Below are 55,645 nucleotides of genomic sequence, written 5' to 3'. Positions count from 1 at the left end.
GGCTTCAGACTGATATCAACAACCCCATCGAGGGTTGCGACAACGGGGTGTTCCATCTTCATGGCTTCAATCGTGAGCACCGTCTGACCGGCAGTCACCGTGTCACCGTGGGCAACGGCAACCGCAACAACGGTGCCCGGCATGGGCGAACGAAGATCAGGATCGATGACGCCAGCAACCCGGGCGAGGGTGGCACGGTGGGTGGCCAGCGACTCCGCGCGGCTCTGCTCATGCAGCGCGAATGATGTGCCTTGCTGCGCGATCCAGATCGTCGCGCTGTCTGGCCCCGCGTTCGCGGTATCACGCGCGATCGTCAGCGCGACGCTCAGCGTTCCCCATTCGACACCGGTGGAGGTCAGTCGAGCCGGCCTGGACTCGTTTGCCACCGTGACAGTCGCATCGCTCGGTGCCCCGGAAACCAGAACCTCGTGCACGATCCCCGCACACTCGAGACGGTAGCGTGCGGGGCGATGCTGCCCCATTCTCCAACCGCTTGGTTGCTGCCACGGTGAGCCGGGCATCCAGCGGTCGGAATGGATGCTCAGGGCCGCCGCAGCAAGCACGGCAGGGCTCGGGGCCGTGAACTCGATCTCGGCCAGAGCCCGTTCGATGAGTCCCGTATCGAGCGCACCAGCACGAACATCGTCGCGAGCGAGCAGCGCCCGCAAGAACTCGATATTGGTCGTGACGCCCAGGATGACGGTGTCGGCCAGGGCGCGATCGAGCTTCGTGAGGGCTTCTTCTCGCGTGGCCGCGTGCGAGATGACCTTGGCGAGCATCGGGTCGTAGTGGTCGGAGACGGTGCCGCCCTCGACGAGCGAGCTGTCGACGCGCACGTCGGTGGCCTCGTGAAGGCTAACGATCTGACCCGCAGAGGGCAGGAAATCATTGGCGGGGTCTTCGGAGTAAATGCGGGCTTCAACCGAGTGGCCGCTGAGCTTCGGCGTCTCCACTGTGAGCTTCTCACCCGCAGCGATTCGCACTTGCCACTCCACCAGGTCGATGCCGGTGACGAGTTCGGTGACAGGATGCTCCACTTGCAGCCGTGTGTTCATCTCCATGAAGAAGAACTCGTCGGGAGCATTGTCGGAGACGAGGAACTCGACAGTGCCCGCCCCGACGTAGTTGACGCTGCGAGCGACCTCGCACGCCGCCTCACCGATGCGTTGGCGGGTGGCCTCATCGAGCAACGGAGATGGCGCTTCTTCGATGATTTTCTGGTGGCGGCGCTGCAGCGAACATTCGCGCTCCCCCAGGTGAATCGTCGTGCCGTGGCTGTCGGCCAGCACTTGCACTTCGATGTGCCGCGGCTTTTCGACGAGCCGTTCGAGAAAGAGGGTGTCGTCGCCGAAAGCGGCACTGGCCACACGACGTGCGGAAGCAAGGGCATCGGAAACCGCGGCGGGCTCGCGCACAATCGTCATGCCCTTGCCGCCACCACCCGCCGACGGCTTGATCAGCAGCGGGAACCCAACCTCATTGGCCGCAGCCACCAGATCGTCGTTCGTCATGCCCGGCTCAGCAATCCCGGGGATCACCGCAACACCGCGTTCGGTTACGTGCTTTTTCGACGCAATCTTGTCGCCCATAATCGTGAGCGCATCAATGCCCGGGCCAATGAACGTCACACCAGCCGCGACACAGGCCTCGGCGAGGTGCGCGTTTTCCGACAAGAATCCGTACCCCGGATGAATCGCCTCAGCATTCATGCCCGGAACGGCATGGGCGGCAGCAACGATCTGCTCGACCGACAGATAGCTCTCGATCAGCACGGCAGCATCCGCTACCCGTACGTGCTTTGCGTCACGATCGTGCTCGGTGTAAACAGCGATGGAACGGATACCCATCGAGTGCAGGGTGCGAGTGATGCGACAGGAAATTTCGCCACGATTGGCGACCAGAACAGCAGAAAACATTGCCATCACATCCGGAAAAGGCCGAAGCCCGGCTCAGGCAGCGGGGTGGCCGCAGCGATATCGAGAGCCATGCCGAGCACATCTCGAGTATCTTTGGGGTCAATGATTCCGTCATCCCACAGGCGGGCGGTCGAATAATACGGGCTGCCCTGACGTTCGTACTGCTCGCGGATGGGCTTCTCGAACGCGACCTTGTCGTCATCGGTGAACTCGTCTTCGCCGAGCTGATCGCGACGAACCGTCGACAACACCGCAGCAGCCTGCGGCCCGCCCATGACGGAGATACGGGCGTTGGGCCACATCCACAAGAAACGGGGCGAGTACGAACGGCCGCACATCGAGTAGTTGCCCGCCCCGAACGAACCGCCGATGACGACCGTGAACTTGGGCACGCGCGTCGTAGCGACGGCGGTCACCATCTTGGCGCCATTCTTGGCAATGCCGCCCGCCTCATATTCCTTGCCGACCATGAATCCCGAAATGTTCTGCAGAAACAGCAGCGGGATGCCGCGCTGGTCGCACAGCTCAATGAAGTGGGCGCCCTTGAGAGCTGACTCGCTGAACAGCACACCGGCGTTAGCCACGATGCCGATCGGATGCCCGTGCAGCGTCGCAAATCCTGTGATCAGGGTCGCGCCGTATTCCTTCTTAAACTCGTGGAACTCGCTGCCGTCAACGAGGCGAGCGATTACTTCGCGCACTTCGTAAGGGCTCTGCACGTCGGTCGGTACGACTCCGTAGAGCTCGTCGGGGTTGACGGCGGGAGGACGCGATTCGACGACGTCCCACGCGGGAGCCGCAGGCTTGGGGATCGTCGCAATGATGTCGCGCACAATCTGCAAAGCGTGGCGGTCGTCGTCGGCAAGGTGGTCGGTGACGCCGGAGGTACGAGCGTGCACGTCTCCCCCGCCGAGTTCTTCGGCGGTGACGATCTCGCCGATAGCTGCCTTCACGAGCGGAGGACCGCCCAAGAAGATCGTGCCCTGATTGCGCACGATGATCGTCTCGTCGCTCATCGCTGGCACATACGCACCGCCAGCCGTACAGGAGCCCATAACCGAAGCGATCTGCGCGATGCCCGCCGCTGACATTTGCGCCTGGTTGTAGAAGATGCGACCGAAGTGATCGCGGTCGGGAAAGACCTCGTCTTGCATGGGCAGAAACGCGCCGCCAGAGTCAACGAGGTAAACGCACGCCAGTTTGTTTTCGAGAGCAATCTCTTGCGCCCGCAAATGCTTCTTCACGGTGAGCGGAAAGTAGGTGCCGCCCTTGACCGTCGCATCATTGGAGATCACGAGAACCGGGCGCGCGTGAATGAGGCCGATGCCCGCAATCACGCCGGCTCCGGGAGCCTGATCGTCGTAGATGCCGTTGGCCGCAAGAGGCGCGATTTCGATGAAGGGACTGCCCTCATCCAGAAGCTCATCGACTCGATCGCGAGGCAAGAGCTTGCCGCGAGAGATATGACGTTCGCGAGATTTTTCGGAGCCACCGAGAGCGGTCGTCGCGAGTCGCTCGCGCAATTGCTCCACGAGAGAGCGCATCGACTCGTCGTTGGCCACAAACGTCGGATGAGACGGTTGGGCGGCAGTGGTAATTTTCTCCATCGAACACCTTCGTTCTGCGCGGCTTGTGACCACTTGGGTTAGTCAATACTAACTCAAATTAGGTTAGCGATCATTAACCGAACTGTCTAGACTCTGAGCATGAACGAAACGCCAACTCCGCGAAGCCAAGCGAAAGCAGACCGACGAGAAGCCCTCCTCGACGCCGCCGCCAGCCTCTTCGCTGAGCGCGGATTCACTAGGGTTTCGCTCGAAGAACTCGGGGCAGCCGCAGGAATCAGTGGCCCCGCCGTCTACCGCCACTTCGACGGCAAACAAGCCGTACTCGCCGCCATGCTTGTGGATGCCAGCACCGACCTCTGCACGGGAGCCAACACCGTGATTGAGTCCGCACCCTCAGCCCGCGCCGCGCTCGAAAGCCTCGTGGAGTTTCACGTCGAGTTTGCGCTCGAAAATGCCAACGTCATCCGCGTGCAAGATCGCGACCTCGACAGCCTCACCGACGATGACCGGCACACCGTTCGCACCCTTCAGCGAAGCTATGTCGAGCAGTGGGTAACCACGCTCGCCCGCCTTCACCCGGATGCCGCGACGAGCGAGCTACGCACCCGCGCCCACGCAACCTTCGGCCTCATCAACTCGACTCCCCACAGTGGCCGTGCGGGCACTGCACGTGCCGTGCTTGAGCGGATGGCGCTGGCTGCGCTCGACGCATAGGGGCTTCCCCGCAAGACATCAGGTCTTGCCCACACTTCTCGCAGGATCGCCATAGGGTTCTGATAGACACTGATCGCAGGAGCAGCCGGCACAGTTCTGGCCTCGTGTGTCGGACTTGCTGTGGCCCTGCCCGCTCAGGCCGAGACTCTCACCACCGCTACAGGCAGTTCCAGCGCGTCCGAAACGGGCGACTCAGCTACCGGTGACCGCGCTGGCCGCGGTCACGGCGGCATAGGGCTTGACGCCGCCGCTCTGGCCACCAAGCTGGGCCTCACCGAGGCCGACGTGACTGACGCCCTCTCCGCAGTGCGTGATGCCACCGAACCCTCGGAAAAGCCAACTTCCACGGACGCCACAGACGAGGAGAAGGAGGCCGCTAGGGATGCCCGCAAGGCCGCACTCGTTACGGCTCTGGCTGCCGAGCTCAACGTTGACGAAGACGCCGTCACCGCGGCGCTGGCGGAAATCCAGACCGAAAAGGCCGCGGAGAGAACTGCTTCGAAGGCAGCCACTCTCGAGGAGGCCGTCACCGACGGCACTCTGACCCAGACTGAAGCCGACGCCGTACAGAAGGCTATGGATGCCAAGCTCCTTGGCGATCGTGGCGGCCACGACGGTGACAACGGTGGTGGCCGCGGGCACAGCGAACACTAACGAGCCAAGCACAAAGAGGGTCTGCGACTGATCGGCCGCAGGCCCTACTGTCCTCGATCAGAGCTGCCAGTCACTGGGGCAGCTTTGCGGTTAGGCGATAAGCCTCACGACTCGTCGAGCCCGCCGAGACGGCGCAGGACGGCGTTCAGGAGCGTGCCCGCCGCATCCGGAATTACATGGTGGTTGAGGTAGATACCCTCGAGCCACGGCAGAACTTCATCTGCGGGTAGCCCAATAATGTCCCAGTCGACCCCGGGCAGAGCTTTGGATCGGGGTGAACCCGTGCGTGCGTCCGTCCAGGCTTCAGCGATCGGCTGATCGGGCTCAGACTCTCCAGCACCCCAGGCGAGTGCGATTGGATGATTCTCGCCGTCGATGTGGTCGTGCGTCACGCTGCCGGCGCCGAGCCAGGGCAGCGTCAACAGCTCTCCCTCGACCTCTATCTCGAGCAGCTCGAGCTGAACGGGCTCCTCCACCTCGCAAATGTAGAGATCAAACCCGGCGTCGCGCCAGGCCGCAGCTTGGGTGATGTCATCAAGCAGGTTCGGAATGAGCGCGTGGAAGTCGCTGGCCAGCCTCGTCGCCCACTGCAGGAGTGTGGTGGTGTCGTCGGCCGACCATGGGCTCGAGTCGCGATGTTCACCGGCCGGGGTATGGAAGTGATGGCTGACGCCGGCGCTGGTCGTCTCTAGATGCAGCTGGCCATTGCCGTACTCGACATGCAGATCGCTCAGTTGCTCTTCGTCGTCCCAGTCGGCAAAGAGCTCAGGTGCGGCCAGTGCCCGTGGCAGGGTTATCGGCGGCGTACGTCTCGTTCCGAGGTTGAGAACGGCCCGCAGTCGCGTGTTGGGCATGCGCAGGCTGAGGTCAGTCATCCTCTCGCCGGGGGTGTTGCAGCGGCATCCGCACCACTCGCCGCTTCTGGCTCAGGCTTGCTGGCAATGCCCATGAGCGAAATGATGACGATCATGATTGCACCACCGACGAGAGCGATATCGGCGATGTTGCCAATGAAGTAGCCGTTGTAGTTGATGAAGTCAACGACGTGACCGCGAGCGAAACCAGGGTCGCGAAAAAGGCGATCGCCGAGGTGCGTGATTGCCCCACCCAGCAGCATTCCTAGTGCGACCGCCCACGCGCGCGACTCAACCTGCGCGGCGTACCACGTGATCGCGACCACGGCGATCGCCGCAATGATCGTGAGCACCCAGGTGAATTCTTCGCCGATGGAGAATGCCGCGCCGGGGTTGTAGACGAGCTGGAACGAAAGCAGGTCGCCGATTATGGGGATGTTCTTTCCGTCACCAAGGTTTGTCACGGCCCACCATTTGCTCGACTGGTCGGCCGCGACCACGAACGCGGCGAGCGCGAAAATACCCCACAGCAAACGTCGCGATGCACGCGGTTTAGTGGTGGCCGCAGCAGGGTCGAGATTTTCGGTCATAAGACCATTGTCACCTGTCGCGGCCACCCCTCGTGTCACACCATGCTCAGAACGGTGCCGGGATCCCGGAGAATCGCGCCAACATCGGTGAGGAATCGGGCGCCCTGTTCGCCATCGACGAGTCGATGATCGAACGACAGGCTGAGCGTCATGACCTCGCGAAGGGCGACCTCGCCATTGTGTTCCCACGGCATCTTTCGTACTGCACCCACGGCGAGAATCGCGGCTTCGCCGGGATTCAGGATGGGGGTGCCGGCATCGATACCGAAGACGCCAACGTTGGTGATCGAGATTGTTCCGCCGCTCAGCGATGCCGGAGTGGCTTTGCTCGCACGAGCGTCCCGGGCGGTAGTGCCGATAGCGTCCGTCAACGCTGCCAAGGTCATCGCATCGGCGTCTTTGAGGTTCGGAACCATCAGCCCCCGCGGCGTCGCGACAGCAATACCGAGGTTTACATAGCCAAACTCGACGATCTCGTTGGCTTCGGCATCCCACCGTGAATTGAGCGAAGGATTGCGAGCGATGCCGATACACATTGCTTTTGCGATGACCGCGAGCACGGATGCTGCGGAGCCACCAGCTTTCAATCGCGCAACAAGTTCCATTGTGCGGGTGACATCGATCGTCAGGAACTCCGTGACATGAGGTGCCGTAAACGCGCTCGACACCATCGCGGCAGCGGTCGCCTTGCGCACCGATTTGATTGGAGTGCGCTGTTCGCGAGGGCGAGCGTTCGATCCGCCCGCTCTCGGCGACGATCCGGCTTCCTCCGACGCCGCGGTCTCGCCTGAGCTGCTATTTCCGGCACTTTGCCCTGCGTCACTCTGGCTTCCGGCGTCGGCGGATTTCGACACATCTTCGCGCGTGATGACCCCGTCAGGTCCGGTGCCTTGCACTCGTGTGAGGTCGACACCGAGGTCGTGCGCGAGCTTGCGAACCGGCGGCGTGGTCTTTGTGCGCGCCTCAGCAGGTGTGGAAGTTGCTTGCTCAGATTGGACGGGCGCGTCGGCGGTCGCAGCGGGCACGCCTGGAGCCGCACCAGCAGCGGGCGCGTCGGGAGCGTCTGAGGCGGCAACTGTCGCCGTCTCACTCTCCTGCGGGGCCGATTTGGCCGCGCGAGGTTTACGCGTCGGGCGCTTGCCGCTCTCCACGGCCGGGCCGTACCCCACCAACACCGAGTTACGCTCGGGGGCAGCCGTCGCGCTGGCCGAGTCTGACTTCTCTTCGTGCTCGGGAGAATTCGACTCCCTCGAACCACCAGCATCGTCCGCAGAACCCGAACCGCCGGCAGCACCCTCGAGCTCAAACGTCACGATCTTGGTGCCAACGGTCACCGTCGCACCTGGCTCAGCGTGCAGCGCTGCGATCTTGCCCGCAACCGGCGACGGCAGCGACACAATTGCTTTCGCCGTTTCGACTTCGGCAATGGGCTGGTTCAACGTGACCATGTCGCCAACGGCCACGTGCCATTCAACGATCTCGGACTCGGTGAGGCCCTCCCCCAAATCGGGCAGCGCAAATTCCTTAACAGCCATTACGCACTCCACCCTGTGAGCGAATTGGCGCGACCAAGAGCGCGATCAACACCATCAAGAATCCGGTCAAGATCAGGCAAGAAATGATCCTCCAATTTCGCCGGTGGATAGGGCACATCGAAGCCCGTAATGCGCACAGGAGCAGCCTCGAGATAGTAGAAACAGCGGTCGGTCAGTGTCGCCGCAATTTCAGCCCCCAAACCGCCCGATTCTGACGCCTCGTGGGTGATCACGAGTCGCCCCGTCTTCTGCACGCTTGCCGAAACCGTGTCGAAGTCAACCGGGGCGAGCGAACGCAAATCAACCACCTCGAGAGAAATCCCATCGTCAGCAGCGGCCACGGCGGCATCCAATGCGGTTGCCACAAGCGGGCCATACGTCACGAGAGTCACATCAGTGCCCTCAACAACAACGCGTGCTTTGCCCATCGGTAGACCGACAGCGTCTTCGTTGACGTCGCCCTTAGTCCAGTAGCGACGTTTGGGCTCAAAAAACAGAACCGGGTCATCGCAAGCGATCGCCTCACGCAGCATGCTGTGCGCGTCCTGCGGCGTTGAACAGGTGACCACCCGCAGTCCAGCGGTGTGCGCGAAATACGCTTCGGGAGACTCAGAGTGGTGCTCGACCGCTCCGATACCTCCGCCATAGGGAACACGAATCGTCAGCGGCATCCGCACATTTCCGGCGGTGCGATAGTGCAGCTTCGCAACCTGAGCAACGATCTGATCGAAACCCGGGTAGATGAAGCCGTCGAACTGAATTTCACAGACCGGACGGTAACCACGGAACGCGAGCCCGACTGCCATGCCGATAATTCCTGCTTCAGCAAGCGGTGTGTCCATCACTCGTTCTGTGCCGAAATCGCGCTGCAAACCATCAGTGACACGAAAAACGCCACCCAAGGCTCCGATATCTTCACCCAGGAGCACAACCTTGTCGTCATCGCTGAGCGCTCGGCGCAATCCTGAGCCGAGAGCCTTCGCCAGAGTTAGTTCAGTCATTTCTCAAACCCCTCTAGATAGGCCTTGTACTGGCTCTTTTGACGGGCAAGGCCCGAATGCTCGGTCGCGTAGACGTTGTCGAACACGCTGAGTGGTTCGGGGTTCTCGAGCCCGAGACATCCGGCACGGAACTCTGCCGCCACCTGATCTGCTCGTGACTGGATAGATGCCGCCAGTTCGTCGGTCAGCACCCCTTCGCTGCGCAAAAAGGCTTCGACGCGCGCGATCGGATCCCGCGCTTCCCACTCTGTGGCGACCACCGGGTCGACATAGCGACTCGGGTCGTCAGAGGTCGTGTGCGGTCCACGGCGGTAGGTCACGGCTTCGATGAAGGTTGGCCCTCCGCCGTTACGCGCACGGTCGAGGGCACTGCGCGTTGCGGCCATGACCGCGAGAACGTCGTTTCCGTCAACGCGGATGCTCGGGATGCCGAATCCGGGGGCACGATCGGCGATCGGCCGCTGTGCCTGCAGACCAACCGGCTCGGAGATGGCCCACTGGTTGTTCTGGCAAAAGAAAATCACGGGCGCCTTGAAGGAGGCCGCGAAGACCATCGCTTCGCTGACATCTCCTTCGCTGGTGGCACCGTCGCCGAAATAGGCAACCGCAACGCTGTCGACGCCGTCTTTCTTGCATCCGACGGCGTATCCGGTGGCATGCAACGTCTGGGCACCAATAATCACTGCGGGGGTAGCCATTCCGACGGAGAACGGATCCCACCCCGACGCGGCGGTGCCGCGCCACACCCGCACTAGGTCGGGAAGCTTCACGCCGCGGCAATATGCGACAGCATTCTCGCGGTAGCTGGAGAACACAAAGTCGTCGGGGCGCAGAGTGCGAGCTGAACCGACTTGGGCAGCTTCTTGACCGAAGAGCGGCGGCCAAAGGCCCAGTTCGCCCTGACGTTGAAGGGCAGTCGCTTCAGTATCGATGCGACGCACAATAATGAGGTCTTCATAGAGGCTCGCGAGTTGATCACCTGTGACATCCGACACCCAAGGGTCATAGAGGTCATCGCTTAGCCGAATTCCATCCGGGTCAAGAAGCTGCACGAACTCAGGGTTCTGCTTCTTAGCCTCAGATTTCTGGGCTTTTACGGGCACGGTAGTACTCATCGTTCCTCCGATCTGCCATTGCGTATGCAGGTAAGCCACGCTCAAGCGATCCACACAACCGTGATTGGTAAACCACAGGTTGACCCGAGCCTCGTCGCTCGGAGTTAATTTGACCGTACCTACACACTGCACCGTTCACAAGGTGACACACGAAAGTTGCCATGGAATTCGCGGATGGCAGAAAACCGGGAGGCGTCTCCGCGCCGATACTGACAGTGAATATCGTCAGTGCGGTAGCTGCGTTGTTCGGGCCAACGAGCTCGGAACTACGAGCTTCGAGCTAGCGAGCTACTGACCACGCGCGACGCTTGACGAGAACGTGTCCCCGTTTGGTCGTGATTCGCGTCCACGCCCCAGATTCGTACACGGATGCAGAGTCGTCTTCGCCGAGGAATCCCAGGCTTACCGCTGCAAAACCTGCACCAGCGGGCAAATAATCGGGATTGTCGAGCGGTCTACCCCACACTTCAGTGCGCACCTTGTGCACGATCGCTTCACCAACTCCATTCGGAACAGCTTGCGCAACTTCGTCGATTCCTTCGCGAGCCGCCGTTTCGAGCACCTCACCAGCAACCGAATCAATTGCAACCCATCCTCCGCGCGGCGGGGTTATCGCCGCCCAGGTAACGGTGCTGACGCTCATCGGCAGGCTCACCGTGACGGGCTCGCCGAACGAGTCAGCGGATTCCTCCACAGCGCTCTCGACGCGCCCGATTAGGGAACGCACAGGCACAACAGCGTCGAAGGTGTCTTTCGCCCCAAGCGCGAAGGTGCGGAGGCCGAGAACTGTGGGGCTGTTGTCGAGAAGCCCCGCCGGATGAAGCACGGAAACATAGACCGCGAGCACGCCTGCGCCACCGATTAGTCGAACAGAGCCGTCATCAACGCGAGCAGCGCGGCCTAAAAAGACGTGCAGATCACCTAGGGCAAGGGAATCCACCAAAGTAAAGGATTCAGTCATAGGTCTCCTAAACTACAGGCATGAGCGACCCTATGGCTGGGCTTCTATCTGCCCTCGATCTGACCGACACCGGTGCACGAACCAACGAAGACATTTTTACCGGTCCAAGCCAATGGATGCCGCAGGGCCGAGTCTTCGGAGGCCAAGTGCTTGCACAGGCTCTAGTCGCCGCTCAGCGCACTCTTGCTGAGGATCGCATCGTGCACTCAATGCACGGCTATTTCTTGCGCCCGGGAGACATCAACCTCCCCATTACGTTTTCGGTCGATCGCATCCATGACGGCCGATCATTTTCGACACGGCGCACGCAGGCCTACCAGGATGGCGTGCCGATCCTCTCGGCAATCGCGTCATTCCAAGACGAAGATGCGGGGCTCGATCACCAGATCGAGATGCCTGACAACCTTCCTGACCCGGAGTCGCTGCCCACAACAGCAGAATCGTTGGCGTCGTTGGATCATCCGGTCGCACGTTATTGGGCATCCGAGCGTCCGTTTGACATGCGTTACGTTCCTTCGCCGATCTTCATTTCGGTTGAGGGCGGTCACGTGGCGCACCAAGCCGTCTGGTTGAAGTCAGTGGGCCCCATGCCTGCAGATATGAACCTCCATCGCGCAGCGCTCGCCTATGCAAGCGACTATTCGATTCTCGAGTCGATCATGCGTCGCCACGGGCTCGCGTGGGCGACTCCGGGCATCAAGGTTGCGAGCCTTGACCACGCCATGTGGTGGCACCGCGAAGCACGCGTGGATGAGTGGCTCCTCTATGTGCAGGAGTCGCCGAACGCGATCGGCGGGCGCGGTCTCTCGCTGGGTCGCATCTTCGATCGATCGGGCCGACTTATCGCCAGCGTTGCTCAAGAAGGCATGGTGCGGCCTCCGCGCTAGGCCGGCACAATCGTCGCGACACGGCCCAAAATTGTTTCGCCAATATAACGAATAGGCAACAAAGGCTACCCACTTCGATGCCTACTGTGCCGGGGATCCAAGGCTCCGGAAAAGACCTTATGTCCCCAATCTGGCGGACGTGAGCCTACATCAATCACGTAAAAGAGTTACGTTTGATTACGGCCCGGTTCACGGTGCGCCATTTTCGGCGCTGAGGACGGGGCGCTACGAAATCAGGCCGCGCGCGCCTTTCCGCTAGTCGGGGAGACGTTCGTACGGTTGTTTCGCACTGGAACCATTCCGACAATGATTCCCCTCCCCATGTTGGCTCGATAGGGCGCCACCTGAGCAGTTTGTGTGTGCAACCCGGACCGTAATCGAGAAGAGCGGAGCCCCAAGGGTGCCGAGCATTCAGGAGAACGTGACCGAAGAAATCGCAGTCAGCGCCAAGAACCTTTATAAGGTCTTCGGCCGCCGCCCAAATGAAGCAGTCGAGCGACTCCAAAATGGAGCCTCTCGAGACGAGATCACAGAACTGGGCACTGCTGCCGTAATTGATGCGAGCTTCGACGTTCACAAGGGCGAAATCTTCGTCGTTATGGGCCTCTCCGGATCGGGCAAGTCCACACTGATCCGCATGCTCAATGGACTGTGGGACACCACCTCCGGATCAGTAACCGTTGGCGACGATGTCATTTCTGGCATTTCCGCTTCGAAGCTTCGCGACGTCCGCAAACGTCGCATTTCAATGGTGTTCCAGCACTTCGCGCTGTTCCCTCACCGCAGCGTTCTTGAGAACGCGGCCTATGCACTCGAAGTGCAGGGCATCCCACGAGCTGAACGTCTCGCTCGCGCACAGAAGACTATTGACCTCGTTGGCCTCAAGGGCTGGGGCGAGAAGATGCCATCCGAGCTCTCGGGCGGCATGCAGCAGCGCGTGGGCCTCGCCCGCGCTCTTGCTGCTGACACCGACGTTCTCCTCATGGACGAAGCATTTAGTGCACTCGACCCGCTGATTCGTCGCGAAATGCAAGAGCAGCTGCTCGAGCTACAGACCGAGCTGGGCAAGACGATCGTTTTCATCACTCACGATCTCAACGAGGCCATGTTCCTCGGCGACCGCATCGCAGTGATGCGTGAAGGTCGCATCGTTCAGATCGGCACGCCAGAAGACGTTCTCACCGACCCCGCCAACGATTATGTTGCACAGTTCGTTCAGGATGTTGACCGCTCACGCGTTCTCACCGCGTCAAGCGTCATGGAGCCGGTCCGAGCGACAGTATTCGCTGGCTCGGGGCCACGCGCGGCGCTGAAGATCATGCGTGATCTTCAGACTTCGACCGCCTTCGTCGTCAGCCGTGATCGCACTCTTCAGGGCATTGTTCGCGATGCTGAGGCCATGAAGCTTGTCCGCCGCAGCGAGACCGACATGTCGTCGATCCTTAGCGACGACTTCAACGTTGTACAGGCAGACACCTCACTTTCTGAACTTTTCGTTCCGTCTGTAGAGAGCCCGCTTCCCCTAGCCGTTGTGGATGAACGCGGTCGCCTGGTTGGCGTTGTGCCGCGCGTGACCCTGCTCGCCGCCCTCGGGAATGTCAACACCGATACCGGTGAATTGCCGGTCATCGATCCTCCGTTGACCGTCTCACCGGATCTCATCACGGATGCACTTGCTACGCCTGAAACCACCACCGAGAAGGAGGGCGCACGATGAATGACTTCCCCAGACTTCCCCTCGGCCAATGGGTCGAAAACGGCATCGATTACATCACCGTAACTTTCGGTGTCTTCTTTGACGTCATCAAGTTCATCATCGCGTCGGTCGCCGACGGAATGAACATCGTGTTCACGTCACCGCCATTTTGGGTGATGCTCATCATCTTCGCTGTGGTCGCCTTTATTGCCCGTGGATGGGTGTTCTCACTCGGAACCACGGTCAGTTTCCTTCTGATCCTCAGCTTGGATCAGTGGGATAACGCGATGGATACCCTTGCGCTGGTGCTGGTAGCAGCAGCAATCGCGGTGGTGATCAGTGTTCCGCTCGGAATTCTTGCCGCTAAGTATCAAACGGTTTCCACGATCGTGAAGCCAATTCTCGACTTCTTGCAGACGATGCCCGCATTCGTCTACCTGATTCCTGCACTGATCCTTTTCCGTATTGGAGATGTGCCCGGAATTGTTGCAACCGTGCTCTTCGCACTTGCACCCGGCGTGCGACTCACCGAGCTCGGTATTCGTGGCGTTGACAAAGAGGTTGTTGAAGCTGGCCAGGCCTTCGGCTCCTCACCGAGCCGCATCTTGCGACAGATTCAGCTCCCGCTGGCTCTCCCCTCGATCATGGCTGGCATCAACCAGGTGATCATGCTCTCGCTCTCGATGGTCGTTATTGCCTCGATGGTGGGCGCTGGTGGTCTCGGAAAGCCAGTTATCCAGAGCCTCAGCCGGGCGGATGTCTCGCTCGGGTTCGAAGCTGGTCTCTCGGTCGTGTTGTTGGCGATCTTCCTTGACCGGCTCACGGCATCCTTCGGCACCGGCAAGGGATACTTCCGCTTCATCATGGACTCGTTCAACTTCCGCGGCCGGTCCGCAGAAGCTAATGCGGCAGAAGCTGACGGAACCAACGCGACCACTTCGGCCGCAAGCACCGAACCAGCCGAACTCACTCCCCCAGTTCGCTAATTTTCGGGCGCTCACCCGCGCTCGTTTCCCGTACGCAGAAAACCCTGTGTGCATCGACGTCAACACCGTCGACGCTTAAGCGTCGACAGAAAAGGACGACACAATGAAGAAGCAGACACGCGCTGCATTCGCAATCGGAGCGGCAACGCTCCTCGGTCTGTCGGCTTGCGCCGCAGGCGGAGACGACACCGCGGCAGGTGACGCTCCTGAGAACAAGGATCTCAGCATCGCCGTATTCAACGGATGGCCCGAGGGCGAAGCAGTTTCGTTCCTTTGGAAGGCAATCCTTGAAGACAAGGGCTACAACGTAGAGCTGGAATACGCTGACGTTACCCCGATCTTCTCGGGACTCAGCACCGGCGACTACGACCTCACGCTTGACGGATGGCTTCCAGTCACCCACGCGAGCCTGATGGAAGAGTACGGCGCAACGATCACCGACCTCGGCGCATGGAACACTGAGGCTGGCCTCACTGTTGCTGTGAACGAAGACGCACCGATCGACTCGCTCGAAGAGCTCGCAGCTAACGCTGACGCGTTCGGTAACCGCATCGTCGGTATTGAGCCTGGCGCCGGTCTCACCGAGGCAGTCATGACCAAGACCATGCCAACGTATGGCCTTGACGACATGGAACTTCTGACCTCGTCAACCCCCGCGATGCTTGCTGAACTTCAGGCAGCCCTCGACAACGGCGAGAACATTGCTGTTACGCTCTGGCGTCCGCACTGGGCCTACGATGCATTCCCCATCAAGGACCTCGCTGACCCAGAGGGAACTCTCGGAGACGCAGAAGGCATTCACTCCTTCTCACGCGACACCCTGAGCGACGACATGCCAGAAATCACTGAGTGGATCTCTGACTTCAAGATGGACTCCGAGCTGCTCTACTCGCTCGAGAACGTCATGTACAACTCGGACGCAGAAGCATCCGACTACGAGGCCATCGTTGCAGACTGGATCGCAGCGAACCAGGACTACGTAGACGGCCTCACCAGCTAAAACTGTGTGAATCCGCAGTGTTGATAGCACTGTGATCTACGAAAAGGGGTCGCCTACGGGCGGCCCCTTTTTTCGTGCTCGACGGCTGCCCCCGTTGACCGGTAAGGGTCTCGCTCGCGCTAGGGTCGGAGGATGCCAGACATTCACAGCCCCGTGATCGTGATCGCCCCCGACTCCTTCAAAGGCAGCCTCAGCGCTGCGGATGCCGCCGCAGCGCTCGAACGTGGTGCCCGCGAAGTGCTCCCTGAGACGGCAACGGTGCTGACCTTCCCCATGGCAGACGGTGGCGAAGGATCTCTCAACACTGTGCTTGCTGCCTGGTTGCAGCCGACGCTATCCATGGCGACTGTCGACGCAATTGGCCGTGAGCGCGATGCAGACTACGGCTTCGATCTTGACGGTCGCCGTGCCGTCATTGAAGCTGCGCAAGCTAACGGCCTTCCCGACGTTTCAGATGTTCCCCTGCAGCCTCTCCGCGCCGATAGTTACGGCGTGGGCGTCATTGCCGCCAGCGTTATCGAGCGCGGCGCCCGCGAAATCACGCTCTTTCTTGGCGGTTCAGCCAGCAGCGACGGCGGTACCGGGCTTCTGCGTGCCCTCGGCGCGAGATTCCTAGATGCCGACGGTGACGAACTGGCGCCAGGCGGAGGAGCGCTGGCCGCCCTCGAAACGATCGACCTGAGCGGCCTGATCGCCGGCGCACTGGAGACGCACTGGCGCGTTGCCGTCGATGTCACAAACCCGCTCACCGGAACGGATGGCGCAGCCCACGTATTTGGGCCACAGAAGGGTGCTTCGGCATCAGATGTTGCAGTGTTGGATGCCGGCCTCATCCGGCTTTCAGAGGTGCTGGCTGAGACCACACTCGCCTCCGAACGCAGCTTTTCGGCGGCCGGCATTGCTTCGCTGCCGGGGATAGGCGCAGCGGGCGGAATCGCTGCGGGACTCGTCGCATTATTTGGCGCTGAGCTAGTGCCCGGCGCCCAGCTCGTCGCCGACGCAATCGGCTTGAGCGCTGCCATCGAGCGCGCTGATGTGATTCTCACTGGAGAGGGTCGCCTCGACCACCAGTCCCTTGATGGCAAAGTTATCGACTATTTGCGCGGGGCTAAGAACCCGACGTCGTGGTTAGCGGTCATTGCTGGAGAAAACCATCTCACGCCGGATGAGTCTGCTGCTGCAGGCATCGACTTGGCACTGCCCCTCGGCACGGGCATCCAGAACCGCAAAGAGCTCTTTCAGTACGCCGGTCCGCTTCTTGAAGCTCGCGGCGCGCACGCTATTGCAGAATGGCTTGATCCGACTGATCTTGAAGCAGAGTTCGACGATGATGACGCTGAAGGCGACAAAAACGACAAAGACGAGCTGAACGCCTGATAAGGCGCGTTAGTAGCGACGCGTCGCGACTACAATCGCTCAGGAGCCGCTTTAGCTGCGCTTAGCGAACTGCAGCGGCTCTTCCACGTAGCGCGAGAAAACTTCGCGCTGCTCGTCGCTGATGCGCTGCGGGCGCGAGGTCGCAGCATCGACGAGCACGAGCGTCGTCGAGGCACGAACATACAGCTGGCGGGGCTCAACGCCGACTGGCGTGTGAATCTCGTAACAGACTTCGAGGCTCGCTCCCCCGACGCGGCCGATCCACATTTCAATGTCGATCGGTTCGCGCATATAGGGGATAGGCAGCAGGTACTCGATCTCTTGCCGTGCGATGAGCGTCATCGTTGGGCCGCCTGGGCGACCATCAAGCACGGCGGTGAGGGGCGCATCCGCTCCCGCAGCTGGCCAAAATGCATGAATGCGCGCCTCTTCGAGCAGGCGGAACACTTCGGCATTGTTGACGTGTTGGTACGCGTCAACGTCTGACCAGCGCAGCGGGAGCGGTACGTGAAGTCTCATACCTAGTCGCGGGTGAGCTTGCGGTAGGCGCTGCGATGGGGCTTGGCGGCATCGGGGCCGAGTCGCTCGATCTTGTTCTCTTCGTAAGCGTCGAAGTTTCCTTCGAACCAGTGCCAGTATCCGGGGTTCTCTTCGGTACCTTCGTAGGCGAGAATGTGGGTCGCGATGCGGTCGAGGAACCACCTATCGTGAGTGATCACCACAGCGCAGCCGGGGTACTCAAGCAACGCGTTCTCGAGGCTTCCGAGAGTTTCGACGTCGAGGTCGTTAGTCGGTTCGTCTAGCAGCAGCAGGTTTCCGCCTTGCTTGAGCGTGAGCGCGAGGTTGAGTCGGTTGCGCTCACCACCAGAGAGGATGCCAGCCTTCTTTTGCTGGTCGGGACCCTTGAAGCCGAACTGCGAGACGTAGCCTCGCGATGGAATCTCGGTCTTGCCAACCTGGATGTAGTCCTGGCCGTCAGAGACGACCTCCCACAGCGTCTTGTTGGGGTCGATGCCACCACGGGTCTGGTCGACGTAGGAAATGTCGACGGTGTCGCCAATTTTGAGCGTTCCTTCGTCAAGAGGTTCAAGTCCGACGATCGTCTTGAACAGTGTGGTCTTTCCGACTCCGTTCGGGCCGATGACACCAACGATTCCGTTTCGAGGAAGCGTGAAGCTCAGTCCGTTGATCAAGATGCGCTCGTCGAAGCCCTTCTTGAGGTTCTTGGCGTCGATGACTTGGGCTCCGAGGCGCGGCCCCATGGGGATAACAATCTCTTCGAAGTCCAGTTTTCTGGTCTTCTCCGCCACGTTCGCCATTTCTTCGTAGCGCGCGAGTCGTGCTTTCGACTTTGTCTGGCGGCCCTTGGAGTTTGACCGCACCCATTCGAGTTCACTCGAGAGACGCTTCGCGAGCTTGATGTCTTTCTTGCCCTGCACCTGAAGGCGTTCTTGCTTCTTCTCGAGGTAGGTCGAGTAGTTGCCCTCATAGGGGTAGAGGTGGCCGCGGTCGACTTCTGCGATCCATTCGGCGACGTGGTCGAGGAAGTACCTATCGTGAGTAACGGCGAGTACGGCGCCCGGGTACTTGGAGAGGTGCTGCTCGAGCCAAAGAACACTTTCGGCGTCGAGGTGGTTAGTGGGCTCATCGAGAAGCAGCAGGTCGGGCTTCTGGAGGAGGAGTTTGGTAAGCGCTACACGGCGCTTCTCTCCACCGGAGAGCTTATCAACGGGCCAGTCTCCTGGCGGCGTGCGTAGTGCATCCATTGCCTGCTCGAGTTGGGAGTCTAGATCCCAAGCATCGGCAGCATCGATGTCTTCTTGCAGCGAGCCCATTTCGGCCATGAGTGCATCGAAGTCGGCATCTGGTTCAGCCATTTCGAGACCAATGGCGGCGTGCCGATCGACCTTCGCTTTGATCGGGCCAACACCTTCTTGAACGTTTTCGAGAACCGTTTTGGTTTCGTCGAGCTCAGGTTCCTGCATGAGGATTCCGACGGAGTAGCCGGGGCTGAGCCGGGCTTCGCCGTTGCTGGGGGTGTCAATGCCCGCCATGATCTTGAGGATCGTGGACTTACCGGCACCGTTGGGGCCGACCACACCAATCTTCGCTCCGGGGTAGAACGACATTGTGACGTCGTCAAGGATGAGCTTGTCGCCAACCGCTTTTCGCGCGCGCACCATGGAATAAATAAATTCGGCCATGGCACCATTCTACGGAGCGTTCGGGCTCAGTCGAACTCGTTTGGGGCGCTACCAGTCGATTGTGCGGGTCTTTCCAACAAGACAGCCACCGGTACCTAAAAGTGGCTCGATGGATGACACGTAATTCTCTGGCGTGAACTGGCCGAGAAGGCACTCGCCTTTGATCCGCACCGAGACCACGATGGAGTCTGCAGCGAGTCCGATCGCAGTGCTGTCTGGGGTGATTTCCATGTCTTGCTTCTCGAAGCCGTTGTCGACGAGGCTGTCGACGATGGTACGGCCATCGCCTCGGCCGTTTGCATCGTGATACTCGGTGTTGATCAAATCAAAGAACTGTCGATTCGCCGCCGCTGCCTCACCTGGGCGCAGAATCGGGCCGGTGGGAGTGGCCTCGGGCGAAGGCGTGGCTGAGGCTTCGTTGCTGGGTGTCGCAGTGGGTTCTGGCGTCGACGCCACACATCCACCGAGTGCTACTGCAGCCGCAACGGTGAGTGCGATCGCTCCGCCGATTCGGTGAGCTGGTCGTACGCGCATTGCAATCCTTTCGCTGGCCGTGAGCAATCAGGGCCGCGTCAAGTCTAGATTGCCTGCGCGCACGATCCGCTCAGAAGGGTGTGACAGGCTCAAGTTCGCGGTCTTCGGATTGCTCCGAGTCGGCGGCCAAGTCTCCCGAATCGTTTCCGGCATCCTCATCCGCTGCCGACTCAAACTCGTCGCGAGCAGCATCGTGGCTGCCACCGTGTTGCGTGCCGCCGCCACCGGTGTTGGCTATGGTGCGCGAGAACTGCGCAGTGCCCCACATGAGATCGTGGCCGAGCGAGTCTGCTTCAATCTCGATGTTGGTGCCACTGCGGTCGGCGTTCTCCCATTCGCGAATTTTTAACCGGCCGGTGAGAACCACGCGATCTCCTTTACCTACCGAGGTCGCGCTGTTGATTGCTAGCTGGCGGAAAGAAGTGATGGTGTACCAGTTGGTTTCGCCGTCGATCCAGCGCTGATTGCTTCGATCGAAGCGGCGCTGCGTCGAGGCAAGCCGGAATGAGGTGATTGGCAAGCCCTCGCCCGTAACGATGTGGCGGGGCACCGTGGCTACGAGCCCGGAAACCGTGATGCTGTCTGTCATGTCTGCTCCTCTGTCTGCGTCGCTACAGCGCGCTGCAGCGACAGGGAATGGAGACAGATGCGGGCCGACACTCGTGCCGGGAAGCCGACCCGGCATCCGTCACTCATCAGTGTTAGACAGCACACACGAGCGTCGCGGTGGGAGCGGTGATCTGTGGACACCCCACCCATCGCGACGCTATGCAGGAGCAGTGCTCGCGGGCTAGTGCTCGCGGAACTCAGGCCACGCGGTGCCCGGAAGCAGGCTCGCATGAAGCGCCGACTTTGCGGCATCCAACGTCGAATACACGCTTCGATAGTCTTCGTCTTTCAATAACTTGAAGGTGAACCCGTCTGTTACCCGGTGAACCGAGCCAACTGCTCCAGCCTGAGTGAATGCCACCCAGGTTTGTCCGGTCAGAGTGTGATCAGTCATTTCCGAACCTCCTTCGACTTGTGAAGCGACACCAGCGTCGCTTATTAACGAACGTACGCCGCCTAGCCCAGAAGATAAAGACCCTCTTTGCTTGACGGCGTAGCGCAGTTCGCAGCTAGCTAACGAACTAGCGGATATAGCTCGAGAACGATGAACGGATCTTGTTCACCTTGGGCAGCGCCACTGCCATGCAGTAACCCTGACCGGGGTTCTTCGCGAAGAAGTCCTGGTGGTAGGTCTCCGCGTTGTAGTAGGTGTCGAGAGGTTCGATGGTCGTCACGATGCCGCCATCCCAGTATTCGGATGCGCGATCACGGGCAGCCTCGAAGAGCACCTTCTGCTCCTCACCGTCGTAGAACATTGCCGAACGGTAAGACGAGCCCACATCGTTGCCCTGCCGGTTGAGCTGGCGCGGGTCGTGCAGCGTGAAGTACACGTCGAGGATGACCTCGTCGGGAATGACCTCCGGGTCGAAGGTGACCGCTACCGCTTCTGCGTGGCCCGTGGTCTCGGTGCACACCAACTCGTAGCTGGGATTGGGCACGGTTCCGCCAGTGTAACCAGAGACTACGTCGGTGACGCCATTGAGAGTGCGGTAAACCGCGTCGAGGCACCAGAAACAGCCGCCTGCGAGATGAAATGTGTGCATGAGTTGAGCCTACTTTCTTGTGCCGAGTGACTCATACAACGCACACGTCACGCTTGGTGTTCCCTCAGTCGCTGGGCATATGCTGAACGAATGCCTTACAACGCCTCATCCAATAGATATGACACCACCGAGTACCACCGCGTAGGACGCAGCGGCCTCAAGCTTCCCGCAATTTCGCTGGGCCTGTGGAACAATTTTGGTTCCGATCGCCCCCTAGAAACGCAGCGCTCGATTCTTCGCCGCGCCTTCGATTTGGGCATCACCCACTTCGATCTAGCGAACAACTACGGCCCTGAAATCGGCGCAGCCGAGCGCAACTTTGGACTGGTCTTCGCCGACGACTTCGAGTCATACCGTGACGAAATGATCGTCTCGACGAAGGCCGGCTACACCATGGGCGTCGGGCCATACCAAGACTGGGGTTCACGCAAATACCTGCTGTCGTCGCTCGATGCGAGCCTCGACCGCATGGGACTCGACTACGTTGACATCTTCTACCACCACCGCCCCGACCCCGAGACTCCCATCGAAGAGACAATGGGAGCACTGGCTACCGCTGTAAACTCCGGCAAGGCGATGTACGTTGGTGTATCCAACTACAGCCCAGAGCAGACCGTTGCCGCAGCCGAAGCACTCGCTGAGTACGGCATCCCGCTCACCATCCACCAGCCGCGCTACAACATGTTCGACCGCCACATCGAAAACGGACTCTTGCCAGTGCTCGATCAGGTCGGTGCCGGCAGCATCGTGTTCTCGCCGCTCGCACAGGGCCTGCTGACCGATCGCTATATGGATGGCAACATTCCTAATGGTTCGCGCGCTTCTGAGGGCCGCTGGCTCCAGCCTGGTCCCATTGGCGATACCTACCTGCAGCGGGTTCGCGCGCTCAACGAGATCGCGCAGAACCGCGGGCAGAGCCTCGCGCAGCTTGCATTGACGTGGGTGCTGCGTCATCCACAGATCACGTCGGCTCTTGTCGGTGCCAGCAGCGTCGCGCAGTTGGAGAACAGCTTCGCCGCGCTTGAAGGTCCTCCGCTCACGGATGACGAACTTGCCACAATCGACCCACTCGCGGTCGACGGCACTAGCCTGCGCTAGTCGTGATTTAGCTCCATCGCTTACAACCGGGCCCCGCGTTTACGACGCGGAGCCCGGCTCTGTCGTTAAGGCCATGTGGACAGTTCACCGTCAAATGTCAGCGTTCGAACATATATTCGAATAGCACACAATGGCATTGCTGACCGAAGGAGCCCCATGACCACCCTCGACTTCGCTGAAACTGCACACTCGATCAGATCGGGCATCGTCACCGTTGAACTCAACGACGATCTCTGGCGAATCACCCGGCCCGATGGCCAAGTTCTCGGGTACGTGCACCGCTGGCAATCTGCCGCAGGTTCACGCTTTCAGGCCAAACGGATGCTTCAACGCCAACGTCGATTTTTGCCCCTCGGTGACTTCTGGTCGATCGACGACGCACTCGATATCTTCCGATTTTGATGTGACTCGCCTGTCGCTATGCGCCCGCGCTCACTAGCGGGGTTACAGTTCGAACATGATTCTTCAGTGGTGGAACGACCTCGTTGACTGGTTCAACTCCGATCAGGGATCGGCCTTCGTGACGGGTGCCCTCGTGCCCTTCCTCGCGATCATTGTCGGAGGAATCATTGTCGGAATGATCGCCCGCTCATCGCTGCGTCGCCTCATTAGCCAGCAAGACCGCCAAGCGAAAGCGGCTGCAGTCGCAGCCCTCATTTCTTCAGGCCGACGCGCAGCGACATGGAGCACGCTCTCGGCCGGCGAAAAAGAGCACGTCGACTATCAGGCAAGCGAAGCAGAAGTGCGTGTTCGCCTTCTCCCGCTCAAGGGCGCGAACGTTGCTGCCGATTGGGCCGCGCACAAAATCACCACGATGAAGAAGAACTCCGTTAACTACAGCTTCCAAGCCGAACAAGACTTGGCAGAGCTCCAAGAGGGACTCCTCGACTGGCAAGCTCGTCCCGGCCGTGCTAAAAAACTCTTCGCCCAAGACCTTGCAAGCTGGAAGTATGAGACCGGCGAAGCCGAAGACGAGCTCGTCGTCAAGCAGCAAGAGTGGGCATCGCGACAAGCCGCAGAAGAAGCTACCCAGAGCAGCACCGCCGCCGCAAACGGCGGTACAGCAGGCAGCGCTGCGTCAAGCAGCGCTCGCACCGCACCTACTACTGTCGTTACGCCCGACCGCAACTAGCGCTCAGGCGGAGTCCACTGTGATCTAGGCACCGACACCGTGGGTTCTAAGCCCCTGGCCCGTCAACAGCTACCACCCGAGCAGACCACGGGCAAAACCTGTCAGAAGTGACAATTTCGTCTTCGACGTATTGCGGAATGCCGTCGCACACCTCGATGGTGACATTCGCGAACTCGAGTGTCGCCGGATCGATGTGCCACGACCAAGGTTCGTTGACGGCAGAATCGCCCCGCACGACGACACCATTGGGGATGGCCGCTAAGCTCTCCCCCGCAAGCAGACCCTTCGCGTGCTCGATCAGTTCGGGCGTCGCCAGCTCAATCTTGTACTGTTCGCCACCGGCAACCTCAAACGTCGCCACCGTCGGCTGTGGTCCTGCAACACAACCACCTAACGATGCGGCCATACCTGCCAGCACAGTCACAACAAGCACCGTGCGCAACGGTGGAATCGCCATGGCTCAGTTGCTCTCAGCGCGCGCGTCGTAATCGACTTTGGCTACCTCGTAGCTGCGCTTAAGCAGTTCCTCAAGCGCCGCCAGATCGATATCGGCGAGCTTCTTGACATAAAGGCATCCCACGGCCAATTCGTGCGCGCCTAAACGTTCCAGCAGCTCAGGGAACTCGCGAAAATTGCGCGCCGTGTATAGCGAAATCTTTGACTTGCGGGGCGAAAAACCAATAGTCGCGGTGTCGCCTTCCCTGCCGGTGGCATAGCGGTAATGGCTTGACCCAAAACCAATGATCGACGGGCCCCACATCACCGCCTGCTTGCCAGATGCACGCCCAAAGATCTCCAGCAGCGTTTCCGCTTCCTGTCGGCGCCGCTCAGAATCGACCGTCGAAATGAACTCCGCAACGCTCGCGGCAGTCGCATTCGTCCTATTCGGTTGGGTCATCATCGACCGCCCCTCTTTTCGAGTGCCCTCGGCAGGATTCGAACCTGCGACCAAGAGATTAGAAGGCTCCTGCTCTATCCCCTGAGCTACGAGGGCGGGGTGTACGGCTTAAACGATAGCGTGTCGAAGCGTTACATCGCTTTCGCGAGCGCAACAAGCATTTGATTCACCGTTGGGGCGCCTTGCGCCCGAAACACCTCATCGCCATTGGCTGAGACAATCACGATGGTGGGGGTTGAAACGATGCCAGCGCGTTCTGCCTCATCTGAATGGCGGGCGACATCCAACTCTGCATAGTCCACGCGCGTTACAAGCTTCGAGACCTGCTCAAGAGTGTTGCGCGCAGTTGCGCAGGGATCACAAAACGCCGAAGAGAAGAACAGCACTGTTGGCCGTGATTCCTCGACGGCGCTCTGGTCGTTCGAGACAACCGCCTGCGAACCAGCGTCGTGTTGTGCGTCGCGTGGCTGTGCAGCTTGCGCGTCAGGCTTAGAGATCGTTTCGTTCGTCAAGGTCTTCCAGGGGGTCGCTGTCGGCTTTGTCCCACGTGTAGGTCACATGAACCTGTTCGCCGACCTGCTTAGCAACAGGGCCGTCGTAACGCAGTTGAGTTTCTGATCCTTCGGCGTCTGCCACGATCAGGGTCACATAATCATCCCACCCCGATTCAGTCGCAATGCGCGTATCGTTCTGGCCGTCGTAGGGGCCGCCGACATAAAACACGATGTACTCGTCGCCGTGCGCGAGTGTGGGAGCTGATTCGGTCATGCTCCAGTTTTATCAGACAAGGTTGGGCGAACGCTGGCGACACCGCATCAACGGTAGAATCGACTTATGGCATCACAAGCTGAATATCTGGTCTGGATCGACTGCGAAATGACGGGACTGGATGTCGCAATCGACGAACTCGTCGAAGTTGCAGTGGTCATCACCGACTACGACCTCGTTCCTGTCGATGAGGGAATGACGATCGTCATCAAGCCGAGCGCGGCTGCTCTCGACAACATGGGTGAATTTGTCACCCAAATGCACACTTCCAGCGGCCTCATCGAAGAGATGCCCAACGGGGTCTCGCTAGCCGATGCCGAGTTTGCCGTCAACGAGTACATCGTGCGGTACGTGCCCAATCCTCGTTCGGCTCCGCTGGCCGGCAACACCATCGGCACCGACCGCACCTTCTTGGCGAAGTACATGCCGCGCGTCGACAGCCACCTGCACTACCGCAGCATTGACGTGTCGTCGATCAAAGAACTGTCAAAGCACTGGTTTCCGCGCGTTTACTTCAACGCCCCGGCAAAAGATGGCGGCCACCGCGCCCTCGCCGACATCCTTGAGTCGATTCGTGAGCTCGAGTACTACCGCAAGGCCGTCTTCGTCGGAGAACCAGGACCGACCACAGAACAGGTCAAGACAATTTCCGCTGACGTAGTGGATGGATTCGCCTCGCGGCTGTAATACACTAGTAGAGTTGCTTATCGCCGAAGGGCGAAAAACAACCTTGGTGGGCGTAGCTCAGTTGGTAGAGCGCTGGCTTGTGGAGCCGGAAGTCGCGGGTTCGAGCCCCGTCGTTCACCCCAAGAAAACAGTGGCTTGGCACGCGTGATCTCACACAGTGATTTTGTTTCACACCGTGATTTCATCCAGTGCCAAGTCACTGTTTTGTTTAACGGCCGCGGTTCGTCGAGCACCGCATCCACTTGTCTGGAGGGGCATCCTCCTTGGCCTCGCCCTCAGCCTCGACTGGCAAACTGTACTTATGGAGAATCTCGACGAAGAACAGTTCGAGGCACTTGTTGTCGAGGGTCTTGATGCGCTTGCTGACGAGATAGTTGAGGGCTTGGAGAATGTTGTCTTTGTCACTGAGGCGCGCCCAGAGGATGGCTCTCTCAACGTGCTCGGCCTGTATGACGGTGTTGCCCTGACGGAGCGCGGCCAGTATGGCTTTGGTGAGCTGCCCGACCGTATCATCCTGTTTAGGGAACCGCTCGTGGCGATCTGCGAAACACTAGACGAGCTGAGAGAGCAGATTCACGTCACTCTGGTGCACGAGATCGCGCACTATTACGGCATCGACGATGAGCAGCTGCACGAACTCGGGTGGGCGTAGCGACAGTTAAGCTGTCTTGCGGTTATGACCGCGTAGGATTTCGTGAGTGTCCCGAGTTTCAGGAGGATTTATGATGTCGAGCAAGCGCTCCACTGCGTTGTTGATGGCGCCCGCAGTATTGCTGGTGGTATCGGGCTGTGCCCTGATCGAGCCCGCTGATACCAGCGAGCCTCCCACGGCAATGCAACTCTGCGCTCAGGGTCACACTTGGGAACTCGACACCACCGATCTCTCCGAAAAACTTCTTGTCGAGCTGCCCGCGCAAGATGTTCCTGCCACCGCGGTGGAGTCCAGCGGCGGTCAAACGATGACGTGGCAAGAAGACGGCTATCTCACGATTGAGTCAGATCTGGTGTTCACGATTACCGCGACACCCAAGAAAGACCAAGTCATGACGATCACGCAGGCTTACAACGGCACCGTTGCAGGCAAGGCTTTGATCAACGTGGATGTCGCAATCCCCCGTGACTGGGACGTCTCAGATTACGAAATTGAGACTTCGGCTGTGCTCAATGACGAGCCCGTAGAAGAGCTCGCCTACACGATCCCGCGCAGCGACTTCGATGACATGCTCGGGCTCGTTCTCACCTGCGAAGCAGATGTGCTGACAGTCAACCCACGCGGAACGGATTTCATTCAACGCTGGACTAAGGCCAGCTAGCAGCGAGGTTTCCGTCACGTATCTCGTCGGCGAGAGCCTTCGGTTTTTCGCGCGCGATGAAGAGAAGCTCTTGCCGAGCCCAGCGTTCCCAGTGGGGAGCGTAGGTCTCACCATCCCGCTCAAGCGCTCGCTTCTTGCGGGTTGAATCGTCGAGCTCTACCCAGATTGTGTGGTCTGCGAGGGGCTTGGATGCACGACTCAACGCCCCAACCCCTTCGACGACGATCGGACGATTGCCGTCGAGCTCGTGCCACTCCCCCGCCTCGTTTGTGACCCAATCCCACTCTTGCCATCGAAGCGAGCTCAGGATCCGCGGCACCATCGCGCTTGCCGCATCGAGGCCATCCCAGCCAGGGTAAAAGTCGTCAAGCTTTATCAGTTGCACTTCGGGCCAGGCCGCAGCGATCGCACGCCCGAGTTCGGTCTTGCCTGAACCGGAGCGGCCGTCGATGAGACAACGCCAGCGCGAGTGAGGGGCACTAGTTGTGCTCGTTGGTGTGGGCGCAGCAGCACCGCGCACGCTATCCAACAATGAAATTCCAACTTCCCGTAAGCACAGCGACCACAGTAGCGGTCAGCCCCACAAGTACCCCGATACCAATGGTTGCCCATTCGGTCGCCCCCCAGCGGGATTCCCGTGCCCATGTTCGCGGGGTATCGCCGCCGAAGCCCCGTGCTTCCATCGCGATCGACAGTTTGCTGCCGCGACGAATCGAGAGCACCAACAGGGCAAAGCCCTGGCCCGCAATTCGACGGATGCGACCGCGGTCGGCCACGCCACGCGCGCGACGGGCCAGCTCGAGGGAACGCCAGTCATCCAAGAAGAGGCCAACCATCCGCACGGCGGCGAGAGCACCGAGAACGAAACGATCGGGCAGCCGTAGGCGCTGAGCAAGGCCATCGGCAAAGTCGGTGGGATCAATCGAAATGAACAGCACGACAGCGGGCAAGCCAATAGCGAGCACCCGCAGGAAGGTTGCGAGGGCGAGCTCGATAGATCCGTCGCTGATTCTGATGAGCAGAAACTCGAAATACACCGCACCGTCGTAGCGGCCGTAAAGCAGGATAGTGAGCGCCGTAAGGGGTGCCGCCAGCCAGACGGGAAGTGTTCGCAGCCAGAAGCGTTTCGGTTCGATGCCCATAAACGCGATGATTACCAGCTCGAGAACTAGAGCAGTGCTCGCCGAAACCCAGTCGATTGTGACGACCAAAAACAGGCTGACGATGAGTCCGGCGCCGAGCTTTGCTACCGGATTGACGGACGCGATGGGGATCATGTGAGCGCCACCGTCGAATCCGCGAGAGCAGCAACAAAATCGAGGTCATGGCTCACGGCAACCACACTGCTGCCGTCATCAACGAGGCGTGCAAGCAGCGCCAGCAGTTCGCTCCAGGTTCGAGAATCTTGACCGAACGTTGGTTCATCGAGAACGAGCATCCGGGGCCGTGTTGCTAGCGCCGTAGCCACGCTCAGCCGGCGCTTCTCGCCACCAGACAGAGTGAAGGGGTTTGCGTCGGCGAGCCGGTCAAGCCTCAGCCGCGTAAGCAACTCGTCGACACGGGCATCCATTTCTGCATCGCCCAGCTTTAGTGCTCGTGGCCCGACTTCGAGCTCTGCCCGAACTGTGCTCGCAAGAAACTGGTGTTCTGGGTCTTGAAACACGGTACCAATGCGTGTGAGCAGTTCACGAGATTTCCATCTGAGCGGATGCTCGGCCGCCCCTGCCGCGAGCGCTGAACTCGCCACAACAGCACCACTCACAGGCGGCAATAGCCCACCAAGTGTCAGGGCGAGGGTCGACTTGCCCGAGCCATTGGAGCCAGTGATGGCAAGAGCGTGGCTACTCAAGATTGAGAGGTCACGCGGTTGGGCGACAGCGCGTTTGCCTCGCCCGACACTCAAGTCGTGGGTGGTCAGGAGCGTCTGCTGTACCGCACGCTCCTTTCGCTGAGGTCGTGGAGGGGGAAACTGCGGAATCCACACCCCGTGGGCGGCGAGGTCTTCACCTTGACGAGAGAGCACTTCGGATGGCGAACCATCGGCGATCGTTCCCCCACTGGCCGCAAGAACGACGACACGGTCGACGACTTCGCTCCACACGGCAACGCGATGTTCAACTATCACGATGGTGGCACCGGTAGCTTCTGCAACTCTGATGACGGCATCCCGAACTTCGGTGACGCCTTGGGGGTCGAGATTGGCCGTTGGTTCGTCGAGCACGATGAGCCCGGGCTGCATCGCCAGCACGCCCGCGAGAGCAAGCCGTTGCTTTTGACCGCCCGACAGCGCGCTCGTGTTGCGATCGAGCGCAACATCGAGTCCCCCCTGATCGAGACTGTGGCGAACGCGTCGCCAAATTTCGTCACGCGGCACCCCCAGGTTCTCGCATCCAAAAGCAACGTCATCACCGACGCGCTCCAAGATCACTTGACTGTCCGGATCCTGAATTACCAACCCCGTGCGACCGCGATGGGCTGCGGGATGCTCGCCATCGACTAGCAGGGAGCCTTCAGACTCTCCCTCATCATCGCCAACAACCCCGGCAAGGGAATGGAGGAACGTCGACTTTCCCGCCCCCGATTCACCGAGGAGCAACACGCGTTCGCCCGGTTCAATGCGCAGATTTAGACCACGCACCGCCCAAGCGAGCCTGCTGGAGTGGCGCCACCCCCATCCTTCGACGGTGACGCCAACAGGCCTAATGGGGTTCAGACCCGTTTCGCAATCTCACGACCGGCACCGAAACGGTTGAGTGCTCCAGTAGCGGCAAGCCCGCGAGTGGCCAGCCACGACAGCAGACCTGCAATGAGCATTCCGCCGACAATAGCGGCGATCGTGTAGATGACAATGAAGGGAAGCGCTGATCCCGGGTACCAAAGCAAAAGGTCAGTGATAGCCATCGCAAGGCCCGCACCGGCGCCCGCGAGAATCGCTCCGCTGACGCGCCAGTTGGCGTACAGGAAAGCAGCGAACACGATTTCTGCGCCGAGGCCCTGCGTGAAACCGCTCACGAGAGTTAGTGCGCCCCATTGGTTGCCGATGAGGGCTGAAACAGAGGCGGCAACCATCTCGCCATAAATCGCGGCACCTGGCTTGCGGATCACGAGCGCCGTGAGAACCCCGGCGAAGAGCCAGAAGCCGCCACCAACGGCCTGCAGGCCTGGAAGCAAAGCTGCGAACGGTGCCATAGCTGGCGAGGACGCGACATTCCAGACGACGAAGATCAACCCGCTGGCGACGCCAATGACGCTGGCAACAACGATGTCGATCACCCGCCACTGAAAACGCGAACGAAGCCGTGTGGACGGAGAAGTGGATGGTGCAGTTGTGGTCACTTTCGTGCCTTTCATTTGATGAATGGCACGGGTATTAAGAGTGTCAGCTCCCTGCGCTGGCATGATCCAGATCAGGTTCGACGGTCGAAGCTTTGAGTAGCTCCCTCTCAGCCCGGCTCACCGGACTCCCGTGTTCGCCACCCAGTCTAATCATCAATAGGCTCGATCGCTTTGCACGCGAGGTTATGCCCCAACTCGACTAGCGCACCGGGTGCGCGTTACTAGTCCTGGTCGACCGTCACGAAGTCGATCAGTTGTTCAACGCGCCCCAACAGCGCAGGTTCGAGATCGGTATAGCTCGTGACCTTCGAGAGGATGTGCTGCCACGCCCGCGCAATGTCGGCTTGGTCGTCGTGCGGCCAGCCAAAGGCTTCGCAGATTCCGTGCTTCCACTCGGTGCCCCGCGCGATTGTGGGCCACGCCGCAATTCCGAGGCTCTGAGGCTTCACTGCCTGCCAGACATCCACGAATGGATGCCCGACTACGAGTGCATGCTCGCCGTATTTACCTCGGCCAACGGCATCCGCGATTCGGCTCTCCTTGGAGCCAGCGACGAGGTGATCGACGAGGATCCCCAGCTTGCGTTTGGAGGTGGGGGCAAAGTCGGCGACGATCACTTCGAGATCGTCGATGCCGCCCAAAAATTCGACAACTACGCCCTCAGCACGAAGATCATCGCCCCACACACGCTCGACCAGTTCGGCATCATGGCGTCCTTCGACGTAGATGCGACTCGCGAGCGCGGTGCGGGCACGCTGTTCGGGGGCGGCGAATGACCCGGATGCCGTTGTGCGGGTAGCTGCTGCCTGAGCGACAGGCTTGGTCAGCTCGACGGGGACGCCGTCGATAAGGTAGCCGCGGCCGAGCGGAAAAGCACGCGAACGACCATGGCGGTCTTCGAGTTCGATGAGGCCATTAGCGTGCCGCACAAGCGCTCCAACGTAGCCGTCGGCGATAACCTCAACGACCATCCCCGACTCGATAGGAACCTTGGGGAGCACGGTTGGGGTGCGCTCTCGCCGAAAGTCAGCGAGCACATCGTTCGAATAGCGGTCTTCGGTCACCGGTCGAGGTTAAGCGGTGCCGCCGAATTGCTAGCGGAGGCGCGTCGGTTCGACGCAAGGTTGCCGACAGCCTGTGCGCGTGGCGAAATGTGCGTGCGCCGGGAGCGCTCGCGCCACACTGCGATACCTGCAGCGGATGAGACGCCAACTCCAGCACCGATACTTGCGAGAACAATGTCGGCAACATCGGCATAGCCCACGGGCATCCAGACGGTTTGAGCGGCTTCAAGCCAAGCCGCCGCAACAATGCTGAAGGCGAGCGCTGCCCACCAGCGACGACGCCCAAACATACAGACAAGAAAAGCTCCGACGGGGATGAAGGCGAGCGTGGTCCACACCCAGAGCCGGCCGTTGGAACCTGGAGCGTTCACGAATGCGAGACTCGCCAGTGCGGCAAAGTAGAGCGCGGCGCACACCGCTACTACGAATCTCGATCGGAACATAGTGACATTCTCACAAGCGCATCTTTGTGCCAGTTGTGAGAAGGGTGCGTGTGGAGTGTGAACGGCCCCGAAAATGACAACGATTCGGTAACTGCAGCCGTTACTCGTTCGCTTCAGCTCGATTTCTAGCTGGCAGCACGGTGATCGATCTCTCTCGCAATCTGAGGCAACACGTGGCGCATGTACCGCGCCCACCAGAGCCTGACAACCAGCCAGACGATCCAGCCACGAGCTGGACGGGCAAAGAACGTATAGCTCCAGCGGATGAGTGACCCACTCTGACGGGGTTCAAAGCGCCACTCGGCACGAGCACCCGACACCAGCGTTCCGAACAGTCTCTGGAACTCACTCAACTCGTAGGCAAAGAGCGCCGGCACCTCTGTGTCAGTAATTGTTTCGATGACATGGCCGCCATCGGAAAGCATGAGCATGCGGGTACGTCCGACGGTGTCCCACTCGCCCGATTGCTCACGCACCTCAATAACCGCGGGAAGCGGGCCGAAGCGGGGATAAAACCTTGTGGGATCCAACGGCCCAGAGATTTCGTAGGCCTGCTGCGCGTTAGATCGCACGAGAGCGTCAGCGGACGCGCTGACGCCGCGACCCCGCCGCCCCCTCACGCTGTGCTCCAACGCGTAGGGCCCTGCGAGCCAGCCGGATATTCATCGAGGGGCACTCGGTTTTCTCGAAAAGCTTCGACTACTGGAGTGACAATCCTCCAGCACTGCTCGGCCACGTCACCACGCACAGACAACGCCGGATCGCCATCAATGAGCGAAGCAATCACTTCGCCATAGGCGCTCATGGCGGGGTCTCCGAGAGTTGTTGTGAGCTTGGTGCGGTCGAGGGAGAACGGGTCGCCCTCACCATTGATGATGAGATCGAGTTCGAGGGTTGCCGGCTTAATCGAGATTGTGAGTTGGGCGGGCTCAGCCATACCGGTGAGACCTCGAGGCAAGTGAGGCACGGCTGCGAAAGTAATGACAATGTCTTGACGTGCCTCCCCAATCGCCTTGCCCGACCGCAACACGAAGGGAACCCCGGCCCACCGCCAGTTATCAATCTCAACCGTCACTTCCGCAAGAGTTTCCGTGCCGAGCTCGGCGTCAACACCGTCTTCATCGGCGTACGCGGGTAACTCCCGATCGCCAATAGTGCCGGCTGTGTAGCGTGCACGACGAGCGCACGCGCCATCTTCGGTTTGCACCCTGGTCGCCCGCAACACTTGAGCCATCGCCCCGCGGAGATCTTCGGAATCGACGCTCGCCGGAGGTTCCATCGCGGTCAACGCGAGTACAAGCAACAGGTGGCTTTGAATCATGTCGACAACCGCTCCTGCACGGTCGTAATAGCCAGCGCGACCCTCAAGCGCGAGAGGCTCATCAAAGATAAGTTCAACCTTCGCAACGTTCGGTGCCCCCAAAAGCGGTTCGAAGACACGGTTAGCGAAACGGAGCCCCAACAGGTTGAGAACAGTCGACTTGCCCAAAAAGTGGTCAACTCTAAAGATCTGTTCCTCTGGCAAGATCTTCTCTAGCATCCGGTTCAGACTGCGAGCGCTCGTCTCGTCGGTACCGAAAGGCTTTTCGAGTGCGAAGACAATGCCCTCAGGCAACTCCTCATTCGCCAGCGCGCTGCACACCTTGTGAGTGATTGCAGGGGGAAGGGCGAAGTACAGAGCAATTCTCCCCGAAGCTTTGGCGAGAACATCCTGCAACTGGGCAGCATCGGTCACATCGGCCTGCAGGTAGCGTGCGGCGCTAACAATCTTGTCTGAGGCGGCTGACTGCTGACTCGCGAAAGACTTGGCGACTCGGCGCCGCCAGGCGGCGTTATCCATTTCCTGTCGATCAACGCCGATAAGAGTCAGACTCTGTGCCTCATCGCTCGCCAAGAACGACGCCAGCCCCGGCAACAGCAGGCGCGAGGTGAGGTCTCCCCCAGCGCCAAGAATAATCAGCGTCTCGATTCGTTCACGTTCAACCATGGCAAGCTCCCTGATCAGCCGCGCGGAGGCGTTACAGCAGTTGCCGATGCTGTGGCCGTGACTCCAGCAAAATTGGATGCTGATCCGCGACGCGACCACGTCATCCACCACCACACAAGAGCGCCGACAATCAGGGAACCGACGATGCCGACTACCGGACCGAGAAACACCGGGCCAGCGACGTTGGTGTCAGTGACGCCAACGGCGTAGCTCAAGAAGTCCTTCAGCGCGGGGATATCTCCGAACAGACCAGTCACGCCCTGCGCGGTTCCGCCGAGCAGAAGAGTAATCCCGCCGCCAAGCGCCACAACCCCCAACAGGAACCAGCCAAGGGAGAACAGCACATGCCCCACTGCTCCAGCGACAGGGCAATAGCTACGTTGTGCACTGGTGAGCTGCGCTTTTTGCATGGTTAGACGTTAGCGCAGCGTCACTAAACCCGTCGAGAAACGCCCCAAAAGCACTCAAAGCGCTCGCACGGCTTTTGACACCAAAACGCGGGTGATTTGGCCGCTTAGTGGGACAAGCGGGCATTGGGGTCGCTACGGTTTGGATATGCAATCGTGGAGGGACGCGCTCAACGCCGACGAACAGGCCGACGTTGATCGAATTCTCGACTCCGCTCTTCATGTGGCCAGAACCTATCTTGGCCACGCCAGCGAGTTCATGACCTTCGCGCTCATGACCGATGGGAGCGGGCGAGTATTAGAGATGACAGCGGATGACGCTCTGCGCAAAAAGCATCTCAACGCTCAAGCGCTCTTGGACCAGACGGTGACTCAACTCCGTCAGATGGCCAACATCTCCCGCTGCAGCGCGATCGTCTCAAACACACGGCTCGCCGCACAGAAGACGGACGCTATTGAGGTTCGGATAGAGCACCGTGCTGGAGCAGCGCTGATGGTTTTGTTGCCTTATACGCGAGCGCGCTTCACCGGTGCGCTTACTTTCGGAGATCTTAAACTCTTCTCCCACAAAGCTGAAGTCTGGGTATAGTCCGGGAATTGAGCTAGCAGCGGAACAAATGTGCGGCTCCACGGGTTACTGGTCAGCATGAACAAGCGAATTCTTGCGATCGTCATTGCTCTTGCCGTTGTTGTCATTGGCGCAGTTGCTGCCATTTCGATCGGCACAGCACAGAGCCCAGACAACTCTGCAGATTCGAGTTCCTTGTCGGGAAGCTCCGATAGCGCAAGCACTGGGAGTGTCGAAAACGACGGAGGCGGCGCCTACGTTGACTACAGCCCCGCCGCAATTGCCGATGCAGAGGGCCGCATTTTCTTGTTCTTCCACGCTCCTTGGTGCCCACAATGCGTCTCGATGGAGGGCGACATTGAGGCTGAGGGAGTTCCTTCGGGTGTCACGATCGTGAAGGTTGACTACGACTCCAATCAGGATCTTCGCGCGCAATACGGCGTGACGCAGCAAACCAGCTTTGTTGAAGTCGATTCGAGCGGGGAGAAACTCCAGGACAACTACGTTGCCTACGCAGATCCCACGCTTCAGACTGCTCTCGACGCACTTCTCTAGGCCGCGATGCTCAGCCTGATTCTGCTCTCATTCGTTGCGGGAGTGCTCACGGTTGCCGCTCCCTGCGTTCTCCCTCTACTTCCCGTGATTGTCGGCGGGTCAATGGCACGAACGAGCAGTGATGCCGCGGTTGCCGAGCGCCAATGGTATCGACCCGTCGTCATCGCGCTCAGCCTCGCAGTGTCAGTAATTGTCTTCACGTTGCTGCTCAAAGCAACGACCGCACTGCTCGGTGTTCCTCAACTCGTCTGGCAAATCATTGCCGGCGGCATCCTCCTCATCTTTGGTCTCACGCTCCTGTTCCCCTCACTCTGGGAACGCTTCATGCTGGCGACGGGTATCCAGAATCGCGCCAATGCGCTGATGAACCGGTCGTATTCGCGAGGCGGCCTCGGCGGTGACGTAATGCTGGGAGCTGCGCTCGGGCCGACATTCAGCAGCTGCTCCCCCACCTACGCTTTGATCTTGGCCACCGTATTGCCGGTGTCCTTCAGCGAGGGATTGCTCTACATCGTCGTTTACTCAGCCGGTCTTGCGATTGCCTTGCTCCTCATCGCATTTCTGGGCCAAGCATTTGCCCGCAAACTGGGCTGGCTCGCCAACCCCAACGGCGCGTTCAAACGAGTTGTCGGCATCGCCCTGATCCTCGTGGGAGTCGCCGTGATTCTCGGACTCGACAAGCAGTTCCAAAGCTTCGTGATCGAACAGGGATGGTACGACCCGATCCAGAACTTTGAGGAAGGCATCACCGGCTAGAAACCGGCGGAGTAGGATTCTGGGCACCCACACTCACTGGAGGTTGTGATGGTTCCCGAAATCAACTACATCGCCGTAATTCTCGCGACCTTGTCGAGCATGATCGTCGGCACCATCTGGTATTCGCCCCGAGTGTTCGGCAATTACTGGATGAAAGCCGCGAACGTCACCCCCAGTGGCAAGACTTCGGACGCAGTACGCCCCCTTGTCGTTACCGTCATCGTGAGCTTCATTACCGCCTGGGTTCTCGCTGGTGCAGCCTTCATTGCGTTCGACTTCTACGGAGGCAGCTTCTTCGTAAACACCCTCTTCACGAGCATCATTCTGTGGGCGGGATTCACGGCAGCGCGGTTCATCACCCACGACCAGTTTGATGGCCGGCCGAACGGCCTCACCGTTCTGAATATCAGCCACGAACTGGTCACCCTCGTAGTGATGGCGCTCATCATCGGCGTCTGGCCCGCTTAGCGTGCCAGAGCCGTGTGTGAGACGGCCCCAGCGGCCGTCAGCGATGCTTAGACGAGCTGTATGGTCGCGCTGACCGTATCGCCCGCATCGATGCCCTCTGCGCGACGCACGGCAGCCTTGACGGGCAACGAGAAGCCGTCGTGGCTGCTGCTGGGAAAGATCGACGTGCTCCAGATTGAGCCTCCGATCGTCACTACCACCGCGACCGAGCCGAACCCCCGCGGAGGTGTTGGCACATCGCGAACGTTGGCGCCAACATCCGGCGGCACCTGCAAAAAGAACACGTTCGGCTTTGCATCCCATTCGGTCAACGCTGAACTGAACTCAAACGACGGCTTCATAGCCCCGAGGGTAGTCTGCTCGCTAGTGGTGCTCTACGCTCGCGGCACTCAGTGTTAGCCCTTGACAACGCGAGTCGTGACGGGAGTAGGGTTCGCGAACAGATCCAATACAGGGCAGTGCGCGTCAACGGCTTCGCGAAGTTCGTCGTAGCGCTCCTGGGTTTCTGGACCCGTGATTGTGGTGTTCAGGCGAATCGCGCTGAAGCCATTGCGAACGTTCTCGTCAATGCCGAACAGACCGCGAACATCGAGGTCACCTTCAGCGACAACGGAAATGTCGTCAACACGGATGTCGAGCGCCTGCGCATAGAGACGGAAGACGACTACCTGGCACGCGATCAACGCGCCGAGCGCGATCTCGACAGGGCTTGCAGCCACGTCGTCGCCCGCGAGGCCCTCAGGTTCGTCGATACGGAAGACATGATTGCCGGCCTTCAGAACAGTGCCGACGGAGCCTTCTCCTTCACCAGCGACCGTGTAGGTGAGGTCCGCGGATGCGGGCTTGGCTGCGATTCGCGAGTTCCAGGCTTGGCCGGCAGCAGTCAAGCGGCTAGCGCGCTCTGCGACGAGATCGATGGTCGAGGTTTCGTTAGCAAGGAGTGTCATGCGGCGACGGTAATCGCATTCCGCAAACCGTGTTCGAGTGTGACGTAACAGCCCGACACACTTCTTAACAATGCGCTGACTAGCGCGCCAAAAGTGCGCTGGATTAGAGTGGTTTCGTTCGCACTCGCGCCGCAATCAGAATGGCGCTGAGAGCAAAAACAGTGGCAAGAGCAAGCGCCGCGACAAAGCCAGCACCGCGCTCGAGCCCACCGGAGGCACTGAAGACAAGACCGCCGAACGCGATCGCGATGGCGCCACCCGCGGCATCCGCAATCGATAGCGCAGCACTATTGAACCCTTGATCACGGCCGGTGGAGTGCGCAAGCACGAGCGTTGAAATCCGCGGATAGGTGATGCCCATTCCAGCCCCCGCTACCAGCCACCCCGCTGCCGCGACCCACACCGAGAGCGAGAAGTAGGCGGTGATGAATTGAGTTGCGATTCCGATGCTCAGCAGCAGGGCGCCAACCCCAACGACCTTCGCGTGCGCGACATCGTCACTCAATCGGCCCTGCAACGCCGAGCCCGCCGCCCACGAGACCGCCCCAACAGTGAGGATGAGCCCGGCAAGCCACGGGGGAAGGCCGTAGCGCTCGTTGAGCAGATACGGGAGATAGACCTCCGTCGAAAAGAATGCAGCGGCGAACAACCCACGAAGCATGATCGTGGCGGGAAGTCCTCGATGAAACGTGAGTGCACCGGCAGGAAGCAACGGCCGCAGGGAAACAATAGCGACCACGAATGCTCCGAGAGCTAACGGCCAGGCCAACGCTCCCTCGCGCTCCCCACCCAAACTGATCCCCATCACGGCCAGTGCCACCACCAGAGCCCAGACAATCGCCCCACGACCCGAAGTATGTTGGACCGCCAATGCCGGCCGACTCAACAAGAGACGCAGCGCCGGAAGAATTGCGCCAGCGGCACCCGCGACCAGAACCACGACACCGAAGAACACCCAGTGCCAACTCACCTGCTCCGCAACGACACCGGCCAGTGGAGGCCCGATCAACGAGGGCAGCACCCAGGCTGAGGCGAATAGTCCGAAGATTTTCGGGTGAAGAGCTGACGGATAGAGCCGCGCGACCACCACATAGAGGGCAACGATCAATGCGCCAGAGCCCAGCCCCTGCAAAAACCGGCCAACAATAAAAATGCCCATCGTGCCAGCAAGACCGGCGACGAGCAGTCCGACCGTAAAAACGGCCATAGCCGCAATCAAAGGCCGTGCAGGACCCGTGCGGTCAGACCATCGCCCGGCCAACACCATCCCAATCACGCTCGCAGCCAAAGTGCTCGAAAAGGCGACCGAGTAGAGCGACTGACCATCGAGATCGCGACTAATTGTCGGCATGATCGTGGTCACCGCTAGCGTCTCGAACGCGCCCAAGAAAATGAGCGCGAACGCACCAATTGTGGTCCACACTAATTCTGGAGCGATAACGCTCGTCGGAGCGGACTGGGCGCCAAGCGGGATCTTGCTGGTCATGTGGACGGTACTTAGCAGCGGTGAATCACGCTAGCAGGTAGCTAGGAAATCTCAATCATGGTGCCCTGACCGAGCTCTTCAGCATCTGCATCGGTGACCATAGCGAACACACCGGTGGGGATTCCGGGCAGATTAGCGACCCGATTCGCGATTCCCGTGAGAGTTGACTCGTCTGCACCCGTGATCACAATGACATAGGCATCGTTGAAGACATCGCCCTCTTCGACAACGAAAATATCGCCAGCTTCGTCAAGCTCGGTCGTGAACTCAACAAGAGCTTCAATCCACGGAAAACGCGTCTCGCCCTCTGCCGCATTGGCGTCAGGGGTGAGAGGAACATGGACTTCAACAACGAGTGCAGCAGATTCAGACATGACACCAACGGTACTGCCTACAACCGACGCTCGAGCAGTGCCGAGCCCAGTTATTCGGCTGCGGCGCGCTCCAAGACCAGTTCACGCACGCGAGCGGCGTCAGCCTGGCCCTTCATCGCCTTCATTACTGCACCAATAACTGCACCAGCAGCCTGCACCTTGCCATCGCGAATCTTCGCGAGGACATCAGGTTGAGCCGCGAGTGCCTCGTCGATAGCGGCGATGAGCGGGCCGTCATCCGAGACCAACTTGAGTCCACGGCTCTCAACCACGTCAGCCGGTGATCCCTCGCCGGCAATGACGCCCTCGAGAACCTGGCGCGCCAAGCTGTCGTTGAGAACACCATCGTTAATGAGCGAAACGAGAGCCGCGACATCCACTGGGGTAATCAACGAGCTCGGGTCTGCACTTTGGATGTTGGCCAGTCGAGCGATCTCGCCCGTCCACCACTTGCGCGCCTGAGCGGCCGTAGTACCGGCCTCAATAGTTGCCTCAATCTCGCTAAACAGACCGGCATTGTTGACATCGCGGAACTCAAGATCAGTGAATCCCCACGCCGCCTGAAGGCGACGACGACGCTCGGCAGGAGGCTCCGGAAGTGCCGCACGCAGCTCGTCAATCAACGCGAGCGAAGGCTCAACGGGCAGCAGGTCAGGCTCGGGGAAGTAGCGGTAGTCATCTGCGTCGCTCTTAGGGCGACCAGCACTCGTGACACCGGTGTCTTCGTGCCAGTGACGCGTCTCCTGAGTGATCGTGCCACCCTTCTGCAAAATCGCAGCCTGGCGCTGGATTTCGTAACGAACTGCACGCTCAACACTGCGCATCGAGTTCACATTCTTGGTCTCGGTGCGCGTACCGAGTTTTCCGGAACCACGAGGGCTCAACGAAATGTTGGCATCACAACGCAAGTTGCCGCGCTCCATGCGAGCCTCGGAAATGCCCAACGAACGAACGATGTCGCGAATCGCCGACACATACGCCTTGCCAACCTCGGGAGCATCCGCCTCGGTGCCCGTGATCATGTGCGTGACAATCTCGACCAGCGGAACACCAGCACGGTTGTAGTCAACGAGCGAATACTCAGCGCCCTGGATGCGACCGGTAGCGCCACCAACGTGGGTGAGCTTGCCTGCGTCTTCTTCCATATGCGCACGCTCGATCGGGATCGTGATCGTGCGGCCGCTCTCGAGCTCGATGTCGACCGAACCCTCAAAGGCGATCGGCTCATCAAACTGGCTGATCTGGTAGTTCTTCGCCAAGTCAGGGTAGAAATAGTTTTTGCGGGCGAAGCGTGAACTGGGTGCAATCTGGCAACCCAGCGCAAGGCCAAGCGAGATCGAATACTTGATCGCCTCTTCGTTGACGACTGGCAAGCTGCCGGGCAAACCGAGATCCACCGGAGTGATCATGGTGTTCGGTTCAGCATGCTCTGCGCCCGACGCTGCCGGGTTCGGCGCATCCGAAAACATCTTGGTCTGGGTGTTCAACTCAACATGCACCTCGAAACCGAGCGTCGGCTCAAATAGTTCGAGTGCTTTGTCGTAGTCCATCAATTCAGCTTTAGCCACCCGATGATTGTACGTGGCGCAACGGCACCGTATCGGTACCCGGTTCGAGCGGCGCGGATGCTGGCGCCAAAATTGGTTCATCCCCATCGCTCGGGAAAGCCTCAGCCTCAATCGTGAAGTCGCCAATCTCCTCAGATCGCTCCGATCGCACGAACGCGATACCCGCCAAAATCAGCGCTCCCCCAATGAACTGCGTCACCGAAAGGTTCTCGCCGAGCAGAAGCCACGCGTAGATCGCGGCCGTAACAACCTCGAGCAATCCGACGAAAGACGCGAGTCGGGAACCGAGCATCTCGCTAGCCATAATGCTCGTCGAATACGCGATGCCCGTCGCGACGATACCCACGATGAGCAGTGGAACCCACCACGGAGCCACAAAACCGAGCACTGTGACCTCCACCATCGGCATGTCGAAGGGAACGAGACCAATCAGCCCGACAAGGCCAAGGAGGATTCCGCCGATCAGTAGCCCGGCTGATGCAAGCGCAACCGCCGGAAGGCCCTCGCTGGAGCGCGCCGCCACGACGTAGTACACGGCTGCACCAATAGCAGCGCTGGCACCGAAGAGGATCCCGATCGGGTCGAGTACTCCCGAACCCTCGGGAGACACCACGAGAATGAGTCCGCCGAGCGCGACAACAGAGCCAATCAGAACGACAGGCTTAGGCACGCGCCGAGTCGTTACCCACGCAAAGGCAACAAGCAGCAACGGCGCCATATATTCGAGGAGGATCGCGATGCCGACCGGGATGCGCTCGACAGCCGCGAAATAGACGAGTTGAGTGGCCGAGACCCCGATGATGGCCATGAGCAGGATGCGGCTGCGGGCGTACCAGAGCGCGATCCAGCGACTTTTGAGGGCCACAATCGCGAAGGGCGCGAGCACGGTTCCACCGATGAGTACGCGCAGTGTCACTGCGGCAGCGGGACTCCAGCCTGCTTCGAGCACCGGCTTAATGAGCGCGCCGGAGAGACCGAAGCTGGCTGCGGCGACGAGCGCGATGAGCATTCCGAGGGTCGTGGTTGAGCGCTTCATTTGTGGCTGCTTTGAACGAGATTGACGAGTATTTCTGCTGACGCTAGTCTCGAAACAAATAAGGAGTCAAATTGCATTTTGCCCCTGACACGATCGCGAGCCTCGAGTTCGCCGTTTTCATTGGAAACACCCATCCACTTGCAAGCCGAAGTGGTCTCGATGAGCTCTCTACAATCGACGACGTCTATGCGATGGTCCTGAAGTTTCGGTACACCGGGCGCATTGACCGCAACGACATCGAACTCGGCGAGTTACGCGCCGCTCGCGAGCGCATCCGCGGCGTCTGGAGGCTCATCCGAGACGATGCAGCCGCCGAGATTAACGCCATGCTCGCCGAAGCGAACGCACTCCCGTTTTTGGCGCGCCACGACGACCTCGACTGGCACCTACACGCCAACTCTCCCGACGCGCCGCTCGCCGAACGTGTTCAATCCGAAGTCGGGCTCGCCCTCGTCGATGTCGTGCGTTCTGACACCATGTGGCGCCTGCGCCGCTGCGAAGCCCCTGATTGCGAAGGCCTCATGGCCGATCTTTCGCGTAACGGATCACGCCGTTTTTGCAGCATCCGATGCGGAAACCGGATGAATCAAATCGCCTACCGCGAACGGCAAGCCGAAGAAGACAAGTAGCTATCGACCGGTGGCGGTCGATCAGAAGCCGTCGGCCAGCACCAGCGCTTAGCCGAGCGACGGAACCTGGCTGGGCAGGGTGTGACCCCACTGCTGTTCAAGCAGACGCTCCAACGTTGCGCCGAGCTCGTACAGTCGAGCATCACCGCGAGCAGGAGCCATGATCTGGAAACCGGTTGGCAAACCATCCTCGGGTGCGAGCCCCATTGGCAAGCCCATTCCGGGGATTCCGGCAAGGTTTGCCGGAATGGTCGTGACATCGTTGAGGTACATCGCCATCGGGTCATCGAGCTTCTCACCGAGCTTGAACGCCGTGGTCGGCGCCGACGGCGAAACGAGTACATCTGCCTTCTCGAAGGCAGCAGCAAAGTCGCGCTGGATGAGCGTGCGCACCTTCTGGGCGCTGCCGTAGTACGCGTCGTAGTAGCCAGCGCTGAGCGCGTAGGTGCCTAGGATGATGCGGCGCTTGACCTCAGCGCCGAAACCGGCCTCACGAGTTGCAGCCATAACGTCTTCGACGGTTCCGCCACCCTCAGGCGTCACACGGAGCCCGAAACGAACGGAGTCGAACTTCGCGAGGTTGCTCGAGGCTTCGGCCGGAAGGATGAGGTAATACGCCTCGACGGCATACTCGAAGTGCGGAGCATCCACTTCAACAATCTCTGCACCAAACTCGGTGAGCAACTGCAGCGCTTCGTGGAAACGCTGCGACACACCAGCTTGGAAGCCTGGACTATCGAGCTGCTTGATAACGCCGACGCGAAGACCCTTGAGGCTCTCGGCAGCGGCACCCGCACGAGCGGCAGCTGCAAACGACGGCCACTGCTCGTTGAGCGAGGTGGAGTCGCGCGGGTCGTGCCCGCCGATGACATCGTGTAACAACGCCGAATCAAGAACGGTGCGCGATACGGGCCCTACCTGGTCGAGCGACGAAGCCAAAGCGATCGCACCGTAGCGAGAAACTCCACCGTAGGTGGGCTTCACGCCAACCGAACCGGTGAGAGATGCCGGCTGGCGAATTGATCCGCCCGTGTCAGACCCGAGAGCAAGCGGGGCTTCGAATGCGGAGACTGCAGCAGCCGAACCGCCACCGGATCCGCCGGGGATACGGTCAAGATTCCACGGGTTCTTCGTCGGGCCGTACGCGGAGTGCTCAGTCGACGATCCCATGGCGAACTCGTCCATGTTGGTCTTACCGAGCGGGATCAGGCCAGCCATACGCAACTTCGCAACCGTCGTAGCGTCGTAAGGCGGAACCCAGCCTTCAAGAATCTTGGACCCTGCCGTGGTCGGCATGTCGATCGTGCAGAGCACATCTTTGACAGCGACAGGCACACCGGCGAGCTCGCCGAGCGACTCCCCTGCTGCGCGGCGCTCATCAATGCGCTTGGCGTTGGCGAGAGCATCCGTCGACACGTGAAGGAACGCATTGACCTTGCCATCAACCGAGGCGATACGGTCGAGGTGCGCCTGGGTTGCTTCGACCGACGACACTTCGCCCGAGCTCAGCTTGCTAGCCAAGTCGGATGCCGAAATACGGGTGAGGTCGTTCAGATCCGCCATTACTGCTCTTCTCCCAGAATCGCGCTAACCGCAAAACGTGAACCATCGTGCTCGGGTGCCCCTGCCAGCGCCTGCTCTGTGGTGAGCGTGACGCCGGGAACATCAGCACGGAAGACGTTGCTGAGCGGAATCGGGTGGCTCGTTGCGGGAACGTCATCGGTGGCGACTTCGCTGACCTTGGCAACGGAGTCGACGATTGCGCCGAGCTCGCCAGTGAGCTTCTCGATTTCGTCTGCGGTGAGAGCGATGCGCGCGAGCGAGGCCAAGTGTGTGACTACTTCGCTAGTGATCGCACCGGGATTGGTGTCAGTCATGGAGCTCCGAAGATGGGATTCAGACAGGGAACCGTACAAGTGTATTCGGCTTAGCGAGCAGCAAGGAGCGACAGCGCGCGAGCTTCAACACTCTCGGCCGAGTTGCAGAGCACAACGACGGCGCATTTGCGGTCTCAACGGATGCGGTGAGCCGTGCGTGAGCCCATTAGCCCCGTCGAGGCGCAGGCACTGCTAGCGCGCGCTGAACAAGCGGCTCGCCCTCAGGCATTACGAGGTCGCCTCGGTCGATGCAGATCAGCGCGAAGTTGCGCATCGCCTCGCTCCCCGGTGTGAAGTATTCGTTGTGGCCAACGGAGGCGGTAAGGGGTTTCTTCATGATGACGTCGAAGTCGCCGCTCACGCCCAACGACTTGGCGCCGAATGACTCCGCTCCCGGGTCTGGACCAAAATAAGAGCTGTTGGGGATGGGATCCCACGCAGCTTCTCCCACAAAAACGTTGCCGTCGCGAACATTCAAATCAGCGACCGACTCCGCAGGGCTCCCTGGGGAACCAACTAGGGCCAGTGCATCGATGTTGAAGCTGTACTCCGACAACGCCATCATCGCAGCGGTCGTCCCGTAGGAATGAGCAACCACCGAAATATAGGGCTGGTCCGCTCCACGCCCCGCCTGCAGACCAAGGATTGCTCCAGCGAGTGTGTCCCTCCCCTGATCAGCGTTGTCGATCGCGCCAACGTTTGTCAGGTTGGGCGTGTCATAGCCGATCCAGGCAACCGTAGCGACTGACTTGTTCTGAACGAATACAGACCCTGATTCAAAGTAATCGAGCCAGAGCTGCTGCTGGCTTTGCAACTCATTCGCAGCATCAACCCAGTACGACATCTGGCCTTGGATGGTGAAGAACATACCCGGAACCAAGAAACTCACGTAGTCCGCTTTGTTCAGGTCACCCAAAACAATCGCAGCGCGGCCTTGACCCGCAACGTCGAGTGTCACGAGGGTTCGCTGTGGTTCAGCGCTGTCGTAGACAAGGGCCCCTGAAATTGACGACAGCATGTTCAGCTGCTGAAAAGCATCTAGCTGTACAGCCCGACCGGCATCCGAATCCATCAGTGTGGTCAGTTCAGAAATCGTTTGGCTGAGCATTGTGCGGTTGCTCATATCGCGAATCGCGTACGGAACACCTTCAAGGTTGCCTACCAGCTGGGGAGAGGCGATTTCGAGCGCGCTTTGACGGTCGGAATCAAGGTCACCCCACCACAGCGCAACCTCTTGCGCGGGAGGTTGTTCAGCAAGAAGTTGATCAACCGCTGCCGGTCGAGTTTCAAAGTATCGAGAGATGTTGCCTGCGGGAACGCGTGCGAGCGTTGAGAGCGTTTGCGCGCCGAAGGATGCCGAGGCTGCGAATACCCCTGCCCCACGGTCAGCGCCGGGGCCGACAAAAACGGGAGGTGCGTCGCTAGTCACAATGGATTGAAAAGTTACTGCGGGCACAGCAGCGGCCTCGGTAGCGGGCAAGCCGACAACCGAGGTGGCGATAACAACTGCGATTTCCAATAGCAACGTCGGGTAATCCCCTCATAACGTTTGCCGCATGCCATCCCCGCACGCGAGCACGTTAGGGCAACTCTAGGACAAAACTGCCCTGTTCGGGGGTCGAATGCTCACTTTTGTTGTTCAGCGACTAGTCATCGAGAGCTGCCTGCCCCTCGTTCACGAGCCTTGTGAACTGTGCGGCGTCAAGAATTCGGATTCCCAATTCTTCTGCCTTGGTGAGCTTGGAGCCAGCACCCGGACCAGCAGCCACATAGTCGGTCTTTTTGCTCACACTTGATCCTGATTTTGCCCCGGCGGCGATGATCGCCTCTTGGGCGCCCTCCCGTGTGAAACCCTCAAGACTGCCCGTTGCCACGATCGTGAGCCCCGCGAGCAGACCTTCGTTCGACTGCGCAGCTCCTGGGCCGGGGTGACCGGGTGTCGACCACTGGACGCCAGAGGCAGCCCAGCGAGAAACGATCTCGTGATGCCAATCGATCTCGAACCAGTCACCAACCGAGTCAGCGATGATCTGCCCGACACCATCGACGGCGGCGAGTTGCTCACGAGTGGCCGAGCGTATGGCGTCGAGTGAACCAAAGTAGTCAGCAAGGGCACGTGCCGCCACCGGACCGACATGGCGGATGCTGAGGCTAACCAAGAGTCGCCACAGCGGTTTAGTTTTTGCCTCCTGCAGGTTCGCGATGAGCTTTATCGCATTGCTCGAGGGAACGGCATCCGCGTCGCCGGCGAACTCGGTAGCTTCGGGCTCGAACGCGGGATCTGCCGAGGCACCAGTAGCCTTGCGCGCACGACGGAAGGGAGTGATTGTGCGCTCACTGTCGTCGTCATTGGTGACGACCTCGCCGGTCTCTGAGTCACGCACGGCAACAACGATGGGGAACAAATCTTCGACAGTCAGGTCGAACAGCCCTGCTTCGTTGATAAGCGGAGGAACCTCTGGATACTGGGGTTGCGTCAGTGCTCTCGCCACGACCTCGCCAAGAACCTCGATATCGAGGCCCCCTCTGCTGCCTGCGTGCTCGACGCGCCCACGCACTTGTGCCGGGCAACTGCGAGCATTCGGGCAGCGCAGATCAATGTCGCCCTCTTTCATGGCGCGAAGCGGCGTGCCGCACTCTGGGCAGTTCTTTGGCATCTCAAAGGCGTACTCGCTGCCATCGCGTAGCTCTTCAACCGGGCCGAGAATTTCTGGGATCACGTCCCCCGCTTTGCGCAACACGACAGTGTCTCCGATCAGCACACCTTTGCGTTTGACGACATCTTGATTGTGCAAGGTAGCTTGGCGCACGACTGATCCGGCGACAAGTGCCGGCTCCATTACTGCGTAAGGAGTGGCCCGCCCAGTGCGCCCGATACCGACCACGATGTCGAGAAGCTTGGTGTTGACCTGCTCTGGCGGGTACTTGTACGCGATCGCCCAACGCGGAGCGCGCGAGGTAGCGCCGAGTTCATCGTGCAGCGCCAGTTCATCTACCTTAATGACGATGCCGTCAATCTCATGCTCAACGCTGTTGCGGTGCTCACCGTAATATCGGATGAAGTCGGCAGCTTTTTCGCCGGAATCGACGACCCTGAAATGGGTACTTGTTGGCAGCCCCCACGTCGCTAGAACTCCATAGATCTCGCTCTGGCTGCGAAGGGGCTCCTGCCCGGCGCGACTGCCGTCCCACGCGCCAATACCGTGCACGAGCATCCGCAACGATGATAATCGGCGACGCATATGGGCGAGTTTTTCTTCTGACTTGCCTTCAGACTTTTGACGAAGCGAGCCCGCAGCAGCGTTACGGGGATTCGCAAAAACCTTCTCGCCAATGCGCGTCTGCTCGGCATTGAGTTCGCGGAACAGTTCGAGCGGGATAAATACCTCTCCCCGAACTTCAACGATGGGCGGATGACCGGTACCTGCCAAACGGCGCGGGATACCCTCAACGCGCACGACGTTCTCGGTCACGTCTTCACCAACCCGACCGTCACCTCGCGTCGCCGCGCTCACGAGCACGCCATCGATGTAGCGCAGATTGATCGCGAGACCATCAATCTTCAGTTCGCACAAGAAATCGATGTGACGAGCAGAGTCACGCTGAACCTTGGCCGCCCACTCAGCAAACTCGTCAAGCGAAAACACATTGTCGAGGCTAAGCATGCGCTCAACGTGCTCTACGGGGTCAAAAAGCGCTGCCGCTCGGCCGCCGACGCGCTGGGTAGGGCTGTCTTGACTCTGGAGCTCCGGATGCGCACGCTCGAGTTGCTCGAGCTGACTAATCAGCCCATCGTATTCGGCGTCGTCGACGAGGACCTCGTCGCGCACGTAGTAGGCATCGCGAAGCTCAAGGATGCGCGTTGTGAGCGCGTCAACTTCGTCACGCGCTGCGGCAAGAATCGGATCGGTGGTCTCGGCGACCTGTTCGCCAGACTCGCTTGCTGAACCGGTTTTATCGGTGTTGTTGGCCACTAGTCAAGTGTAAACAGCGCCTACGACGAAAGCTGCACCCCCAGAGAAATCAGAATCTATTGCGCAGCATTGGCCCCGGCCGGAACTGCAGAAACCGTGCGGGCGATCGTGCACTGCCCCAGAACTCTGGTGCCAACATAGAGCACTGCAGTCTGACCCGGCGAGACGCCAATGAGTGGCTCATGTGGTCTCACGATGAGTTCGGGACCGGTCGCATCCCCCACATTGTCGACCCCTTCAGTAGCCGGAGCAATGCGAGCGGTGGCCGGCATCGGGTCAGAGTGAGCACGCACCTGTACGTGACATTCGAAGCTCTCGCCAGGCTCGTTGATGAATCCGGACGCGAGCGGATCAAGGCCGGCCCACGAAAATTTGGTGCCGGCAACTTCGGAGAGTGCGAGAGCTTCGCGCGGTCCGACAACAACCTCGTTGGTCTTAGGACGGATCTCCAACACGAAACGGGGCTTGCCGTCATCCGTGGGGTAACCGACGTTGAGCCCCTTGCGCTGGCCGATCGTGAACGCGACAGCGCCCTCGTGCTTGCCTAGGACGTCGCCATTGCGGTCAAGAATCTTGCCCTGCTCGGCGCCGACCTTATCGGCCAGCCACCCGCGAGTGTTGCCGTCGGGGATGAAGCAAATGTCGTGAGAGTCAGGCTTGTTCGCTACTGAGAAACCACGCTCAGCAGCCTCGGCACGAATCTCCGCCTTCGAGGGCGTAGCCCCCAGCGGGAACATGCTGTGCGCAAGCTGCTCAGTGGTGAGCACGCCCAACACGTAGGACTGATCTTTCGCCCAAGCCGCAGCACGGTGAAGCTCGCGGTTGCCATTCTCGTCTTCGATGATGTTGGCATAGTGACCGGTAGCAACAGCGTCAAAGCCGAGGGCTACAGCCTTCTCGAGGAGCGCGGCAAACTTGATACGCTCATTGCAGCGCATGCACGGGTTGGGGGTGCGCCCTGCCGAATATTCGGCGATAAAATCATCCACCACATCGAGCTTGAAACGCTCGGAGAAGTCCCACACGTAATACGGGATGCCAATCATATTGGCCGCCCGCTGCGCATCCATCGAATCTTCAATCGTGCAGCAACCGCGAGCGCCAGTGCGCAGGGTTCCGGGTTGCCGGCTCAGCGCCAAATGCACCCCAACAACCTCGTGCCCTGCCTCAACTGCGCGCGCGGCAGCAACCGCGGAGTCCACTCCGCCACTCATAGCCGCTAAAACCTTCATGAAATCAGTCTACGAGACGTGTTGCTGGGCAAGTTCCTACTGCGGGATGTCGGTGAGGGTCTTCTCGACAGCCGCCAGTCGGCGTTCCACCGCATCCAGTCGCTCAAGCAGTGTTCGGTCGGTCACACCGGCGGCTGCGCTAAGCGCCGGGATAATGACCCAGAATGGTGTCCCGGCTCGAATACCCTGCAGCCGTTGCCTGCGTGACCGCGCGCGGAAGGGCCTCAACGAATTGCGCGATCTCGTCGGCGGTTGTCGTCTCCCCGAGCGAAATCCTGAGTGCGCCCCGTGCCGTGGGCTCATCGAGCCCCATCGCGAGCAGTACATGGCTTGCCTCAGGAACTCCGGCCTGGCAAGCCGATCCCGTCGACACGCTAAACCCGGCAACATCGAGCAGGAACAACAACGAATCACCCTCGCAACCGGGGAACGTGAAGTGCACGTTGCCCGGCAACCTGTCTTCGGCATCACCACGGAGAACAGCCTCAGGAACAGCAGCACGAACACCAGAGATCAGCGAGTCTCGCAACCCAACCAGACGTTGAGCACTATCGGCCAGAGTCTGAGTCGCCTCACTCGCCGCAGCCGCGAACGCGACCGCGCCAGGAGCATCCAATGTTCCCGAACGCGCCCGCTGCTGATTGCCACCGTGAATCAACGGCGTTACTGTCGCAGAACGCGCAATCACGAGAGCGCCGACCCCAACCGGTCCCCCAATCTTGTGAGCTGACACACTCAGCGCTGCGACACCCGCAGCGTGAAAATCGAGCGGCACATAACCGAATGCAGACACGGCATCCACGTGCACTGGAACGCTATGCACTGCGGCGAGCGCCGAAATCTCGGAAACCGGTTGCAAAGTTCCTACTTCGTTATTGGCCCAGAGCATCGTGATGAGGGCAACGTCATCCGCGAGCGCTTCGCGAACATAGTCGATGTCGACGCGACCGAAGCTGTCGACAGGAATCCAGTCCAACACTGCGCCATCGTGCTCGCGCATCCACTCCACAGCGTCGATCGTGGCGTGATGTTCCGCTCGTGCAACCAAAACACGTCGGCGGGCAACCACTCCAGAGTTTCGGGCCCAGAACAGGCCCTTGATCGCGAGGTTGATGGCCTCAGTTCCCCCGGATGTGAACGTGACCTCAACAGAATCCGCGCCCAGACTGGCCGCAACCGTTTCGCGGGCTTCCTCGAGCATCCGTTTTGCGGATTGTCCCTGCGAATGGATTGACGACGGATTACCCACGACAGGGAGGGCCGCGGCGAATGCGTCAACCACCGCAGGACGCATCGGCGTCGTGGCCGCATGATCCAAATAGATAGTCACTGTTGCTCCGCTACTCTCACGGGCACTCCCATTCGGTGCTCGCGTGTCATTACTCTAGATCGCATGAACCCTCGCTTCGACTTGATCATGTCTCTGACGCACGCCGGTGCGCGCTAGTGGCACTCGGCACCCCAGCAACAGTTGCGCTCGATTCGCTCGGAATCGTGTTTACTACCCACCCCTATGATCACCACTCAACGGCAACTGAGTTTGGCCTCGAGGCAGCGAGCGAGCTCGGAATCGAACCCGAGCGAGTATTCAAGACGCTAATGGTTGCCGTGGACGATCACCTTGTCGTCGCCGTTGTTCCGGTATCAGGAAAACTCGACCTCAAAGCTCTCGCCGCTGCCGTTCACGGCAAGAAGGCCCTCATGGCCGACCCGCACCTCGCCCAGCGGCGCACTGGATACGTCGTTGGAGGCATTAGCCCGATCGGCCAAAAAACCGCTCACCGTACCGTCATCGACGAAACTGCCGAACTCTTTGACACGGTGTTAGTCAGTGGCGGAAAGCGCGGATTCGATATCGAGCTTTCGCCCGGCGACCTGGTGCGGGCTACCGGCGCAACGATTTCTGCAATCGCCCGTGGCAGCCTGAGTCAGTGACCGGAGTGCGGCGTTAGTAGAGCAGCAGCGTCAACCGACGACGAGCGTCAACGGTCCGAGGGTCTTCGGCGCCAGCGATCTCGAAGTAGTCGAGCATCCGCGTGCGGATCGCGTTCTTACCGTCTGCATCCGCAGAGGGAAAGAGCTCGAGCAAGCGAGCGAACGCATCGCCCAGGTGACCACCAGACACATCAAGATCAGCGACAGCCATTTGTGCGCTCACACTTGTCGGATCTTGAGCGGCCGCGCTGCGCACAGAGTCTGCCGTTTCGTTCTCGAGTCGAGCAAGCAGCGAGACCTGAGCTAGTCCGGCAACAGCCTGCTGATCCCGAGGGTTCTGCGTAATCGCGGTTTCGTACTTTTCGATAGCGGTAGCAAAATCGCCAGCGGCGATCGCGTCATACGCCTCTTGGTGCAACGGCGGCAGCGGCTCTTCGACAGGTTCTTGGGCATCGTCATCGGATGCTTCGCCCGCCGGAAGCGTCCCGACCACGTTGCTTTCTGCTGCGAGCTGCAATACCTGCTCAAGAACGTCTTTGAGGTCGTTCTCGGCCATGACACCGGCAAAGAGTTGTACGGGACGCCCACCGATCACGGCAGCTACGGTCGGAACCTGCTGCACTTGGAATGCCTGCACGAGCTGGGGGTTGCTCGTCGCGTCAACCGTCACGAGGGCAAATTTTCCCGCATACGCAGTGATCGTTGGTTCAAGCGCCGGCTCAACGCCCTGACCAAAGAACTCCACGATCACCGGAACAGTGTTCGAAAGTTCAAGCACCTGCGTGAACGACGCATCGTTCACGTTGGTCGCGAAGCCACCAGAGGGTGCGGTTTCTCCCGTCGCCGCGGGAGCGACGGGCTCGTTGTGCTGACGGACCAATGATGTGAGGTCGACGGCTCCGCGCAAGGTGGCGGCGTTCAGTGGTGCGTTTGTCAATTCAACTCCGATGCTGCAACAAGTCCTTGGGTGTATCCGAGCAGGACGATCTTTTCTCCGCTACCTGCTGCCGGAACGTAAAAGAGTAGCTGATCGCCATAGGTAGATTTGATGCCGGTTTCCGTAATAGAAATCCCCGAAAGTGCTTTCGTCTGACCGCTAAAGGTCACCGCGGAGCCATCTTCTTTCGGCTTCGCCACTTTCGTTTCATAGAGGTGAACAGCAACGATCGCTCCAGCATCGATGGTCGCCATCGCGATGGGGTCCGCTGAACCAAGTTCGTGGCCGTAGGTGAGCGTTGCTGTGCTCGAAAGCTCAGCCTTCTCCTTCTTCTTTACCGCGAGACCGACGTTTACCCGCAGGCTGTCGCCTGCCGCCTCGAAGTCAAGGTAGGAGTCGCTGTCGACATCCTGCTCAAGAATTTCGGCGTAATCCACGGCCACTTCAGTGGGCGACGATCGCAGCAAACCGCTGTCTGCAGCAAGTCGAGACGTTCCAACGCTGGCTGCAGCTACATCCGGGAAGACCACTGAGGGTTCCAAGTTCATCGAGTAGCTGACTTTATAGTTCTCGCGAGGTGATGCCTGCTCGAGGAAGAGCGCGATGGGCGCAACAGTGCTATCCGTCTCATCAAGGATGATCGTGAACACTGAGCGTGGCCATGAATCGGTCTGCTGCGGCAGAGTCAACTGCACTGGTCCGTCAGGAATGGCATTCGGGGAGGCAATCGAGCTGTCTGCCTCGCGCATCTTGTAGTTAGCAAGGCGGTATTCAAGAGCTGCCTCGGTAAAGCGGGTCTCGATGAGGTCAGTGTCGCTAGATTCATCCGCTTCAAGCGATACAGCGCTCACTCGGGCCACAATCTTCTCCACTTGCCGCACTGATACCGCTGGCGACAGGGTTTCGCTGCCCACCGATGTGGAGGTGGGAGTCGGGGTCGGCCCGGTCGCACCTTCGGACGTGTCGGAAGATGACGTGACGGTGCATCCGCTCAAGATGAGAGCACTGAGCAGCACTGCCGGAACAGCGATGCGTTTGGTCGCATTGAGAGTCGTGCTTTCGCCGACCTTCGCAGAACGCTTTGACGGCTTATAGCGAGGCTTCTTGGGAACCTTGGGCATCGTCTGCGGTTTGCGACGGGGTCCGCCGGCGCGACGCATGTGATGCACCGCCCACATGAGGAAGATGAGACCAAGCAAAAGGATGGCAGCGCCGCCCATGATCAACGGCGTTGCCCACGGGGTGGTGTTGTCGATTGGCCATGAGAGCGAAACTGAGTTGGGAGCAGGCATTACGCCGTCGGCCGCCAAAATGAATGACACGTCAGTGGGAATTTTGACAGTTAGCGCAAGCTCGTGATCTGCCGTGTAGTTCTCGAACCAAAGGTCAGAGTCATATGGATCGGGCACTTCTTGTTCGCTACCGCGAATTGTTTCGGTAGCGAGGTCACCAGACTCGGGGTCGACAGTGACCATGTTGTAGCTGGCGTCTCCGACCCATGCGAGCACATCTGATGTGCTGCCGTAGGCGGCAACGATGCGCCCCGGGCCAGTAACGCTGATGGTCTGGTTGCCCGAGTGGGCGTTAAAAGCAGTACCGTCGACGACGGTAAGTGGCGCCGCACCCTCTGTTTCAGCCGACACATTGACCTCGTCAGGCGTCGCAAGAATGGTTTGCTGCGCGATTCCGAAGCCAATCATTACGGCCGCGAGCATAAAACTAACTATCGCGAGAACAAATCTCACTATCTCTCCTTTCGCGCTGCCCACAGTGACATACGTCACGAAACCCTTCGCCACGTTGGCGGAACCTCAGTACGGTCTGCAGGTCGAGGGCCCGATCTAGGCGGGTAGGCAACAACAAAGACGTTCCAGAATAGCGGATGGGCATGTGGGCACCTAGCCCGCCATCTGGGAACTGACTGGGAGAACGTTGAGTGCCCAACCCTCATCGAGACCAGAATGACAGTTAGCCGCTCAGCACCACTAAACTCTAAAGGTCCTTTCCGCTGACCTCGAGGAGACGTCTTGGCCGCCAACGATACTGATTTCGGCACCGAAATGCGCGGCTACAAGAAGGATGATGTCGACAAGCAAATTGGCGAACTTCGTCGCGAGCTTGTCGCCGCCAAAGCCGACCGCACCTCTTCCACCAAAGAGGTGAAGCGACTCCTCGCCGTTAATGAAGATCTGCAGGCAGAACTCGACGAGACGGGCAGCCCCACTTACAGCGGGCTTGGCTCCAAGCTGGAGAGCATGCTTCGGGTCGCCGAAGAGCACTCAACTCAACTGATCAGCCAAGCTGATATCGATGCTGAGAAGATGCGCAAGGCAGTTCAGTCGGAAACCACGAACCTGCGCAACGAGACAACGAGCGAGTCAGAACGCATCCTGGCTGATGCCAATCGTGATGCTAATTCGTTAGCCAAAGCCTCACAGGCCGAAGCGGATGCCCTCATTTCCCGCGCTCGTGACGATGCCGCGCAACTTACCTCTGATGCAGCGCGTGAAGCCGCTACGACTCGAGGCGCTGTTGCTACTGAAGCTGCGGATTCTCGCACCTCAGCCAAGCGCGAAGCTGCCGCCCTGCGTGCCGAAACTGAGCGCGCGATGACCGAACTCCGCGCCAGCACTGCAACCGAAGTGGCTGAGGCGCGCGAGGCTGCCGAAGCGCTTTCCCGCGACGCCGAGTTGGGCCGCGCTACCTTCGAAGCCGACAATACGAAGCAACGTGAAGACCTCGCGCGCGATGTTGAACAGGCACGCACCGATTTGGCGAGAGAGATTGAGACGGCTCGCGCCGAGTTGGACGCAGAAACGACTACCGCCCGCGAGACCCTCGTCAACGAGACTAAGGCTGCACACACGAAGCTTGGCAACGAGACCAAGGCAGCCCACACGAAGCTTGCCAATGAAACTAACGCTGC

General features: G+C 59.9%; 61 protein-coding genes, 2 tRNA genes and 1 riboswitch (2 of these 64 only partly in view). Of the genes, 21 read left to right on the top strand and 42 right to left on the bottom strand.

Going from position 1 to position 55,645, the window contains the following annotated elements; translation table 11 throughout:
• Positions 1-1,916: the 5' portion of an ATP-binding protein gene (locus tag ABD112_RS07060; RefSeq protein ID WP_343924472.1), read on the bottom strand. 79 nt of this gene lie to the left of the window's left edge; only the first 1,916 of its 1,995 coding nucleotides appear in the window; it begins with the start codon at positions 1,914-1,916; its stop codon lies beyond the left edge, outside the window.
• A gap of 5 nt (positions 1,917-1,921) precedes the next feature.
• Positions 1,922-3,523 (bottom strand): carboxyl transferase domain-containing protein, encoded by a 1,602-nt coding sequence (locus tag ABD112_RS07055; protein ID WP_343924471.1) that lies wholly within the window; start codon positions 3,521-3,523, stop codon positions 1,922-1,924.
• A 99-nt stretch (positions 3,524-3,622) separates the two neighbouring features.
• On the opposite strand from ABD112_RS07055, the gene ABD112_RS07050 reads away from it, so the two are divergent.
• Together ABD112_RS07050 and ABD112_RS07045 are read left to right on the top strand one after the other, a co-directional pair.
• Positions 3,623-4,198: a TetR/AcrR family transcriptional regulator gene (locus ABD112_RS07050; protein ID WP_343924470.1), complete on the top strand. Its 576-nt coding sequence runs from the start codon at positions 3,623-3,625 to the stop codon at positions 4,196-4,198.
• 120 nt (positions 4,199-4,318) lie between these two features.
• Positions 4,319-4,852, top strand: a complete 534-nt coding sequence (locus ABD112_RS07045) for a hypothetical protein (RefSeq protein ID WP_343924468.1) — start codon at positions 4,319-4,321, stop codon at positions 4,850-4,852.
• Positions 4,853-4,956: 104 nt separating this feature from the next.
• On the opposite strand, the gene ABD112_RS07040 is transcribed toward ABD112_RS07045, so the two are convergent.
• From ABD112_RS07040 to ABD112_RS07015, 6 genes are all read right to left on the bottom strand, one after another.
• Positions 4,957-5,727: a hypothetical protein gene (locus ABD112_RS07040; RefSeq protein WP_343924466.1), complete on the bottom strand. Its 771-nt coding sequence runs from the start codon at positions 5,725-5,727 to the stop codon at positions 4,957-4,959.
• A complete protein-coding gene (gene lspA, locus ABD112_RS07035; RefSeq protein ID WP_343924465.1) occupies positions 5,724-6,296 on the bottom strand; it encodes a signal peptidase II in 573 nt (190 codons plus the stop codon). Before lspA ends, ABD112_RS07040 begins: the two co-directional genes overlap by 4 nt.
• Positions 6,297-6,331: 35 nt before the next feature.
• Complete coding sequence (locus tag ABD112_RS07030) at positions 6,332-7,831, bottom strand: dihydrolipoamide acetyltransferase family protein (RefSeq protein ID WP_343924463.1); 1,500 nt, start codon at positions 7,829-7,831, stop codon at positions 6,332-6,334.
• Complete coding sequence (locus ABD112_RS07025; RefSeq protein ID WP_343924461.1) at positions 7,831-8,832, bottom strand: alpha-ketoacid dehydrogenase subunit beta; 1,002 nt, start codon at positions 8,830-8,832, stop codon at positions 7,831-7,833. The genes ABD112_RS07030 and ABD112_RS07025 overlap by 1 nt, the downstream gene beginning before the upstream one ends.
• Entirely contained in the window at positions 8,829-9,947 is a 1,119-nt protein-coding gene (pdhA, locus tag ABD112_RS07020; RefSeq protein ID WP_343924459.1) for a pyruvate dehydrogenase (acetyl-transferring) E1 component subunit alpha, read from the bottom strand. Before pdhA ends, ABD112_RS07025 begins: the two co-directional genes overlap by 4 nt.
• Positions 9,948-10,227: 280 nt before the next feature.
• Positions 10,228-10,908: a DUF8185 domain-containing protein gene (locus tag ABD112_RS07015; protein ID WP_343924457.1), complete on the bottom strand. Its 681-nt coding sequence runs from the start codon at positions 10,906-10,908 to the stop codon at positions 10,228-10,230.
• 20 nt (positions 10,909-10,928) lie between these two features.
• Between ABD112_RS07015 and ABD112_RS07010 the strand changes: the two genes are divergently transcribed.
• The 5 genes from ABD112_RS07010 to ABD112_RS06990 all read left to right on the top strand — a co-directional run bounded on the left by ABD112_RS07010 (position 10,929) and on the right by ABD112_RS06990 (position 16,854).
• Positions 10,929-11,795 carry an acyl-CoA thioesterase gene (locus ABD112_RS07010; protein ID WP_343924455.1) on the top strand — a complete coding sequence of 289 codons (867 nt, stop codon included), beginning with the start codon at positions 10,929-10,931 and terminating at the stop codon, positions 11,793-11,795.
• A 421-nt stretch (positions 11,796-12,216) separates the two neighbouring features.
• On the top strand, positions 12,217-13,512 hold the full coding sequence (locus tag ABD112_RS07005) for a quaternary amine ABC transporter ATP-binding protein (protein WP_343924453.1): 1,296 nt from the start codon (positions 12,217-12,219) through the stop codon (positions 13,510-13,512).
• On the top strand, positions 13,509-14,477 hold the full coding sequence (locus ABD112_RS07000) for an ABC transporter permease (protein ID WP_343924451.1): 969 nt from the start codon (positions 13,509-13,511) through the stop codon (positions 14,475-14,477). Before ABD112_RS07005 ends, ABD112_RS07000 begins: the two co-directional genes overlap by 4 nt.
• Before the next feature lie 103 nt (positions 14,478-14,580).
• A complete protein-coding gene (locus tag ABD112_RS06995; RefSeq protein ID WP_343924449.1) occupies positions 14,581-15,477 on the top strand; it encodes a glycine betaine ABC transporter substrate-binding protein in 897 nt (298 codons plus the stop codon).
• Positions 15,478-15,609: 132 nt separating this feature from the next.
• Complete coding sequence (locus tag ABD112_RS06990; protein WP_343924447.1) at positions 15,610-16,854, top strand: glycerate kinase; 1,245 nt, start codon at positions 15,610-15,612, stop codon at positions 16,852-16,854.
• 51 nt (positions 16,855-16,905) lie between these two features.
• Here the strand turns inward: ABD112_RS06990 and ABD112_RS06985 are convergent, their stop codons facing one another.
• The 6 genes from ABD112_RS06985 to msrA all read right to left on the bottom strand — a co-directional run bounded on the left by ABD112_RS06985 (position 16,906) and on the right by msrA (position 21,244).
• Positions 16,906-17,373, bottom strand: coding sequence for an acyl-CoA thioesterase (locus ABD112_RS06985; protein ID WP_343924445.1), 468 nt, complete (start codon positions 17,371-17,373; stop codon positions 16,906-16,908).
• Between the two features lie 2 nt (positions 17,374-17,375).
• Positions 17,376-19,058 (bottom strand): energy-dependent translational throttle protein EttA, encoded by a 1,683-nt coding sequence (gene ettA / locus ABD112_RS06980; RefSeq protein WP_343924443.1) that lies wholly within the window; start codon positions 19,056-19,058, stop codon positions 17,376-17,378.
• A 48-nt stretch (positions 19,059-19,106) separates the two neighbouring features.
• The gene (locus ABD112_RS06975) at positions 19,107-19,592 is read right to left on the bottom strand and encodes a DUF6993 domain-containing protein (RefSeq protein ID WP_343924441.1); all 486 of its coding nucleotides are present in this window, start codon (positions 19,590-19,592) and stop codon (positions 19,107-19,109) included.
• A 70-nt stretch (positions 19,593-19,662) separates the two neighbouring features.
• Positions 19,663-20,181: a single-stranded DNA-binding protein gene (locus tag ABD112_RS06970; RefSeq protein WP_343924439.1), complete on the bottom strand. Its 519-nt coding sequence runs from the start codon at positions 20,179-20,181 to the stop codon at positions 19,663-19,665.
• A 201-nt stretch (positions 20,182-20,382) separates the two neighbouring features.
• On the bottom strand, positions 20,383-20,595 hold the full coding sequence (locus ABD112_RS06965; RefSeq protein ID WP_343924437.1) for a methyltransferase: 213 nt from the start codon (positions 20,593-20,595) through the stop codon (positions 20,383-20,385).
• Positions 20,596-20,722: 127 nt separating this feature from the next.
• Positions 20,723-21,244 carry a peptide-methionine (S)-S-oxide reductase MsrA gene (msrA, locus tag ABD112_RS06960; RefSeq protein ID WP_343924435.1) on the bottom strand — a complete coding sequence of 174 codons (522 nt, stop codon included), beginning with the start codon at positions 21,242-21,244 and terminating at the stop codon, positions 20,723-20,725.
• 90 nt (positions 21,245-21,334) lie between these two features.
• Here msrA and ABD112_RS06955 point away from each other — a divergent pair, with 90 nt between their 5' ends.
• The 3 genes from ABD112_RS06955 to ABD112_RS06945 all read left to right on the top strand — a co-directional run bounded on the left by ABD112_RS06955 (position 21,335) and on the right by ABD112_RS06945 (position 23,474).
• Positions 21,335-22,342 carry an aldo/keto reductase gene (locus tag ABD112_RS06955; protein ID WP_343924433.1) on the top strand — a complete coding sequence of 336 codons (1,008 nt, stop codon included), beginning with the start codon at positions 21,335-21,337 and terminating at the stop codon, positions 22,340-22,342.
• A gap of 156 nt (positions 22,343-22,498) precedes the next feature.
• On the top strand, positions 22,499-22,744 hold the full coding sequence (locus ABD112_RS06950) for a hypothetical protein (protein ID WP_343924431.1): 246 nt from the start codon (positions 22,499-22,501) through the stop codon (positions 22,742-22,744).
• A 55-nt stretch (positions 22,745-22,799) separates the two neighbouring features.
• A complete protein-coding gene (locus ABD112_RS06945) occupies positions 22,800-23,474 on the top strand; it encodes a hypothetical protein (protein WP_343924430.1) in 675 nt (224 codons plus the stop codon).
• Positions 23,475-23,520: 46 nt separating this feature from the next.
• Here the strand turns inward: ABD112_RS06945 and ABD112_RS06940 are convergent, their stop codons facing one another.
• The 5 genes from ABD112_RS06940 to ABD112_RS06920 all read right to left on the bottom strand — a co-directional run bounded on the left by ABD112_RS06940 (position 23,521) and on the right by ABD112_RS06920 (position 25,140).
• A complete protein-coding gene (locus tag ABD112_RS06940; RefSeq protein WP_343924429.1) occupies positions 23,521-23,931 on the bottom strand; it encodes a BP74-related protein in 411 nt (136 codons plus the stop codon).
• Between the two features lie 3 nt (positions 23,932-23,934).
• Entirely contained in the window at positions 23,935-24,375 is a 441-nt protein-coding gene (locus ABD112_RS06935) for a DUF1801 domain-containing protein (RefSeq protein WP_343924427.1), read from the bottom strand.
• Between the two features lie 20 nt (positions 24,376-24,395).
• A tRNA-Arg gene (locus tag ABD112_RS06930) sits at positions 24,396-24,468 on the bottom strand.
• A gap of 35 nt (positions 24,469-24,503) precedes the next feature.
• Positions 24,504-24,884, bottom strand: a complete 381-nt coding sequence (locus ABD112_RS06925; protein WP_343924425.1) for a thioredoxin family protein — start codon at positions 24,882-24,884, stop codon at positions 24,504-24,506.
• Positions 24,862-25,140 (bottom strand): oligoribonuclease, encoded by a 279-nt coding sequence (locus ABD112_RS06920; protein ID WP_343924424.1) that lies wholly within the window; start codon positions 25,138-25,140, stop codon positions 24,862-24,864. Before ABD112_RS06920 ends, ABD112_RS06925 begins: the two co-directional genes overlap by 23 nt.
• Before the next feature lie 66 nt (positions 25,141-25,206).
• Here ABD112_RS06920 and orn point away from each other — a divergent pair, with 66 nt between their 5' ends.
• From orn to ABD112_RS06900, 4 genes are all read left to right on the top strand, one after another.
• On the top strand, positions 25,207-25,827 hold the full coding sequence (gene orn / locus ABD112_RS06915; protein ID WP_343924422.1) for an oligoribonuclease: 621 nt from the start codon (positions 25,207-25,209) through the stop codon (positions 25,825-25,827).
• A gap of 46 nt (positions 25,828-25,873) precedes the next feature.
• Positions 25,874-25,949: transfer RNA gene (locus ABD112_RS06910), tRNA-His, on the top strand.
• 179 nt (positions 25,950-26,128) lie between these two features.
• On the top strand, positions 26,129-26,479 hold the full coding sequence (locus ABD112_RS06905) for a metallopeptidase family protein (RefSeq protein ID WP_343924495.1): 351 nt from the start codon (positions 26,129-26,131) through the stop codon (positions 26,477-26,479).
• 70 nt (positions 26,480-26,549) lie between these two features.
• Positions 26,550-27,140 carry a hypothetical protein gene (locus ABD112_RS06900; RefSeq protein ID WP_343924420.1) on the top strand — a complete coding sequence of 197 codons (591 nt, stop codon included), beginning with the start codon at positions 26,550-26,552 and terminating at the stop codon, positions 27,138-27,140.
• Here ABD112_RS06900 and ABD112_RS06895 read toward each other — a convergent pair.
• The 9 genes from ABD112_RS06895 to ABD112_RS06855 all read right to left on the bottom strand — a co-directional run bounded on the left by ABD112_RS06895 (position 27,127) and on the right by ABD112_RS06855 (position 34,380).
• Positions 27,127-27,660 carry a nucleoside/nucleotide kinase family protein gene (locus tag ABD112_RS06895; RefSeq protein ID WP_343924493.1) on the bottom strand — a complete coding sequence of 178 codons (534 nt, stop codon included), beginning with the start codon at positions 27,658-27,660 and terminating at the stop codon, positions 27,127-27,129. The two genes, ABD112_RS06900 and ABD112_RS06895, sit on opposite strands and share 14 nt — an antisense overlap.
• Position 27,661: 1 nt before the next feature.
• Complete coding sequence (locus ABD112_RS06890; protein ID WP_343924418.1) at positions 27,662-28,417, bottom strand: energy-coupling factor transporter transmembrane component T family protein; 756 nt, start codon at positions 28,415-28,417, stop codon at positions 27,662-27,664.
• Positions 28,414-29,778, bottom strand: a complete 1,365-nt coding sequence (locus ABD112_RS06885; protein ID WP_343924416.1) for an ABC transporter ATP-binding protein — start codon at positions 29,776-29,778, stop codon at positions 28,414-28,416. The genes ABD112_RS06890 and ABD112_RS06885 overlap by 4 nt, the downstream gene beginning before the upstream one ends.
• Positions 29,779-29,849: 71 nt before the next feature.
• Positions 29,850-30,491, bottom strand: a complete 642-nt coding sequence (locus tag ABD112_RS06880; RefSeq protein WP_425563808.1) for an ECF transporter S component — start codon at positions 30,489-30,491, stop codon at positions 29,850-29,852.
• 16 nt (positions 30,492-30,507) lie between these two features.
• Positions 30,508-30,618: riboswitch (TPP riboswitch) on the bottom strand.
• 79 nt (positions 30,619-30,697) lie between these two features.
• Positions 30,698-31,540: a DUF3097 domain-containing protein gene (locus tag ABD112_RS06875; RefSeq protein ID WP_343924412.1), complete on the bottom strand. Its 843-nt coding sequence runs from the start codon at positions 31,538-31,540 to the stop codon at positions 30,698-30,700.
• On the bottom strand, positions 31,537-31,983 hold the full coding sequence (locus tag ABD112_RS06870; protein ID WP_343924410.1) for a VanZ family protein: 447 nt from the start codon (positions 31,981-31,983) through the stop codon (positions 31,537-31,539). The genes ABD112_RS06875 and ABD112_RS06870 overlap by 4 nt, the downstream gene beginning before the upstream one ends.
• A 125-nt stretch (positions 31,984-32,108) precedes the next feature.
• Positions 32,109-32,603, bottom strand: coding sequence for an SRPBCC family protein (locus ABD112_RS06865; protein ID WP_343924405.1), 495 nt, complete (start codon positions 32,601-32,603; stop codon positions 32,109-32,111).
• Positions 32,600-33,970, bottom strand: coding sequence for a glucose-6-phosphate dehydrogenase (locus ABD112_RS06860; protein ID WP_343924404.1), 1,371 nt, complete (start codon positions 33,968-33,970; stop codon positions 32,600-32,602). Before ABD112_RS06860 ends, ABD112_RS06865 begins: the two co-directional genes overlap by 4 nt.
• A 14-nt stretch (positions 33,971-33,984) precedes the next feature.
• Complete coding sequence (locus tag ABD112_RS06855; RefSeq protein WP_343924403.1) at positions 33,985-34,380, bottom strand: hypothetical protein; 396 nt, start codon at positions 34,378-34,380, stop codon at positions 33,985-33,987.
• A gap of 145 nt (positions 34,381-34,525) precedes the next feature.
• On the opposite strand from ABD112_RS06855, the gene ABD112_RS06850 reads away from it, so the two are divergent.
• Genes ABD112_RS06850 through ABD112_RS06835 form a run of 4 tightly spaced genes read left to right on the top strand, consistent with a single transcriptional unit; the run spans position 34,526 to position 36,724 of the window.
• Complete coding sequence (locus tag ABD112_RS06850) at positions 34,526-34,966, top strand: hypothetical protein (protein WP_343924401.1); 441 nt, start codon at positions 34,526-34,528, stop codon at positions 34,964-34,966.
• Positions 34,967-35,023: 57 nt separating this feature from the next.
• Positions 35,024-35,500, top strand: coding sequence for a thioredoxin family protein (locus ABD112_RS06845; RefSeq protein WP_343924399.1), 477 nt, complete (start codon positions 35,024-35,026; stop codon positions 35,498-35,500).
• Between the two features lie 6 nt (positions 35,501-35,506).
• Complete coding sequence (locus tag ABD112_RS06840; protein ID WP_343924397.1) at positions 35,507-36,256, top strand: cytochrome c biogenesis CcdA family protein; 750 nt, start codon at positions 35,507-35,509, stop codon at positions 36,254-36,256.
• Positions 36,257-36,304: 48 nt separating this feature from the next.
• Complete coding sequence (locus ABD112_RS06835; RefSeq protein WP_343924396.1) at positions 36,305-36,724, top strand: DUF1761 domain-containing protein; 420 nt, start codon at positions 36,305-36,307, stop codon at positions 36,722-36,724.
• A 47-nt stretch (positions 36,725-36,771) separates the two neighbouring features.
• On the opposite strand, the gene ABD112_RS06830 is transcribed toward ABD112_RS06835, so the two are convergent.
• The 6 genes from ABD112_RS06830 to ABD112_RS06805 all read right to left on the bottom strand — a co-directional run bounded on the left by ABD112_RS06830 (position 36,772) and on the right by ABD112_RS06805 (position 42,135).
• Positions 36,772-37,065, bottom strand: coding sequence for a DUF1905 domain-containing protein (locus tag ABD112_RS06830; protein WP_343924394.1), 294 nt, complete (start codon positions 37,063-37,065; stop codon positions 36,772-36,774).
• Between the two features lie 54 nt (positions 37,066-37,119).
• Positions 37,120-37,671: an OsmC family protein gene (locus ABD112_RS06825; RefSeq protein ID WP_343924392.1), complete on the bottom strand. Its 552-nt coding sequence runs from the start codon at positions 37,669-37,671 to the stop codon at positions 37,120-37,122.
• 103 nt (positions 37,672-37,774) lie between these two features.
• Positions 37,775-39,157: an MFS transporter gene (locus ABD112_RS06820; RefSeq protein ID WP_343924390.1), complete on the bottom strand. Its 1,383-nt coding sequence runs from the start codon at positions 39,155-39,157 to the stop codon at positions 37,775-37,777.
• A gap of 41 nt (positions 39,158-39,198) precedes the next feature.
• Complete coding sequence (locus tag ABD112_RS06815; RefSeq protein WP_343924388.1) at positions 39,199-39,531, bottom strand: glutamyl-tRNA amidotransferase; 333 nt, start codon at positions 39,529-39,531, stop codon at positions 39,199-39,201.
• A 50-nt stretch (positions 39,532-39,581) separates the two neighbouring features.
• The gene (gene gatB, locus ABD112_RS06810; RefSeq protein ID WP_343924386.1) at positions 39,582-41,099 is read right to left on the bottom strand and encodes an Asp-tRNA(Asn)/Glu-tRNA(Gln) amidotransferase subunit GatB; all 1,518 of its coding nucleotides are present in this window, start codon (positions 41,097-41,099) and stop codon (positions 39,582-39,584) included.
• Positions 41,092-42,135, bottom strand: coding sequence for an EamA family transporter (locus tag ABD112_RS06805; RefSeq protein WP_343924384.1), 1,044 nt, complete (start codon positions 42,133-42,135; stop codon positions 41,092-41,094). Before ABD112_RS06805 ends, gatB begins: the two co-directional genes overlap by 8 nt.
• Before the next feature lie 71 nt (positions 42,136-42,206).
• Between ABD112_RS06805 and ABD112_RS06800 the strand changes: the two genes are divergently transcribed.
• On the top strand, positions 42,207-42,764 hold the full coding sequence (locus tag ABD112_RS06800) for a CGNR zinc finger domain-containing protein (protein WP_343924382.1): 558 nt from the start codon (positions 42,207-42,209) through the stop codon (positions 42,762-42,764).
• 48 nt (positions 42,765-42,812) lie between these two features.
• On the opposite strand, the gene gatA is transcribed toward ABD112_RS06800, so the two are convergent.
• From gatA to ABD112_RS06770, 6 genes are all read right to left on the bottom strand, one after another.
• Positions 42,813-44,318 (bottom strand): Asp-tRNA(Asn)/Glu-tRNA(Gln) amidotransferase subunit GatA, encoded by a 1,506-nt coding sequence (gene gatA / locus ABD112_RS06795; protein ID WP_425563809.1) that lies wholly within the window; start codon positions 44,316-44,318, stop codon positions 42,813-42,815.
• Positions 44,319-44,326: 8 nt separating this feature from the next.
• Positions 44,327-44,641 (bottom strand): Asp-tRNA(Asn)/Glu-tRNA(Gln) amidotransferase subunit GatC, encoded by a 315-nt coding sequence (gatC, locus tag ABD112_RS06790; RefSeq protein ID WP_343924379.1) that lies wholly within the window; start codon positions 44,639-44,641, stop codon positions 44,327-44,329.
• Positions 44,642-44,807: 166 nt separating this feature from the next.
• A complete protein-coding gene (locus tag ABD112_RS06785; RefSeq protein ID WP_343924377.1) occupies positions 44,808-46,160 on the bottom strand; it encodes an alpha/beta hydrolase in 1,353 nt (450 codons plus the stop codon).
• Positions 46,161-46,287: 127 nt separating this feature from the next.
• Positions 46,288-48,615, bottom strand: a complete 2,328-nt coding sequence (gene ligA / locus ABD112_RS06780; protein ID WP_343924375.1) for an NAD-dependent DNA ligase LigA — start codon at positions 48,613-48,615, stop codon at positions 46,288-46,290.
• Between the two features lie 56 nt (positions 48,616-48,671).
• Positions 48,672-49,847: a tRNA 2-thiouridine(34) synthase MnmA gene (gene mnmA, locus ABD112_RS06775; protein WP_343924373.1), complete on the bottom strand. Its 1,176-nt coding sequence runs from the start codon at positions 49,845-49,847 to the stop codon at positions 48,672-48,674.
• A 139-nt stretch (positions 49,848-49,986) separates the two neighbouring features.
• On the bottom strand, positions 49,987-51,177 hold the full coding sequence (locus ABD112_RS06770) for a cysteine desulfurase family protein (protein WP_343924371.1): 1,191 nt from the start codon (positions 51,175-51,177) through the stop codon (positions 49,987-49,989).
• A 116-nt stretch (positions 51,178-51,293) separates the two neighbouring features.
• On the opposite strand from ABD112_RS06770, the gene ybaK reads away from it, so the two are divergent.
• Positions 51,294-51,782 (top strand): Cys-tRNA(Pro) deacylase, encoded by a 489-nt coding sequence (gene ybaK, locus ABD112_RS06765; protein ID WP_343924369.1) that lies wholly within the window; start codon positions 51,294-51,296, stop codon positions 51,780-51,782.
• Between the two features lie 13 nt (positions 51,783-51,795).
• Here ybaK and ABD112_RS06760 read toward each other — a convergent pair whose 3' ends face one another.
• Complete coding sequence (locus ABD112_RS06760) at positions 51,796-52,719, bottom strand: tetratricopeptide repeat protein (protein WP_343924367.1); 924 nt, start codon at positions 52,717-52,719, stop codon at positions 51,796-51,798.
• Positions 52,716-54,464, bottom strand: a complete 1,749-nt coding sequence (locus ABD112_RS06755) for a DUF8094 domain-containing protein (protein ID WP_343924365.1) — start codon at positions 54,462-54,464, stop codon at positions 52,716-52,718. Before ABD112_RS06755 ends, ABD112_RS06760 begins: the two co-directional genes overlap by 4 nt.
• Positions 54,465-54,746: 282 nt before the next feature.
• On the opposite strand from ABD112_RS06755, the gene ABD112_RS06750 reads away from it, so the two are divergent.
• On the top strand, positions 54,747-55,645 hold the start of the coding sequence (locus ABD112_RS06750) for a coiled-coil domain-containing protein (protein ID WP_343924364.1). Its footprint extends 1,444 nt past the window's final position; 899 of the gene's 2,343 nt are visible here — the first part of the coding sequence; it begins with the start codon at positions 54,747-54,749; its stop codon lies beyond the right edge, outside the window.

The sequence above is a fragment of the Rhodoglobus aureus genome, from assembly GCF_039527955.1.
Taxonomy (GTDB): Bacteria; Actinomycetota; Actinomycetes; order Actinomycetales; family Microbacteriaceae; genus Rhodoglobus; species Rhodoglobus aureus.
This window is presented reverse-complemented; position numbering and strand designations above follow the sequence as displayed.

Excerpts from the sequence above, each read along its gene's own strand:
- ABD112_RS07055 (WP_343924471.1), bottom strand. The coding sequence starts at position 3,523 with ATGGAGAAAATTACCACTGCCGCCCAACCGTCTCATCCGACGTTTGTG.
- ABD112_RS07050 (WP_343924470.1), top strand. The coding sequence starts at position 3,623 with ATGAACGAAACGCCAACTCCGCGAAGCCAAGCGAAAGCAGACCGACGA.
- ABD112_RS07040 (WP_343924466.1), bottom strand. The coding sequence starts at position 5,727 with ATGACTGACCTCAGCCTGCGCATGCCCAACACGCGACTGCGGGCCGTT.
- lspA (WP_343924465.1), bottom strand. The coding sequence starts at position 6,296 with ATGACCGAAAATCTCGACCCTGCTGCGGCCACCACTAAACCGCGTGCA.
- ABD112_RS07030 (WP_343924463.1), bottom strand. The coding sequence starts at position 7,831 with ATGGCTGTTAAGGAATTTGCGCTGCCCGATTTGGGGGAGGGCCTCACC.
- ABD112_RS07025 (WP_343924461.1), bottom strand. The coding sequence starts at position 8,832 with ATGACTGAACTAACTCTGGCGAAGGCTCTCGGCTCAGGATTGCGCCGA.
- pdhA (WP_343924459.1), bottom strand. The coding sequence starts at position 9,947 with ATGAGTACTACCGTGCCCGTAAAAGCCCAGAAATCTGAGGCTAAGAAG.
- ABD112_RS07015 (WP_343924457.1), bottom strand. The coding sequence starts at position 10,908 with ATGACTGAATCCTTTACTTTGGTGGATTCCCTTGCCCTAGGTGATCTG.
- ABD112_RS07010 (WP_343924455.1), top strand. The coding sequence starts at position 10,929 with ATGAGCGACCCTATGGCTGGGCTTCTATCTGCCCTCGATCTGACCGAC.
- ABD112_RS07000 (WP_343924451.1), top strand. The coding sequence starts at position 13,509 with ATGAATGACTTCCCCAGACTTCCCCTCGGCCAATGGGTCGAAAACGGC.
- ABD112_RS06995 (WP_343924449.1), top strand. The coding sequence starts at position 14,581 with ATGAAGAAGCAGACACGCGCTGCATTCGCAATCGGAGCGGCAACGCTC.
- ABD112_RS06990 (WP_343924447.1), top strand. The coding sequence starts at position 15,610 with ATGCCAGACATTCACAGCCCCGTGATCGTGATCGCCCCCGACTCCTTC.
- ABD112_RS06985 (WP_343924445.1), bottom strand. The coding sequence starts at position 17,373 with ATGAGACTTCACGTACCGCTCCCGCTGCGCTGGTCAGACGTTGACGCG.
- ettA (WP_343924443.1), bottom strand. The coding sequence starts at position 19,058 with ATGGCCGAATTTATTTATTCCATGGTGCGCGCGCGAAAAGCGGTTGGC.
- ABD112_RS06975 (WP_343924441.1), bottom strand. The coding sequence starts at position 19,592 with ATGCGCGTACGACCAGCTCACCGAATCGGCGGAGCGATCGCACTCACC.
- ABD112_RS06970 (WP_343924439.1), bottom strand. The coding sequence starts at position 20,181 with ATGACAGACAGCATCACGGTTTCCGGGCTCGTAGCCACGGTGCCCCGC.
- ABD112_RS06965 (WP_343924437.1), bottom strand. The coding sequence starts at position 20,595 with ATGACTGATCACACTCTGACCGGACAAACCTGGGTGGCATTCACTCAG.
- msrA (WP_343924435.1), bottom strand. The coding sequence starts at position 21,244 with ATGCACACATTTCATCTCGCAGGCGGCTGTTTCTGGTGCCTCGACGCG.
- ABD112_RS06955 (WP_343924433.1), top strand. The coding sequence starts at position 21,335 with ATGCCTTACAACGCCTCATCCAATAGATATGACACCACCGAGTACCAC.
- ABD112_RS06950 (WP_343924431.1), top strand. The coding sequence starts at position 22,499 with ATGACCACCCTCGACTTCGCTGAAACTGCACACTCGATCAGATCGGGC.
- ABD112_RS06945 (WP_343924430.1), top strand. The coding sequence starts at position 22,800 with ATGATTCTTCAGTGGTGGAACGACCTCGTTGACTGGTTCAACTCCGAT.
- ABD112_RS06940 (WP_343924429.1), bottom strand. The coding sequence starts at position 23,931 with ATGGCGATTCCACCGTTGCGCACGGTGCTTGTTGTGACTGTGCTGGCA.
- ABD112_RS06935 (WP_343924427.1), bottom strand. The coding sequence starts at position 24,375 with ATGATGACCCAACCGAATAGGACGAATGCGACTGCCGCGAGCGTTGCG.
- ABD112_RS06920 (WP_343924424.1), bottom strand. The coding sequence starts at position 25,140 with ATGACCGAATCAGCTCCCACACTCGCGCACGGCGACGAGTACATCGTG.
- orn (WP_343924422.1), top strand. The coding sequence starts at position 25,207 with ATGGCATCACAAGCTGAATATCTGGTCTGGATCGACTGCGAAATGACG.
- ABD112_RS06905 (WP_343924495.1), top strand. The coding sequence starts at position 26,129 with ATGGAGAATCTCGACGAAGAACAGTTCGAGGCACTTGTTGTCGAGGGT.
- ABD112_RS06900 (WP_343924420.1), top strand. The coding sequence starts at position 26,550 with ATGATGTCGAGCAAGCGCTCCACTGCGTTGTTGATGGCGCCCGCAGTA.
- ABD112_RS06890 (WP_343924418.1), bottom strand. The coding sequence starts at position 28,417 with ATGATCCCCATCGCGTCCGTCAATCCGGTAGCAAAGCTCGGCGCCGGA.
- ABD112_RS06880 (WP_425563808.1), bottom strand. The coding sequence starts at position 30,491 with ATGAAAGGCACGAAAGTGACCACAACTGCACCATCCACTTCTCCGTCC.
- ABD112_RS06870 (WP_343924410.1), bottom strand. The coding sequence starts at position 31,983 with ATGTTCCGATCGAGATTCGTAGTAGCGGTGTGCGCCGCGCTCTACTTT.
- ABD112_RS06860 (WP_343924404.1), bottom strand. The coding sequence starts at position 33,970 with ATGGTTGAACGTGAACGAATCGAGACGCTGATTATTCTTGGCGCTGGG.
- ABD112_RS06855 (WP_343924403.1), bottom strand. The coding sequence starts at position 34,380 with ATGCAAAAAGCGCAGCTCACCAGTGCACAACGTAGCTATTGCCCTGTC.
- ABD112_RS06850 (WP_343924401.1), top strand. The coding sequence starts at position 34,526 with ATGCAATCGTGGAGGGACGCGCTCAACGCCGACGAACAGGCCGACGTT.
- ABD112_RS06845 (WP_343924399.1), top strand. The coding sequence starts at position 35,024 with ATGAACAAGCGAATTCTTGCGATCGTCATTGCTCTTGCCGTTGTTGTC.
- ABD112_RS06840 (WP_343924397.1), top strand. The coding sequence starts at position 35,507 with ATGCTCAGCCTGATTCTGCTCTCATTCGTTGCGGGAGTGCTCACGGTT.
- ABD112_RS06835 (WP_343924396.1), top strand. The coding sequence starts at position 36,305 with ATGGTTCCCGAAATCAACTACATCGCCGTAATTCTCGCGACCTTGTCG.
- ABD112_RS06830 (WP_343924394.1), bottom strand. The coding sequence starts at position 37,065 with ATGAAGCCGTCGTTTGAGTTCAGTTCAGCGTTGACCGAATGGGATGCA.
- ABD112_RS06825 (WP_343924392.1), bottom strand. The coding sequence starts at position 37,671 with ATGACACTCCTTGCTAACGAAACCTCGACCATCGATCTCGTCGCAGAG.
- ABD112_RS06820 (WP_343924390.1), bottom strand. The coding sequence starts at position 39,157 with ATGACCAGCAAGATCCCGCTTGGCGCCCAGTCCGCTCCGACGAGCGTT.
- ABD112_RS06815 (WP_343924388.1), bottom strand. The coding sequence starts at position 39,531 with ATGTCTGAATCTGCTGCACTCGTTGTTGAAGTCCATGTTCCTCTCACC.
- ABD112_RS06805 (WP_343924384.1), bottom strand. The coding sequence starts at position 42,135 with ATGAAGCGCTCAACCACGACCCTCGGAATGCTCATCGCGCTCGTCGCC.
- gatC (WP_343924379.1), bottom strand. The coding sequence starts at position 44,641 with ATGACTGACACCAATCCCGGTGCGATCACTAGCGAAGTAGTCACACAC.
- mnmA (WP_343924373.1), bottom strand. The coding sequence starts at position 49,847 with ATGAAGGTTTTAGCGGCTATGAGTGGCGGAGTGGACTCCGCGGTTGCT.